Annotated in this window: 44 protein-coding genes (2 of these 44 only partly in view); 20 read left to right on the forward strand and 24 right to left on the reverse strand. The window is 44.1% G+C overall.

The window, feature by feature from the left end:
* Together argH and F8C76_RS10425 are read left to right on the forward strand one after the other, a co-directional pair.
* Nucleotides 1-327, forward strand: partial view of an argininosuccinate lyase gene (gene argH, locus F8C76_RS10420; protein WP_152131683.1) — the 3' portion only. The gene continues 957 nt to the left of window position 1, outside the view; the window shows 327 of its 1,284 coding nt (coding positions 958-1,284); its start codon lies beyond the left edge, outside the window; its stop codon occupies nt 325-327.
* 39 nt (nt 328-366) lie between these two features.
* A complete protein-coding gene (locus F8C76_RS10425; protein ID WP_152131684.1) occupies nt 367-1,962 on the forward strand; it encodes a M1 family metallopeptidase in 1,596 nt (531 codons plus the stop codon).
* 7 nt (nt 1,963-1,969) lie between these two features.
* On the opposite strand, the gene F8C76_RS10430 is transcribed toward F8C76_RS10425, so the two are convergent.
* The 5 genes from F8C76_RS10430 to F8C76_RS10450 form a co-directional block, all read right to left on the reverse strand.
* Nucleotides 1,970-2,410, reverse strand: a complete 441-nt coding sequence (locus tag F8C76_RS10430; RefSeq protein ID WP_152131685.1) for a heme-copper oxidase family protein — start codon at nt 2,408-2,410, stop codon at nt 1,970-1,972.
* A gap of 3 nt (nt 2,411-2,413) precedes the next feature.
* Entirely contained in the window at nt 2,414-3,259 is an 846-nt protein-coding gene (locus F8C76_RS10435) for a pseudouridine synthase (protein WP_129653543.1), read from the reverse strand.
* A 62-nt stretch (nt 3,260-3,321) separates the two neighbouring features.
* Entirely contained in the window at nt 3,322-4,230 is a 909-nt protein-coding gene (locus F8C76_RS10440; protein WP_152131686.1) for a geranylgeranylglycerol-phosphate geranylgeranyltransferase, read from the reverse strand.
* A 9-nt stretch (nt 4,231-4,239) separates the two neighbouring features.
* Entirely contained in the window at nt 4,240-5,178 is a 939-nt protein-coding gene (locus F8C76_RS10445) for a mevalonate kinase family protein (RefSeq protein WP_152131687.1), read from the reverse strand.
* A 138-nt stretch (nt 5,179-5,316) separates the two neighbouring features.
* The gene (locus F8C76_RS10450) at nt 5,317-6,402 is read right to left on the reverse strand and encodes a diphosphomevalonate decarboxylase (RefSeq protein ID WP_152131688.1); all 1,086 of its coding nucleotides are present in this window, start codon (nt 6,400-6,402) and stop codon (nt 5,317-5,319) included.
* A 90-nt stretch (nt 6,403-6,492) separates the two neighbouring features.
* Here F8C76_RS10450 and F8C76_RS10455 point away from each other — a divergent pair, with 90 nt between their 5' ends.
* The gene (locus F8C76_RS10455) at nt 6,493-6,969 is read left to right on the forward strand and encodes a TspO/MBR family protein (protein WP_152131689.1); all 477 of its coding nucleotides are present in this window, start codon (nt 6,493-6,495) and stop codon (nt 6,967-6,969) included.
* A gap of 66 nt (nt 6,970-7,035) precedes the next feature.
* Here F8C76_RS10455 and F8C76_RS10460 read toward each other — a convergent pair whose 3' ends face one another.
* A complete protein-coding gene (locus tag F8C76_RS10460; RefSeq protein WP_249042399.1) occupies nt 7,036-7,581 on the reverse strand; it encodes a DUF1697 domain-containing protein in 546 nt (181 codons plus the stop codon).
* Nucleotides 7,582-7,637: 56 nt separating this feature from the next.
* Between F8C76_RS10460 and glpK the strand changes: the two genes are divergently transcribed.
* On the forward strand, nt 7,638-9,134 hold the full coding sequence (gene glpK, locus F8C76_RS10465) for a glycerol kinase GlpK (protein ID WP_152131690.1): 1,497 nt from the start codon (nt 7,638-7,640) through the stop codon (nt 9,132-9,134).
* Between the two features lie 34 nt (nt 9,135-9,168).
* Complete coding sequence (locus tag F8C76_RS10470; RefSeq protein ID WP_152131691.1) at nt 9,169-9,897, forward strand: MIP/aquaporin family protein; 729 nt, start codon at nt 9,169-9,171, stop codon at nt 9,895-9,897.
* Here F8C76_RS10470 and F8C76_RS10475 read toward each other — a convergent pair whose 3' ends face one another.
* Nucleotides 9,898-11,169 (reverse strand): BaiN/RdsA family NAD(P)/FAD-dependent oxidoreductase, encoded by a 1,272-nt coding sequence (locus F8C76_RS10475; protein WP_152131692.1) that lies wholly within the window; start codon nt 11,167-11,169, stop codon nt 9,898-9,900.
* Nucleotides 11,169-11,864: a glycerophosphodiester phosphodiesterase gene (locus F8C76_RS10480; RefSeq protein ID WP_152131693.1), complete on the reverse strand. Its 696-nt coding sequence runs from the start codon at nt 11,862-11,864 to the stop codon at nt 11,169-11,171. Before F8C76_RS10480 ends, F8C76_RS10475 begins: the two co-directional genes overlap by 1 nt.
* A 248-nt stretch (nt 11,865-12,112) precedes the next feature.
* On the opposite strand from F8C76_RS10480, the gene F8C76_RS10485 reads away from it, so the two are divergent.
* Nucleotides 12,113-12,532: a hypothetical protein gene (locus F8C76_RS10485; RefSeq protein WP_152131694.1), complete on the forward strand. Its 420-nt coding sequence runs from the start codon at nt 12,113-12,115 to the stop codon at nt 12,530-12,532.
* 53 nt (nt 12,533-12,585) lie between these two features.
* On the opposite strand, the gene F8C76_RS10490 is transcribed toward F8C76_RS10485, so the two are convergent.
* The 3 genes from F8C76_RS10490 to F8C76_RS10500 are packed head-to-tail and all read right to left on the reverse strand — an operon-like array spanning nt 12,586 to nt 17,780.
* Complete coding sequence (locus F8C76_RS10490; protein WP_152131695.1) at nt 12,586-14,412, reverse strand: alpha-amylase family glycosyl hydrolase; 1,827 nt, start codon at nt 14,410-14,412, stop codon at nt 12,586-12,588.
* The gene (locus tag F8C76_RS10495; protein WP_152131696.1) at nt 14,405-16,711 is read right to left on the reverse strand and encodes a glycoside hydrolase family 65 protein; all 2,307 of its coding nucleotides are present in this window, start codon (nt 16,709-16,711) and stop codon (nt 14,405-14,407) included. Before F8C76_RS10495 ends, F8C76_RS10490 begins: the two co-directional genes overlap by 8 nt.
* Nucleotides 16,712-16,760: 49 nt before the next feature.
* On the reverse strand, nt 16,761-17,780 hold the full coding sequence (locus F8C76_RS10500; protein ID WP_152131697.1) for a LacI family DNA-binding transcriptional regulator: 1,020 nt from the start codon (nt 17,778-17,780) through the stop codon (nt 16,761-16,763).
* A 366-nt stretch (nt 17,781-18,146) separates the two neighbouring features.
* On the opposite strand from F8C76_RS10500, the gene F8C76_RS10505 reads away from it, so the two are divergent.
* The 8 genes from F8C76_RS10505 to F8C76_RS10540 all read left to right on the forward strand — a co-directional run bounded on the left by F8C76_RS10505 (nt 18,147) and on the right by F8C76_RS10540 (nt 36,011).
* Complete coding sequence (locus tag F8C76_RS10505; RefSeq protein ID WP_152131698.1) at nt 18,147-21,287, forward strand: SusC/RagA family TonB-linked outer membrane protein; 3,141 nt, start codon at nt 18,147-18,149, stop codon at nt 21,285-21,287.
* Between the two features lie 18 nt (nt 21,288-21,305).
* A complete protein-coding gene (locus tag F8C76_RS10510; protein WP_152131699.1) occupies nt 21,306-22,847 on the forward strand; it encodes a RagB/SusD family nutrient uptake outer membrane protein in 1,542 nt (513 codons plus the stop codon).
* A gap of 150 nt (nt 22,848-22,997) precedes the next feature.
* Complete coding sequence (locus F8C76_RS10515) at nt 22,998-26,330, forward strand: VCBS repeat-containing protein (protein ID WP_249042401.1); 3,333 nt, start codon at nt 22,998-23,000, stop codon at nt 26,328-26,330.
* On the forward strand, nt 26,327-29,668 hold the full coding sequence (locus F8C76_RS10520; protein ID WP_152131700.1) for a VCBS repeat-containing protein: 3,342 nt from the start codon (nt 26,327-26,329) through the stop codon (nt 29,666-29,668). Before F8C76_RS10515 ends, F8C76_RS10520 begins: the two co-directional genes overlap by 4 nt.
* On the forward strand, nt 29,661-32,897 hold the full coding sequence (locus F8C76_RS10525) for a VCBS repeat-containing protein (protein WP_152131701.1): 3,237 nt from the start codon (nt 29,661-29,663) through the stop codon (nt 32,895-32,897). Before F8C76_RS10520 ends, F8C76_RS10525 begins: the two co-directional genes overlap by 8 nt.
* A 9-nt stretch (nt 32,898-32,906) precedes the next feature.
* Nucleotides 32,907-34,238, forward strand: a complete 1,332-nt coding sequence (locus F8C76_RS10530) for a vanadium-dependent haloperoxidase (RefSeq protein ID WP_129653561.1) — start codon at nt 32,907-32,909, stop codon at nt 34,236-34,238.
* Between the two features lie 22 nt (nt 34,239-34,260).
* Nucleotides 34,261-35,157, forward strand: coding sequence for a GyrI-like domain-containing protein (locus F8C76_RS10535; RefSeq protein ID WP_152131702.1), 897 nt, complete (start codon nt 34,261-34,263; stop codon nt 35,155-35,157).
* Complete coding sequence (locus tag F8C76_RS10540) at nt 35,154-36,011, forward strand: NHL repeat-containing protein (protein WP_152131703.1); 858 nt, start codon at nt 35,154-35,156, stop codon at nt 36,009-36,011. The genes F8C76_RS10535 and F8C76_RS10540 overlap by 4 nt, the downstream gene beginning before the upstream one ends.
* An 8-nt stretch (nt 36,012-36,019) precedes the next feature.
* Here the strand turns inward: F8C76_RS10540 and F8C76_RS10545 are convergent, their stop codons facing one another.
* Nucleotides 36,020-39,727, reverse strand: a complete 3,708-nt coding sequence (locus F8C76_RS10545) for a metallophosphoesterase (protein WP_313847399.1) — start codon at nt 39,725-39,727, stop codon at nt 36,020-36,022.
* A gap of 53 nt (nt 39,728-39,780) precedes the next feature.
* On the opposite strand from F8C76_RS10545, the gene F8C76_RS10550 reads away from it, so the two are divergent.
* The gene (locus tag F8C76_RS10550; RefSeq protein WP_152131705.1) at nt 39,781-40,974 is read left to right on the forward strand and encodes a Pycsar system effector family protein; all 1,194 of its coding nucleotides are present in this window, start codon (nt 39,781-39,783) and stop codon (nt 40,972-40,974) included.
* Here the strand turns inward: F8C76_RS10550 and F8C76_RS10555 are convergent, their stop codons facing one another.
* Nucleotides 40,975-43,347, reverse strand: a complete 2,373-nt coding sequence (locus tag F8C76_RS10555; RefSeq protein WP_152132865.1) for a GAF domain-containing protein — start codon at nt 43,345-43,347, stop codon at nt 40,975-40,977.
* 117 nt (nt 43,348-43,464) lie between these two features.
* On the opposite strand from F8C76_RS10555, the gene F8C76_RS10560 reads away from it, so the two are divergent.
* The 4 genes from F8C76_RS10560 to F8C76_RS10575 all read left to right on the forward strand — a co-directional run bounded on the left by F8C76_RS10560 (nt 43,465) and on the right by F8C76_RS10575 (nt 47,491).
* The gene (locus F8C76_RS10560; protein ID WP_129653566.1) at nt 43,465-44,361 is read left to right on the forward strand and encodes a metallophosphoesterase; all 897 of its coding nucleotides are present in this window, start codon (nt 43,465-43,467) and stop codon (nt 44,359-44,361) included.
* Nucleotides 44,362-44,367: 6 nt separating this feature from the next.
* A complete protein-coding gene (locus F8C76_RS10565; protein WP_152131706.1) occupies nt 44,368-45,543 on the forward strand; it encodes a helix-turn-helix domain-containing protein in 1,176 nt (391 codons plus the stop codon).
* Nucleotides 45,544-45,635: 92 nt separating this feature from the next.
* The gene (locus tag F8C76_RS10570; protein WP_211372148.1) at nt 45,636-46,775 is read left to right on the forward strand and encodes an acyltransferase family protein; all 1,140 of its coding nucleotides are present in this window, start codon (nt 45,636-45,638) and stop codon (nt 46,773-46,775) included.
* Nucleotides 46,776-46,849: 74 nt separating this feature from the next.
* Nucleotides 46,850-47,491: a hypothetical protein gene (locus F8C76_RS10575; RefSeq protein ID WP_129653568.1), complete on the forward strand. Its 642-nt coding sequence runs from the start codon at nt 46,850-46,852 to the stop codon at nt 47,489-47,491.
* Here F8C76_RS10575 and F8C76_RS10580 read toward each other — a convergent pair whose 3' ends face one another.
* From F8C76_RS10580 to trmB, 10 genes are all read right to left on the reverse strand, one after another.
* Complete coding sequence (locus tag F8C76_RS10580; protein WP_152131707.1) at nt 47,492-49,654, reverse strand: acylase; 2,163 nt, start codon at nt 49,652-49,654, stop codon at nt 47,492-47,494.
* 48 nt (nt 49,655-49,702) lie between these two features.
* Nucleotides 49,703-50,737, reverse strand: coding sequence for a TPM domain-containing protein (locus tag F8C76_RS10585; protein ID WP_152131708.1), 1,035 nt, complete (start codon nt 50,735-50,737; stop codon nt 49,703-49,705).
* A gap of 67 nt (nt 50,738-50,804) precedes the next feature.
* Nucleotides 50,805-51,137, reverse strand: a complete 333-nt coding sequence (locus F8C76_RS10590) for a 2Fe-2S iron-sulfur cluster-binding protein (protein WP_129653571.1) — start codon at nt 51,135-51,137, stop codon at nt 50,805-50,807.
* A 25-nt stretch (nt 51,138-51,162) separates the two neighbouring features.
* On the reverse strand, nt 51,163-51,519 hold the full coding sequence (locus F8C76_RS10595) for a four helix bundle protein (protein WP_129653572.1): 357 nt from the start codon (nt 51,517-51,519) through the stop codon (nt 51,163-51,165).
* Nucleotides 51,520-51,549: 30 nt separating this feature from the next.
* Nucleotides 51,550-52,608: an NAD(P)/FAD-dependent oxidoreductase gene (locus tag F8C76_RS10600; protein ID WP_152131709.1), complete on the reverse strand. Its 1,059-nt coding sequence runs from the start codon at nt 52,606-52,608 to the stop codon at nt 51,550-51,552.
* Nucleotides 52,609-52,673: 65 nt separating this feature from the next.
* Entirely contained in the window at nt 52,674-52,913 is a 240-nt protein-coding gene (locus tag F8C76_RS10605) for a NifU family protein (protein ID WP_129653574.1), read from the reverse strand.
* Nucleotides 52,914-52,915: 2 nt separating this feature from the next.
* On the reverse strand, nt 52,916-54,055 hold the full coding sequence (locus tag F8C76_RS10610; RefSeq protein WP_129653575.1) for an Mrp/NBP35 family ATP-binding protein: 1,140 nt from the start codon (nt 54,053-54,055) through the stop codon (nt 52,916-52,918).
* Nucleotides 54,056-54,182: 127 nt separating this feature from the next.
* Nucleotides 54,183-54,509 carry an MGMT family protein gene (locus F8C76_RS10615; protein ID WP_152131710.1) on the reverse strand — a complete coding sequence of 109 codons (327 nt, stop codon included), beginning with the start codon at nt 54,507-54,509 and terminating at the stop codon, nt 54,183-54,185.
* A gap of 1 nt (nt 54,510) precedes the next feature.
* Nucleotides 54,511-55,140: a LysE family transporter gene (locus F8C76_RS10620; protein WP_152131711.1), complete on the reverse strand. Its 630-nt coding sequence runs from the start codon at nt 55,138-55,140 to the stop codon at nt 54,511-54,513.
* A gap of 3 nt (nt 55,141-55,143) precedes the next feature.
* On the reverse strand, nt 55,144-55,812 hold the full coding sequence (gene trmB / locus F8C76_RS10625; protein WP_152131712.1) for a tRNA (guanosine(46)-N7)-methyltransferase TrmB: 669 nt from the start codon (nt 55,810-55,812) through the stop codon (nt 55,144-55,146).
* Between the two features lie 83 nt (nt 55,813-55,895).
* Here trmB and F8C76_RS10630 point away from each other — a divergent pair, with 83 nt between their 5' ends.
* A complete protein-coding gene (locus tag F8C76_RS10630) occupies nt 55,896-57,011 on the forward strand; it encodes a glycosyltransferase (protein WP_152131713.1) in 1,116 nt (371 codons plus the stop codon).
* On the opposite strand, the gene F8C76_RS10635 is transcribed toward F8C76_RS10630, so the two are convergent.
* On the reverse strand, nt 56,933-57,671 hold the 3' portion of the coding sequence (locus F8C76_RS10635; protein WP_152131714.1) for a sensor histidine kinase. 320 nt of this gene lie beyond the right edge of the window; the window shows 739 of its 1,059 coding nt (coding positions 321-1,059); the start codon falls outside the window, past its right edge; its stop codon occupies nt 56,933-56,935. The genes F8C76_RS10630 and F8C76_RS10635 overlap by 79 nt on opposite strands.

Consider the following 57,671-nt stretch of genomic DNA (forward strand, 5'->3'; position numbering starts at 1 on the left):
GACCTTCAGTTGGTGAAGGAAGTGATCGTTCCCGCTTTGCAGGACATGCAGGCTTGTTTGGAACTGATGGTCTTCAGCCTCAAGGAAATCAAGGTAAACCCGAACATTTTGGAGGATCCCAAATACGATTACCTTTTCAGTGTGGACACCTTAAACGAGCTGGTAAAAAGCGGCATGCCGTTCCGAGATGCCTACAAGACCATGGGCAAAGCCATAGAGAATGGCAACTTTAAACCCAAACGGGACATTGAACACTCCCATGAAGGTAGTTTGGGGAATTTGTGTTTGAATGAGATAAAGGAAAAAATGGAGAAACTATTGGGGTAAATTGGATAAATTGGCGTGCAAATAATTAGAAGCTGTTCAATGCACCATAGAATTTACCTTTACTTTTTGACCGTTTTATTTTTTGTGCCATCCACAAAGGCACAAGACCTCTATCCCAAAAATGGATCCGTAGATGTGCAAAACTATGTTTTTGGGCTTCACTTGAATGACGAAAACAATGAGATACAGGGAGAGGCTCAAATTGTGGTTTCCTTTAAATCCGAAACTGTTCCATTTGCTTTGGATCTCATTGAAAAGTCGGGGGAATTTGGCATGGAAGTCACCGAGGTTCTGGAAGGGACATCGCCTGCGAAGTATTCCTATACTGAGAACAAAATCAACATCGTTCCTACTACATCCGAAAGCAAGACCCAGACCTATACCGTAAAGTACCATGGTATTCCTGAGCGGGGTCTGGTCATTTCCACCACCAAGTATGGGAACCGTTCCTTTTTTGGGGACAACTGGCCCAATTTGGCCCGGCATTGGCTTCCTTCCGTAGATCATCCGTATGATAAGGCCAGTGTGGAATTCCAAATCACCGCACCAGACCAATATGATGTGGTGGCGACTGGCAAAAAACTCGAAGAAAGTAATCTTGAGAATGGTTACAAACTCACCATATACCAAGAACCCGCTCCTGTGGCCACCAAGGTGATGACCATCGGGGTGACTGAATTTGCTTCTAGGTTACTAGGCGATGTCCATGACATTGAGGTGTCTGCATGGGTGTACCCGCAAAACCGCTTGGATGGTTTTGGCGATTATTCGGTCGCTACCAACGTGCTGGACTATTTTATCAATACCATTGGACCCTATTCTTATGCCAAACTGGCCAATATGCAGGCCAAAACCCAATGGGGTGGTCTTGAGAATGCCGGGACCATCGCCTATTTTGAGAATTCGGTGACCGGAAACAAGACGGTGGAACCTTTGATCGCACATGAGATCGCGCACCAATGGTTTGGGAATTCGGCTACCGAGAAAAGTTGGAACCATGTGTGGCTCAGCGAAGGTTTTGCCACTTATTTCTGTATTCTTTATCTGGAAAGCGTGTATGGTGATGACCGAAGAAAGGAAGAACTGGCCATCGACAAAAAAGAGATTTTTGACTACTATCGCAATAATCCCTCACCCATTATAGACCTTACCATTAAAGATCCCATGCGAGTGCTAAGCACCAACACCTACCAAAAGGGCGGTTGGGTCTTGAACATGCTTCGGTATACATTGGGTGACGAGACCTTCTGGAAAGGCATCCGCAAGTACTACGCCACCTATCAAAACAGCAATGCCTTGACAGGCGATTTCCAACAGGTGATGGAAGCTATTTCAGGTCAAGATTTGGAAAACTTTTTTCAGCAATGGCTGTTCACCACGGGGCATCCCCAACTCAAATGGAAGTGGGAATATAAAAAAGGGGAGGTCATTATTCAGCTCTCGCAAATACAGGAACACCACACGTTTCTGTTTCCTTTGGAAATTGGTTTGGTCAAAGATGGCGTTACCACCATTAAAACCATTCAAATGGACGAACGTTCCAAAAGTTTCAAGATCAAGTCCAAAGACCAACCGGATTCCATTGTATTGGACCCCAACCAGTGGACCTTGTTTGAGGATATGGGTAAATTATAAGAGTGGATTATCGTTTTGCCAACAAGGTAGAAGCAAAAATATTAAGGAAATACAGGGTTTGACCCACCAAAAATCCCAACACTACCAGAAACCACGCATAATCCATACGCTTTAGCAAAGCCAAATTTTCAAAGCTGGGTTCCGGAGAAATATAATTGGTAAGGGACATCATCAAAAAAGGCAAAAGACTCAGTACAAAGTGCACCCAATGCATCCATGGGAACACCCTTATCTTTAACCTGAAGAGAATCCAGTACCCCAATCCGCAGAGACCAAACCACAGTCCGGTCAATATGAACAAATCCGCCTGAGCCATGACAAAATAGGTGTCATGGATATTGATATCGAAGTACGATCGGCCCAGGAAAAACTCAAAAACACCGGCAAGCGTAAAGAAGCAAAGTGCCAATAACCAAAACCGGATATGGTAGAGCTTTGCTTTTTCCAAACCTTATTTGATCATTCGTAGATTAATAATCTCTTGCTCGGTCAAATGCCTCCAATGACCTCGGGGTAAATCCTTTTTGGTAAGTCCGGCAAAGATAACACGGTCCAATTTGGTCACCTCATATCCCAAATGCTCAAAAATACGGCGTACGATACGGTTTCTTCCACTGTGGATCTCCACCCCTATTTCGCGTTTGGGCGCCCCTTGGATAAAACTGATACTATCCACATCAATAGGCCCATCTTCCAGTTCCAAGCCTTCCTCAATCTTATGCAGATCGGATAAACTCAGGCTTTTATCCAAATGCACATGGTATATCTTTCGGACCCCATGCTTGGGATGGGTGAGCTTTTTGGTAAGGTCCCCATCATTGGTAAAGAGCAAAAGTCCGGTGGTGTTACGGTCCAACCGTCCTACGGGCAGCAATCTGGACTTGGAGGCACTCGAAACCAACTCCATTACGGTCCTTCTTCCTTTCTCATCACTGGTCGTGGTGATAAAGTTCTTCGGCTTGTTCAAAAGGATGTATTCTTTCTTTTCGAGACTCAATCGCTTCCCATCAAACCGGACGTCATCAGAGCGTTTCACCTTATAGCCCATTTCGGTGACCACCTTTCCATTCACGGATACGTTACCGGCAGCAATGTAAGTGTCGGCCTCCCTACGGGAGCAGATGCCCGCATTGGCAATATAGCGGTTCAACCGAATCTCATCCGGGTTGGATTTTTTCTGTGGTGTATTTCCTTTTTCACGGGTGTTGTACTTTTTGGCAAAGGGCTTTCGGTCGTTTCCTCTCCTGTTGCCGCCTTTTGGATTTCTCCTGTTCCCGCTATTGTCCGATCTCGTCATCAGTCATCAATTTTTTGCAAATGTAGTGTTTTTACCTCCCGAAAAACCTCTACGGCAAACAATTACAGGATTCGGTTCAGCACGAGGTCCACATCAATCAGAAGAATGCTAAAAACGCCTGCTACGATGATAAACTTCAGTATGTTATGCAGCCAAACATAATCCCGCTTCCCTTGTGACTTCCACAAGAGCACCAAAAACAGCAAAAGCAGTGCAATACAGGCCATAAAATAAAGGTACATGTAGCCCACATCAAAAGTCTTGATCAGCAAAAGGGCTGGTACCAAGGTCAGGACGATGAGCAGACCAATCAAAAATTTGGAAACCTTTGGGCCATAAATAATGGGAATGGTCTTGTAGTTCTGCGCCATGTCACCAGCCATATTTTCCAAATCCTTGATCATTTCACGGGCCAAAATCAAAAGAAATAGAAACAGGGCATGTACAAAAATCACGGTCTTAAAATTCTGATAGTACACAAATACCACAAAGAAGGGAGCAATGGCCAAAGTGGCCGATACCAGATTACCCAAAAAGGGGATGCGTTTCAGCTTATGGGAATAGAACCAGATACCAAAAATGTAAGCCGAAAAAAACAGTACTGCCCTAAATGAGATATAACTCGCCGCGAAGACCGCCAAGAAATTCAAGATAAAATAGGTGGTCAACTTAAACCGCTGGCTCACCAACCGATCCAACATGCTTTTGGTGGGTTTGTTGATCAGGTCCTTTTCGGCGTCATAAAAATTGTTGATGATATATCCGCTGGCAATGACCAAGGCAGAAGCCGTAACGATCAAAAAAAGATTAAGATCAAGCACCACCTGCCGAAGCGGGACATCTGGTGAAAGTATGTAGATGGAGGCCAGATATTGGGCCAAGGTAATCACCAAAATGTTATATCCGCGAACCACAGAAAACAGACTCAACAGCTTAAAAAGCAAGAGTTTGTTCTTTCGACTGAGTAACATGGGATGATTTTAGAAGTTGTACACCACCTCTAAATTGTAGTCTTTGAGTGCTTTTTTGGCCTTCTCCAAATCTTGGGTGAAGCCCAAAATATATCCTCCACCACCAGATCCACAAAGTTTAAGGTAGTAATCGTTGGTTTCAATACCTTGTTTCCATAATTGATGGAACTTGGACGGAATCATGGGTTTGAAGTGATCAAAGACCACGTGGGAAAGTTGCTTCAGGTTTCCAAAAAGCGATTTCATGTTCCCATTCAAAAAGTCCTCCACACAAGCATCGGTATGTTTTACAAATTGGTTCTTGACCATATTCCGGAATCCTTCCTGCTTCATCTTCTCCATAAAAATCTGCACCATTGGGGCAGTTTCTCCCGTGATTCCACTATCCAACAGGAATACGGCGCCTTTGCCATTGGTGTTTTGGGAGGGTATGCTAGTGGATTCAATATTATCCTTGGAGTTGATCAGGATGGGTAGGCTCAAGTAGCTATTCAAAGGGTCAAGACCAGAAGATTTTCCATGAAAAAACGACTCCATCTTTCCAAAAATCTCTTTCAACTTCAACAACTTGTCCCTGGTCAGGTTTTCAAGCACCGTAATTTTGTCCTTTGCATATTTATCGTAAATGGCCGCCACCAAGGCACCACTACTGCCAATCCCATACCCTTGGGGAATGGAACTGTCAAAATACATTCCGTTGGCAATGTCTTGTTCCAAAGCTTTTGTATCGAAGGACACCAGACCTTCTTCCTGATCTTGGAGCTGCTGCAAATAGCCTGCAAAAGCCTTAAGACTTTCATTGGATTTAAGGGCTTGCCCAGATAAATCTTTACCGCTTTTTAAAGCTCCTTTGAAAAAATTATAGGGAATGGAAAGCCCTTTGGAATCTTTGATGATACCATACTCTCCGAAAAGTAGAATCTTGGAATAAAACAGAGGGCCCTTCATATGCTAGTGCTAAGATACAAACTATCTGTTTGATTGTTAAACTAATCCGATGAACAAAACTGTTTTCCCTTCAAAATCTTGTGTCACCATCAAAATTTGGGGCAAAGAACGCAAAAAAACGGTTTCCTTGGGTTGGTTTTACAGTATTTTTCGTGCTCCTTGGCCAATTCGGTCACAAATGTAGTGCCCATTCTCACAATGTTCAACCAATTCATCCTGAATAAATTGAATGGCTTTTTCCTTGACCGACTCTGGGTAAAGTACATGCACATTGGCCCCTGCATCCAAGGTAAAGCTAATGGGAACATGGGTTTCCGAGCGGTAGGCCCAAATCTTGTTGATGATCTCCAAAGTATCCGGTTTCATTAAAATGAAATAGGGCATACTGGTCATCATCATGGCGTGTAGGGTAAGCGCCTCACTTTCCACAATCTTGATGAATTCCTCCACATCTCCATGGGCAAAGACCGACTTTAGCGCATCCAAATTTTCATGGGCTTGCCGAAACCTATTTTCAGCAAAAGGATGTCCGTGCATCAATTCGTGCCCTACGGTGCTACTGACCTGTTTTTGTCCTTTGTGGACCAACAAAATGGTATCGTGATAGTTCTTGAATACCGGATGTACCTCAAAAGGATATTTAATCCCGTATAGATTGGAGCTTTCTGGTATGTTTTCATGTTTTCCCCATTGAATTAAATCACCTTCTATACTCCTACAGGCACTTCCGGAACCCAAACGGGCCAAAAAAGACGCTTTTTTATTGAAAAAGGCCTTGTCCATATCAGGGTTCATTTGCTTTTCAATGTCCATGATGCACAAGGACAATGCCGCCATACCGCTTGCGGAGGAAGCAATTCCACTACTGTGCGGGAAGGAATTGGAGGTTTCAATAACCAAGTGGTATTCCTTTAAAAAAGGAACATACGCCTCAATGCGTTCAAAAAAGGTTTGGATTTTGGGTTTGAAATCTTCCTTGGGTTTCCCCTCAAAAAGAAGGTCAAAAGAAAACGTATCCGAGCTTTCCCCTTTTTTCTCGAATGCCATCGAAGTGGTGGTGGCACACGCATCCAACGTAAAACTTATGGATGGATTGGCCGGTATCTGATGGGCCAATTTCCCCCAATACTTCACCAAGGCGATATTGCTGGGAGCCTTATAGGATACCTTTCCCTTCTTTGGAAAATTGGAATAGGTACTTTGGGAAAAGTCTTTTTCGGTCATGGGAAATATTTGGACAAATATAAGATAGCGTGCCTCTTACCGAAAAGGGGATTCAAATAAATTCTTATTTTAGTTGACCTAGTGCCAGCCATGAAAAAAAGAATCATTTACATTGCCATCAGTGTCGCCGTTTGTCTACTCATCGGCTTCCTTTCAGGTTTTGCGACACAAAGCTCTGTAAATGAATGGTATACTACCCTAAACAAACCCTCATTTACCCCACCTAATGAGCTTTTTGCTCCTGTCTGGACCGTGCTTTATGTGTTGATGGGTGTTGCGGCCGGGGTGGTCTGGTCCAAAGGCTACCACCACATTTGGGTAAAAACAGCCTTATATCATTTTGTATTTCAATTGCTTTTCAACGCTTTGTGGAGCATTGTTTTTTTTGGGTTGAAGAATCCTTTGTTGGGCCTTTTGGTAATTTTGGTATTGCTCACCTTAATCATGTTAACGATTAAATGGTTCAAGGTAGTGAGCAAAGCTGCCGCCATTTTAATGGTACCCTATTTACTATGGGTTTGTTTTGCCGCCGTTCTCAACTATAAGGTCTGGGAACTTAACCCTTAGGGTTAGTTCAAGTTCAAATCCAAGCGCAAGTTCAAGTGTAATATCATGCATGGGCGCGAGGCTGTTTCACTTACTTTTTTGGACCATATCCAGTAGTTTTTGCATGGTTCTTAAGTTTCGGGTGGTCGCCTCCACCTTGAGTTTACGTTCCAAGAGGTTGTTGTTGAGCTTGGCATTTCCATAACCGTTTTTGCACAATAGGTAAACGCAAGTATCCGTGATGTGAAAATCTTCATGATCAAAATGGAGTTCATTGAATTCACGAACAGGTTCTTTTTTTGGAGTCTCTTTAAGCAACACAAAATAGAGTTTGTTTTCCTCAGCTTCTTGGGCAAATGGATTGTTCTCCAAAATTTTCTTGATTTCTTCTTCCAACACTACCAAAATGGGCACTTCAAATCCAAAATCCACCAAAATAGCCTTCTGGATTTGGTCTTCAAGCACTCGTTTGTTCAATTCCTCACTGCCAAAAACCACATTGCCACTCTGAATGTAGGTCTCCACATGGTTCAATCCTGTTTTGATCAGGGTTTCCCTTAGGTCTGCCATTTTTATCTTCTTTTGGCCACCCACATTGATTCCCCTTAAAAGTGCTATGTAGTTATGCATCATGTTAAAAAGCTACCCAAATTAATTTTAGTAAATTCAATCGCATTAAATTAACTAAAATGAACCAATACATCCTTGCTTTGGATCAAGGCACCACCAGTTCCAGGGCCGTGATCTTTGATCAAAGGGGAACCATTATCTCAGTGGCCCAGAAAGAATTCACCCAAATTTTCCCAAAACCGGGATGGGTAGAGCACGACCCCAACGAAATTTGGGCCACCCAAGCGGGAATGGCCGCCGAAGCCGTGAGCAAAAAAGGATTGAAAGGGGAACAAATGGCTGCTATTGGCATCACCAATCAGCGTGAAACCGTAGTGGTTTGGGACCGAAACACTGGGGAACCGGTCTACAATGCCATCGTATGGCAAGACAAGCGCACAGCCGACTACTGCGATGTACTGAAAAAGCAGGGGAAATCAGAAATGATCCGTGAAAAAACGGGGCTGGTCATTGATTCCTATTTCTCCGGAACCAAGGTAAAATGGATTTTAGACCATGTGGAAGGTGCCCGGGAAAAGGCCGAAGCCGGTGATTTGATCATGGGTACCATTGACACCTGGCTTATCTGGAAAATGACAGAGGGCAAGTTGCATATCACAGATGTTACCAATGCCTCGCGCACCCTTCTTTTCAATATCAACACCATGCAATGGGATGATGAGCTGCTGGAGTTGCTCACCATTCCGAAGAGCATGCTCCCGGAAGTACATCAATCCAGCGAGGTATATGGCTTCACCAGTCCTAATTTCTTTGCCTCCAAAATCCCCATTGCGGGAATTGCCGGAGACCAGCAAGCAGCCCTCTTTGGCCAAATGTGCACCAAAAAAGGCATGGTCAAGAATACCTATGGCACAGGTTGCTTTATGCTCATGAACATTGGGGAGACTCCCGTAGTCTCCAAAAACAATCTATTGACCACCGTGGCATGGAAAATCAACGGAAAGACCCAATATGCCCTGGAAGGGAGCATTTTTATTGCCGGAGCGGTGGTACAATGGCTTCGGGATAGTTTAAAAATCATTAAAACCTCCTCGGAAGTTGAACAACTGGCTGGAGGGGTCAACAGTTCGGATGGAGTCTATTTTGTTCCTGCCTTTGCCGGTTTGGGTGCTCCGCACTGGAATCAACATGCCCAAGGCACCATTTTTGGGTTGACGCGCGGAAGTACCGATGCCCATATTGCGAGGGCCGCTTTGGAATCCATTGCTTACCAGACCATGGATATCCTAAAAGCCATGGAAGCTGATTCTGGTATTTCCATCAAGGAACTTCGGGTAGATGGCGGTGCTACCATAAATGATATGCTCATGCAGTTTCAGGCCGATGTTCTGAACACCGTTACGGTTAGACCAAAAATTGTGGAAACCACGGTCATGGGTGCTGCCTATCTGGCGGGGTTGGCCGTTGGATATTGGAAAAGCACCTCGGAAATACAGGATATTTGGCAGGCCGATGTACATTTTCAGCCTGCCGAGGAACGGGAAAACATAGATAAAGACATACAAGGATGGTACCGGGCCATAAAAGCTTTGGAACATTGGACGGAAAACCCATAAATTAACCCTTTGTAAACACTAAACCAAAATCCATATGACTCCCTTCATTTCCGAAATTGTGGGCACCTTCCTTTTGATTCTCTTAGGGTGCGGTGTCAATGCCAATGTCTCTCTACAAAAAACCTATGGAAATGGTTCTGGATGGATGGTGATCACCACCGGATGGGCCTTTGCGGTTTATACCGGGGTTGTAGTTGCAGGGCCTTATAGTGGCGCCCATCTCAATCCAGCCGTTACCATTGGTCTAGCGGTGGCAGGGGAATTCCCCGTTGATGCCATCCTAAGCTATATTACAGCACAGTTCATTGGGGCCATGCTGGGAGCCTTTTTGGTTTGGCTGATCAACAAAGACCATTTTGATGCCACTGCCGATGGAAACACAAAGCGGGCCGTCTTTTGCAATGCTCCGGCCATTCCCAATACCTTTTTAAACCTTTTGACCGAAATCTTGGGCACTTTTGTTTTGGTATTTGCCGTACTGTATTTTACCGATGCTGTGATGTCCTCGGACAATACCATTATTGGTCTGGGCTCATTGGGTGCGTTGCCCGTAGCCTTGATTGTTTGGGGCATTGGTCTGTCTTTGGGAGGCACCACGGGTTATGCCATCAATCCGGCCAGGGATATGGGGCCTCGGATCATCCATGCCTTGGTTCCCATAAAAAATAAGGGGTCCAACGGATGGGGTTATTCCTGGATTCCAGTCATAGGCCCAATATTGGGTGCGGCATTGGCTGCCGGAATTGCCATGCTCCTACAATAATCATTCGGATGAGGCTATGGCCTGTGCGGCCAAATAGGCTCCTGTCCATGCATTTTGAAAATTGAATCCGCCCGTAATGGCATCCACATTGATAATTTCCCCAGCAAAATAGAGATTGGGAATGATTTTACTTTCGAACGTTCTAAAATCGACTTCCTTCAAATCCACCCCTCCAGCAGTAACGAATTCTTCCTTAAAAGTACTTTTTCCTTCCACTTTAAAAGAGGAGTCGGTGAGTTGTTCGGCCAAATTTTGAAGTTTCTCTTTGGTAAGGTCAGCCCATTTTTCATCTTTTTTGATGCGTGCCGCATGGACCAATTTTGCCCAAAGTCGGCGGGGTAGTTCAACGGCATGGGTTCTCAAAACCGTTTTTTTGGGTTCCACTTCCTTTATTTTTCGGAGTAGTCGTTCCATGGAAGCAGTTGTATACTCTGGTGTCCAATTGATGTTCAACCGGAATGCATAGTTGTATTTGTTCAGAATATTGGCGCCCCATGCGGACAGTTTTAAGATGGCCGGGCCACTCAATCCCCAGTGGGTAATCAACAAAGGGCCTTCGGACTGTAAAACGGGTTCCTCCTTTTTAGCACTCTTTAGGTTCAGTTGGACTTTATCGGAAGAGAAAGTTCTCTTTGGAGGGATTTCAGCAGAAACATAGGCACTTATTCCTTGGATTCCGTTGATTCGTTCATCATTGATATTGAACGTGAAAAGGGATGGTACGGGAGAGACAATGGTATGCCCCATTGCTTTCAACTGCTCCCATATTTTGGGGTTGCTCCCTGTAGTAAGCAGTAGCTTTTTGGCATGGTAGTGCTTGTTCATGGTGGTCACCTGCCATTCCTCCCCGTTTTTTTCAAACTGCTTTACGGAGCTGTTCCGCAAAATTGTGATGCCCAATCGTTCGGCCTCACCCACAAGACAGTCAATAATGGATTGTGAAGAATCACTTTGGGGAAATACGCGTCCATCCTCCTCAATCTTGAGGGGCACTCCCCGTTCTTCAAAAAAGGCCATGACATCCATGGGGGCATAATTGTGGAAAGGCCCCAGAAGCTCTCTTTCCCCACGTGGATAGTTGGTGGAAAGTTCCCGAGGGGAAAATTCGCCATGGGTCACATTGCACCGGCCACCTCCCGAAACCTTTACTTTGGACAGTACAGTCTTCCCTCGTTCAAAAATGGCAATCTTGGCATGGGGTGCCCGCTCCGCAATATGGATTCCGGCATAAAAACCGGCAGCACCTCCGCCAACGATAATTACATCGAACATTAATGGGCCCGTTCAGGATAATCGGTAATGATACCGTCCACCCCAAAATCTTTCATTCGTTGGATATCCCCAGGTTCATTGACGGTCCATGTATAGACTTTCAATCCTTCGTCCTGCATTTGTTCCACATTCTCAGCAGTCAAGGTGGTGTATCTGGGGTTTATGGCCACAGCATTCAATTCTTTGGCCACTTCAATGGCTTTTATGGGATCCTCGCCGGTAAGTACCGCTATCTTGATATCCTTGTTGAGCTTTCGCATTTCCTTGAGCTCGTCCCAATTGAAACTGGAAATGACAATATTATCTGGTGACCAGCCCCTGTTTTCAATATAACTTTTCACAATAAAGTCCACTCTCTCCGATGTTCCCGCTCCCTTCAACTCTATATTCAATCCTACTTGGTTGTCAATGAGTTTCAGTACATCCTGCAACAAAGGAATTGAATGTCCCCCATCTAAAATAAGCTGCTTCATGTCAAACACATTGAACTCTTCTATTTTACCGCCTCCATTGGTCAATCTATCCACGGTATCATCATGAAACACCACAGTTTCGCCACTTTCTATTTGAAAAACGTCTATCTCTATCATGTCCACTCCCAAGTCCATTGCCTTTTGAACGGACGCCAATGTGTTTTCGGTTTCGTGGCCCATGGCACCTCTATGTCCAATGACCAATGGTTTTGATTCTTTCATTCCGCAGCTATTAGAGAGTATTATGACAATTGATATCCAAAGTAGATTTTTTTTCATTTTTCCGATTTTATGGTAGTTAAAAATACAACATGAAAATTGAATCTGGGAACTACATTTAAAAATGAAAAATTCACGAATTAGTCCATCAAAAAGAATGATATCAATTTTTTAAAGCGCTGATTTTTATCGATTTGTTAAATTTTATTTAATACATTTATCATATTCGTAACCAATAAAAAACTACAACCATGTTTTCAAAATCCAATTTGCTGGCCACCTTGGTCGCAACGATTGTCATGTTTTTTCTGGGATACCTCATCTGGGGTCTCGCCACTGTAGACTTTTTTACCGAACATACCATTGTCAACGCCATGAAAGAAGTTCCCGATCTTGGGATTATAGCTCTAGCCAATCTTATCGCCTCCTTTATCCTCAGCACCTTGTACAGCAAATGGGCCCGGGGCCATCACTCCTTAGGCCAAGGATTTGAGTTCGGGGCATGGATAGGTGCTCTTATTGGATTGGGCTCGGGGCTAATTGCCTATGCCACCATGAGCTTGATGGATATGACCGGCCATATTGTTGAAGCCGTTCTGGACATTGTTTTTTACGGAATTATAGGAGCCATCATTGCACTGATCTACCAAAAAACAGCTGCAAAATCGTAAGGCAACTAACCAACCTTAAACTGGAGCGGATTGCTTTGCAATCCGCTTTTTTTTTATGGTATCAACTTAAAAATATAGGATTCCAAAGGCTGTAGTTCCACCCATACTTTTCCCTGCCCATTCTCCACCAATAAGGTCGATTCCACTTTTCCATATAGTTCTTCGGAAAGGTCGTAAACCACATCTTTCAATTGCCATTTGGCTATAAGATCTTCCGGAACCTTAAGTTCAAAAGCATAGTTTTTATGGGCATCGAAATTGGAAACGACCAGTAGTTTTTCACCATCGGTCCATCTCGCGAAGGAAAGGACCCTATGATCATAGCTCTCGGTACGTTCCTTATTATAAAAATGGATTTCTTGGTATTCGCCCATCAAAGCCGAGCTTTCTTTGGTAAAGTTCAAAAGGCGGGCATAAAAATCCCGGAGCTCCTTTTCTTCTTGTGACAATTGACCTCCATCAAATGCTTTATGGTTCATCCAACGTTGATGGTGGGGCACTCCAATATAATCGAAAATCGAGGTACGTGTGGGCTTTCCAAAACCCGCATCCTCTGCAGCGGGCTCGCCTACCTCCTGTCCAAAATAAATCATGGTGGGTGATGTCCCAATAGTGGCCGAAACGACCATGGCCGGCTTTCCAATTTCTGCTTTACCCACGAAATCCGGGCTGGCGATTCTTTGCTCATCATGGTTTTCCAAAAAATGGAGCATGTGGTGCTCAATATCCAGCACTTTTTGCTGCACCACGGGAATATGGTCTGTCCAGCCATACCCCTTCATGATATGTTTTAAACCATCATACAAATCCACTTTATCGTACAGGTAGTCCATTTTTCCCCGTTGGATATAGTCCCGATACAGGTCTGGATTGTATACCTCAGCCATTAAAAAGGCCTCCGGTTTCTTCATTTTGATGTTGGAATTCAGGTAGCTCCAAAATTCCACCGGGACCATTTCCGCCATGTCATATCGAAACCCATCCACACCAAAATCCAGCCAGTACAGTGCAATATCCCTGAACTTTGCCCAAGAATCGGGAACGGTTTTATCTTCCCAAAACTGAAAGTGTTCTGTATAGTCCTTGCCCTTGAAATCCCAAGGCAATTCATCAAAATCCTTGATGCCATCCGGTCGTACCCCGTAATTGATCTTTACAGTTTCATACCAGTCGTTGAAATGGGGTTGGGCCATTCGGGACCCATTTCCGGTCCATTTGGCAGGGTTTTCCTCAAGTTTTTGATTGGATAACGGAAGATTCCTACCGCCCAAAGGAGCGTATCCATGTTCCCAATGGGGCAACTGAAACCGCTGACCAGGGATGTAATAAAAATTATTGTTGACATCGTATTCCTTCGTAACATCGTCATGGGCGCCCAAGTCCACCACTCCTTCAGGGTTATTGGTCCCTTCATATTTGCGGGCCACATGGTTGGGAACTATATCTATGATCACCTTCATTCCCAATTTATGGGTCCTTTTGACAAGTTCGTTGAATTCATCGAGTCGCTTGGCCGGATCTAAGGCCAAATCAGGATTCACATTGTAGTAGTCCTTTACCGCATACGGTGAGCCTGCACGTCCCTTGACCACATTATAATCGTCATTGGAAATGCCATAAGCGTTGTAATCATTGACCAATGCATGGTGTAGCACTCCGGTATACCAGATATGGGTGACCCCCAAATCTTGGATTTCCCCCAAAGCTTTTTCAGTAAAATCCGCAAACTTCCCCAGTCCATTTTCTGCAATGGTCCCCCATGGAATGTTATGGGTATTGGTGTTTCCAAAAAGTCGGGCAAAGACCTGATATACTATGGTTTTTTTCTTCATGGGGTCTCGTGGTTTTTCCAACCGTAAAATAAAGGAACTTTTAGGCATGTACCGTTTCCCCAGGCATCAACTGTAGAGGTTTCCCATCTACCTGAATGGTCATGGCTTTATCCCCGGAAACTGTAAAGGCCGTTCCTTGGGTCGAAACCGTCATGATCACGATTTGGTCCCTAAAATTGATTTTGAAGGCATACGATTCCCATTGTTCTGGAATTCGAGGCGTAAAATTCAGTACGTCATCCACGACCCGCATTCCGCCAAAACCTTCCACAATGCTCATCCAAGTGCCGGCCATGGAGGTAATGTGCAGTCCTTCCTCTACTTCCTTGTTGTAATCGTCCAGATCCAATCGGGATGTTCTCAAGTAAAAGGTATAGGCCTGTTCCATTCTTCCCAATTTTGCAGCCTGAATGCTATGCACACAAGGCGAAAGTGAGGATTCATGCACCGTGAACGGCTCATAGAAATCGAAATGGCGCTCCAACTCTTTTTGACTGAAATGGTCTTCGAAAAAGTAGAAGCCTTGGAGTACATCGGCCTGTTTTATGTAGGGAGACCGAAGGATGCGGTCCCAACTCCATTTTTGGTTGATGGGCCTTTCGGACTTGTCCAAATCTTGCACCCGAACCAATTCCTTATCCAAAAACCCATCTTGCTGTAAAAACACTTTGTGTTTTTCAGAAAAAGGAAAATACATGTTACCCGCCACTTGCTTCCAGTCCTCAACTTCAGTCGAAGTCAACTTGACCTTGGAAACTATACGTTGGTAATCCTCTGGATAGGCTTTGGAAACTATTTTAACCTGCTCCGCAGCATACTCCATACACCATTTGGCCAAATAATTGGTGTACCAGTTGTTGTTGACATTGTTCTCGTACTCGTTGGGTCCGGTCACGCCCAGCATCACATACTGCTGCTTCTCTTCTGAAAAATTGACCCGTTGGCGCCAGAATCTCGCAATTCCGATCAAGACTTCCAATCCCATTTTGGGAATGTAGCTATAATCTCCCGTGAAACGGTGGTAATTATAAATGGCAAAAGCAATGGCCCCATTTCTATGGATTTCCTCAAAAGTGATTTCCCATTCGTTGTGGCATTCCTCCCCGTTCATGGTAACCATGGGATAGAGGGCCGCACCATTCTTGAACCCCAATTTTTCCGCATTCTCAATGGCCTTTTGCAAATGGTTGTAGCGGTATTCCAACAGGTTCCAAGCCACTTGTTGGTTTTTGGTGGCCATATAAAATGGCAAGCAGTAGGCCTCGGTGTCCCAATAGGTGCTTCCCCCATATTTTTCACCGGTAAACCCCTTGGGACCAATGTTCAATCTGGAATCCCTACCGAGATAGGTTTGGTTGAGTTGAAATATATTGAACCGGATTCCTTGTTGCGCCTTTACATCGCCCTCAATGGCAATGTCACTCATTTCCCAAATCTGGGCCCATGCTTCCTTTTGCATTTGCAGCAAGGTTTCAAAACCAAGTTTGGAAGCTTGGTGCAAAACCTTGTTGGCGGCTTCCTGAAGTTGGTCTTCCGGATAGTTCCTGTCCACTGTGTAGCCCCCATACTTTACAAGGGTAAGGGTTTCATCTTTTTTTATACTTACCGAATAGGTATGGCCTACGGAAGTTTCATCTTTCTTTTCCGCAGGATTTTCATCAACCTTGTCTCCATCCACATACAATTCACTCTGCATGAAGGTACAGACCTTAAAATGGGTCTTCATGGTATGGGACTCCACAAAGGCACGATTTTCTTCGGAGGTTACTCCAGTGATGTTCCAGAATTTGTCGTCCCAATTGCTATCCCTGTTTTTTATTCCTCCATCCAGATAGGGTGTTACCATAACATCAGCATCTCCATTGAGCGGTTGTATAGTATATTGTATGGCGCCGACTTCATCCAGATCCAGACTTAAAAAACGGGTCACTTCAACCGCAATTTCCAAATCATTGGGCAGGATGGCCACAAAACTGCGTTTGTACCACCCTTCCCTCATATTTAGCTCCCTACGAAAGTGATCCACTTTCTTGCATTGGGCCAAATCCAAGGGTTGACCATTCAGTGAAATATCAATACCAATCCAGTTGGGAGCGTTGAGCACTTTGGCAAAGTACTCTGGGTAACCATTTTTCCACCATCCCACACGGGTTTTATCAGGATAATAGACCCCTGCAATATAACTGCCCTGAAAGGTTTCCCCGGAATAGTGTTCCTCAAAATTGGCCCGTTGTCCCATGGCTCCGTTCCCAAGACTGAACAAACTTTCCGACGATTGTACCAATTCTTGGTCAAATCCTTCCTCGATAATGGACCAAGGGTGTGCTGTTATGTATTCTTGATTCATTGCTTTAGATAAATGTAATGGCAAAGATACTTATACCATAAATCCTATGTTAATGGACTATGGAATCCCGAATTACCAAGGTGGGTTCGAGGATTTTGGTCTGGTAGGTCTCTTCATCTTCCTCACTTTCTACCTTATCGATCAACATTTGGGCAGACATCTCCCCCATTTTTTCCCCATGCTGTGCCACCACCGTTAAGCTTGGGTTGGCATATTTGGATAAAACTCCGTCCGTAAAACCAATAAAGGAGATATCCTCAGGGATTCGGAGACCGCTCTTTTGAGCCAATCGCATACTGTAGACCGCAAATATTTCATTGACACACAGCACGGCATCCAGCTTTTGGGTTTCCAAAAAGCTTTTAATGCCGGCCTCATCCATTTCCATGGTGGGCAATTTTAGAATTTTGGATTCATCCACCCCAATTCCCATTTCGGTGAGGGCCTTTTTGTATCCAACTGTTCGGGCCTTGCTCACACTGAGGTAATCATCGGTTGTGATGAGCGCTATTTTCTTTCTTCCTTGTTCAATCAGTTTTTTGGTGGCCATATAAGCTCCCAATTCATCATCAATGACAACTTTATCGCACTCTATTTCATTGGTGATACGATCAAACAGTACTACAGGAATCCCTTGTTCCGTTACTTCCTTAAGGTGGTTATAATCCCCTTTTTGCTGTGTTTCGGAAGACAAGGACATGATAAATCCATCGATACTGCCATTGGCCAGCATCTCCATATTGATCACTTCCTTATCAAAGGACTCCTCCGATAAGCATACAATTACATTATACCCCCTAGCATTGGCATACTTTTCAATGCCCCTGATCACCGTGGTAAAGAAATGGTGCACAATATCAGGAATGACCACCCCAATGTTCTTGGTCCTCTTATTTTTAAGGCTAATGGCTATATTATTGGGCTTGTAATTGTACAGTCTGGCAAACGCCTGTACTTTTTCCTTGGTATCCCGGCTAATTTCCTCACTGTTCTTCAATGCCTTTGATACTGTGGAAATAGATACTTCGAGTTCTCTTGCTATATCTTTTAGGGTAATTTTTGCTTTCAACAATCAGGGATTTGATTTAATAATAAATTGGAAATTACTCATTATAGAAAAGGGGGCTGACCAAAATATGTTTTTTAACACAATACTTTTGAACTCTCTTAAAAATTCTTATAGAAATGTTAAAGCATTGTAAAAATAAAAAATACTATATTAGCGACATATTACAGAATTCTTATTTTTCTTATCTTATTTTGTAATATACATAAACCAACCCATTAAGTTTTGTCAACCTTATACATATCCAAAGTTATTAACACGAAACCGTTTTCGTTTGATATTGCGGATATGCTTAGATTTTAATTAACATATTTTTTATATATGTTTAACACTTGAATTAAAATTAACTAAACTTAAAATTAATTATTTATGAAGATTACGCTACTAAAAAGCTTTTTGATGCTTGGGGCATTTTTATGCTTTGGCTTGGCAAAAGCTCAGACAGTGTCAGGTACTGTTTCGGATGCAACTGGACCGTTGCCCGGGGCAAGCGTACTTGTAAAAGGTACTACCAATGGTACCCAGACCGATTTTGATGGTAATTATACTTTGGATGGCATTGAGGATTCCTCTGTTTTGGTATTCAGCTACATAGGTTATAAGACCGTTGAGGTTGGTGTCAATGGGCGATCTACGGTAAATGTAACTTTGGAAGAGGATGCACAAGCCTTGGATGAAGTAGTTATCATCGGTTATGGACAAACCACGATCAAGGATGCAACCGGAGCGGTTGCCGCTGTTACCTCGGAGGATTTCAATGGAGGTATCATCTCATCTCCCGAACAATTGATCCAAGGTAAAACGGCTGGTGTTCAGATTACCCAAGCCAGTGGTGAACCGGGAGCTGGAATCGCACTCCGTATCAGGGGTACAACATCGGTCCGTTCCAATAACAACCCTCTTTTTGTTGTGGATGGTATTCCTCTTACCAGTGACACGGCACCCGAATCCGGGAACATCGGTTTTGGTACCAGTGGCTCAAAAAACCCATTGGCTTTCTTGAACCCATCCGACATTGAGAGCATGAGTATCCTTAAAGATGCTTCTGCTACCGCAATTTATGGATCTAGGGGTGCCAACGGTGTCGTTATCATAACCACAAAGAGTGGTAAGGGTAGCCAAGGTGGCGTATTCGAATTCAATTCCACTTTAAGTATTTCAAACCCGGCCAATGATTTGCCTCTTTTAGGCAGAGAAGCTTTTCTTGATGCCGTGGAACAGTTTGGCGGGGATAGAGTAGCCCAAGATGCAGGTGCAAACACCAATTGGCAAGATGTTGTTACACGAAGGGCCGTTTCGCAAAATCAAAATATCACTTACTCAAACAATTACGGAAAAGGTAATATACGGGCCACTTTTGGTTACGGAAAACAATTTGGTATTGTACAAAACTCTTCCATGGAGCGAATTACAGGAAGAGTCAATTGGGGACATCGGTTCTTGGATGACAAATTAAGACTCAACTTACAGGGAACCATGTCCCGAGTAAACGATGAATCCCCAGCACTCAGTGGTAGTGCCGGATTTAGAGGAGACCTTTTGGGTGCCGCCTATTCCGCAAACCCTACCTGGCCAAACAGTGCTTCCTATAACTCAGGCGGACAATTGAACCCACGGGTACTTACAGATTATATACAATCTTTGAGCAATACCAATAGGGCATTGATCAATTTCTCAGCCGAATATGATTTCACACCTGAACTTACTGGTAAAATCAATTTAGGATACGATAAGTCAGAGGCTACTAGAAATGCTGTCGCTTCTTCCTTGGGACGAAACCTTGATAGGGGGACCTTCGGAAATGGACGTGGTGCCATCAACAATTTGGATATAGAGAATAGATTGATCGAGGCCACCCTGAACTATAAAAAGGAATTTGAAAACTCAAACCTTGATGCGATAGTAGGTTTCTCCTTCCAAGACTTTGCCAATTCCGGTAGAAATGCAAGAGGTTTCGGATTTGCTACCACCGATTTAAATGAAATGTCGGACCACCTTAATAAAACGGTCAACGTTATCGAACAAAATATAGATGGTAGATACCAACAATACGGATATGCTCCCAACACCAATGGGGTATTTGTCAATAGATTGGTTCCCGATATCGTCACCGACAACCTTGGAACGATTACCGGAACAAGGGTGAATTCCTTGTTTGTGGATACTTTTGACACTACAGACGAGCTTCAATCCTTCTTTGCAAGGGTCAATTACACCATCGCAGACAAGTATTTGTTCACAGCAACGGTCAGGGCGGACGGTTCTTCAAGATTTGGTGGAAACAACCAGTATGGGTACTTCCCTTCTGCCGCCTTTGCCTGGAAATTGAACGAAGAAGATTTCATTGGTGATTCCGTGTCAACCCTTAAACTTAGGTTGAGTTTTGGTATCACAGGAAACCAGGATGGTTTGGGCCATGCCAACTATATCTTTAGATCACGATACGCTGTTCCAGATCAGGTAATTTCAGATGGTGGTGACATCAACATTCCTGGAACGGAAACCGTGGCCTTCCCCAATGATGATTTGAAATGGGAAGAAACCGTCCAATATGGTGTTGGTCTTGATTTCGGTTTTGGAAATGACAGGTTGAATGGTTCGGTTGACTTTTACCGAAAAGACACTCAAGATGTGCTTTTACGTGTAAATTCTGCACAACCCGCCCCTCAACAGTTCTTTTTTGGAAACTTTGACTCTTCCATCATAAACCAAGGGGTGGAATTCTCCATAAACTATGATTTGGTACAGAGTGCCGATTTCAATTGGAGTGCCGGTCTTAACGTCGCCTATAACGACAACCAGATCAAAAAACTTAGAAACCCACTCGGAGGACAGGTAATCATCCCATCCGGGCAGATTCGTGGACAAGGGCTATCCAACGCTTTTTCACAGCGCTTGGAAGAAGGACAACCTTTGTTCGCATTCTTCTTGAGACAGTTTGAAGGATACGATGGCGATGGACAGCCCATCTTCACAGGAGGTATCGATAACCAAGTTTACGTTGGCGAAACTGCACTGCCAGATATCACTGGAGGTTTTTCCACAAATCTTAGCTACAAAAACTGGGATTTATCAGCTTATTTGAGTGGTCAGTTTGGAGCAGCGGTGTACAACAACACTGCCAACGCATTCTTCACCGCAGGGGCCATTCAAAATGCCCGTAACGTGACTCCAGATGTACCTGCCAGCGATGAATCTGGTTTGGCCGAAGCATCCGTGTCCACCAGGTTTTTGGAAAGTGCGGATTTTGTTCGCCTCCAAAACCTGACCCTTGGATACAATGTTCCGCTGAGCGGTGATAACGTCCTGAAAAGTTTGAGGTTATCCGTTACAGGACAAAACCTATTCTTGATTACCGATTACAGCGGTCTAGATCCCGAGGTAAGTGTTACCCCAGGTAACTCCAACGGTTCCACGGACCTATTGAACGGTATTCCAATTGCAGGTATCGATTACACGGCGTTCCCTAGGCCAAGAACTTTCACCATTGGACTAAATGCTACCTTTTAATAAAAAATTGAAAAGATCATGAAAAGAAGAATAATCAAGATTAATCTATCGATTCTTGTTTCGACTGTCCTTGTGCTTGCATGTACAAATTTGGAAGTTGAACCTACGGATTCCGTTTTTAACGAGGCGGACACAGGAGGGTTTGGTGGCGTTAACGCACAGAGTAACCTCAACAACCTGTATAACGATGTTTACGGACAATTGGGAGATCAGGCGAATTTCTTTGCTCTCAACGAAGTGTCCACAGATGAGATGTTGGTACCGACCCGTGGTACGGACTGGGGCGACAATGGAATTTGGCGTACCCTGCATACCCATACTTGGGATCCACAGCACCTCTACATTCTAAACGTTTGGAACAACCTGAACCAGAATGTGTACAGGGCTTCGGAAATTATTGACAGTAGAAGCTCCCCTTCGGCACAGCAAAAAGCCGAAGCGCAGTTCTTAAGAGCTTTCAGTATGTTCTTTGTGTTGGATCTATACGGTCAGGTGCCATTCAGGGGACTGGACGACGGACCAAACATCAATCCTGCAGTAATGACCAAACAAGAAGCTTACGACTTCATTGTTTCCGATTTAACGGAAGCCATCCCTAACCTACCTCCCATAGCAGCTGGAGCAGAAGGTTTGAGCAAGGCCTCCCAAGCGGCTGGTCGATTCTTATTGGCCAAGGTCATGATGAACGGGGAACGCTATACCGGCACTGCCGCAGATTACGATGCCGTAATTGATTTGATCGATGCCATCGCTGCCGAGGGATATGCCCTAGAGGATGGTTACTTCGAAATGTTTACAGAAGAGGCCGATACCGAAACCATTTGGTGGGCCAGCACCTCCGTGGGAAACAGGATTTGGAATGGAATGCACTACCATATCGTGGCACCGGACAATACCGGTGGTGGATGGAACGGGTTCAGTACCCTTGCCGAATTCTACGACCTATTTGAAGGAGACCCCAATAGCAACTATGTTGGCGATGGACAAGAGGAAAGAAGAGGCTGGGTTCCCGATGCCAGCAATGCCGATGATGTAAACCTCGGTATTGGATACGGGTTCTTAATTGGCCAAATGTATGATGCAAATGGTGTTGCCCTGAAAGACCGTCCAGGAAATCCATTGGCCTTCACCAAGGAAATCCCCGGATTGGCCGGTAACAATGAGCGTACAGGTATCCGTACCATTAAGTATCACCCTGCAGGTGGACGTTCTTTCAACAGTCACGAGATTGTCTTCAGATATGCCGATGCCCATCTTTTGAAAGCAGAAGCCATCTTGAGAGGCGGTGGAGATCCCACTGCATTGGTCAATGAACTCAGAACAATCAGACAAGCAACACCACTTGGTTCTGTTACCGCTCAAGATTTGATCGATGAAAGAGGAAGGGAACTTTATAAGGAGTTTTGGAGAAGAAACGATTTGGTTCGTTTTGGACAGTATACCAAAGATTGGGAATTTAAGGATGCAGGTTCTGTAGGTGATGACACCAAGAACTATTTCCCAATTCCAACCAACGCTTTGTTGTCCAATCCAAATTTGGTGCAAAACCCAGGTTACTAAGCTCAGCGATTCAAAGTTTGAGTTGTTTATATATAAAGAGGCCGCCAATTGGCGGCCTCTTTTCCTATTAGGCCAACCCTCACATTATACAATTATTTACCAAATATTAGGCAATTGTTAACCCTTTCCCTCTTCCAATTTCCTACGGAAATGGTTACCTTACTGTCTACCTCCATGAACCGAATCATAAAAACATACAGGCTGGTTTTGCTAGGACTTTTGTTGGTCATTGGCTGTACAACGTCTGACCCCAATTCCCTTTTTGTCCAAAAAAAATCATCCCAAACAGGCATTACATTTTCCAATACGCTCCACCAGATTCCGGAACTCAATATCCTTAACTACCTCTATTTCTACAATGGCGCAGGGGTAGCTGCCGGAGATTTTAATGGGGATGGATTGGTGGACCTGTATTTTACTTCCAATCAAGGTGCAGATAAACTGTATCTCAATAAAGGAAATTTCAAGTTTCAGGACATTACCGAAGCTGCGCAAATCAAAAATGATACAGGTTGGACCACGGGCGTTACCCATGTGGACATCAACAATGATGGCCTATTGGATATTTATATCTGTAAAGTTGGGGACCATGGTCCAATTCGGGGCGAAAATCTACTCTACATCAATCAAGGGGCAAATGCGGATGGGATACCCTCCTTTAAGGAAGCCGCCGCCGATTACGGTTTGAATTTTATTGGATACTCCACCCAAGCTGCTTTTTTTGACTATGACCTCGATGGAGATCTGGACATGTACCTGCTGAACCATTCCGTGAACCCCAATCGCTCATATGGAAAAGGTACCAAACGAAAACTCGTGGATTCCAAGTCTGGCGATATTCTTTTTCGGAATGACGAAGGTTCTTTTGTAAATGTCTCCAAAGAAGCAGGGATATTTCAAGGAAGCATTGGCTATGGACTTGGGTTGGCCATAAGCGACATCAACAATGATGGATACCCGGACATCTACGTGGGCAATGATTTTTTTGAGAACGACTACCTCTACATCAATCAAAAAGATGGGACTTTCCAAGAAGTCATATCACAAGACCCCAACAAAATGGGGCATACCACCCACTTCTCCATGGGCAACGACATCGCCGACGTGAACAACGATGGTTTGGCCGACATTCTCTCTTTGGATATGCTTCCCGAAAATCTGGAAACTTTTAAAACTTCCGGTGCGGAATACCCTTACCCGGTATACCAGCAATATTTGAAAAATGGATTTGCGCCGCAATTTATGCAAAATGCACTCCACCTAAATTTGGATGGGGAGCGCTTTGGGGAAATCGCCAATCTAAGTGGTATCGAAGCCACCGAATGGTCTTGGGGCGCTCTATTTGCCGATTTTGACAATGATGGTTTCAAGGACCTGTTCATTTCCAATGGAATTGTGGGGGTTACCAATGATATGGACTATATCAACTATATCTCCAACGAGGAAATTCAAAAAAATATTACTTCGGGATTATCGGATGAGGACATGGATCTCATTGATCGCTTGCCCAAAAAGAAAGTGCCCAACTACTTCTATAAAAATAGGGATGGGGTCACCTTCAGCAATGTCACCGATGACTGGAGCATTAAAAAAGATTCGTACAGTAACGGGTGTGCCTATGCCGATCTGGACAACGATGGGGATTTGGATCTAGTGGTCAATAACGTCAATGAGGAGGCCTTTATCCTTGAAAATACGCTCACCAATGGAAATTCCATCAAGATTACATTTAAAGGTTCCCCACAAAACAAATTTGGGATAGGTGCAAAGGCCATCGTGTTTCATAAAAACAATAGAGCCGTTCAAGAGAACATCGCCACACGCAGCTTCCTCTCCGCAAAGGACAACAGTCTTAATTTCGGGGTAGGTAACGATAGTATCATTGACTCCATCCAAATCGTGTGGCCCGGTGGTACACATCAAACCTTACGCAATATTGAGCCCAATCAAACCTTGAAGGTGTCCATAAATAATGCCTCTGGCAACTATTATGAGGAGAAGTCCAACCGGCCTGACACTCCTGTTTTAAGTGCCACCCAACCTTTGGACTTTGTACATAAAGAACAGCCCTCCTTGGACTTTGACCGGAACCCATTGGTTCCTTTTTCCTATGCCAATGAAGGGCCTTCCGTATCGGTGGCCGACGTTAATGATGATGGATTGGAAGACCTTTTCATCAGCGGGGCCAAAACACAGGCTTCCGTACTCTACCTCCAAAACAGGGATGGTACTTTCACTTCACATCAACCCGGACTTTTTGAAATGGATGCCATCAACGAAGATATTGACCATGTCTTTTTTGATGCCGATGGTGATAGCGACCTTGATCTATTGGTGGTGAGCGGCGGCAATGAATTTACAAGTGGTAGACCCCTGCAACCCCGATTGTATCGGAATGATAAAGGAACATTTATCAAAGATGATGGGCAGTTTACCCAAATACAGACCAATGCCTCAAAAGTGGACGCCGTGGATTTTGACCAAGACGGGGACCTGGATCTTTGCATTGCATCAAACACCCTGCCCACGCAATTTGGTGAAACATCAAAACAATATCTTTTTCAAAATGATGGCCAGGGAACGTTCACCGAAATCACATCTTCCTTTGCCCCTGATTTTGGATCGGTGGGCAACGTAAAGGATTTTGTTTGGGCAGACCTTGATGGAAACAGCTTTCCCGATTTAATTGTTGCAGGGCATTGGACCCCCATCACCCTCTTCTTTAATGACGGAAAACAACTCACCAAACAACAAAACAACGGACTGGAATACACCCATGGTTGGTGGAATTGCATTGCACTGGCAGACTTGGACAAGGATGGGGATTTGGATATTCTGGCCGGCAACTGGGGCCTCAATACCAAGTTCAGGGCCTCAAAGGAAAAACCCATTACGCTCTATATCCGTGATTTTGACGGGAACGGCTCCATAGAAACCGTAGCTACCTATTTTCATGGGGATAAGGAAACCGTTTTTTCCTCAAAGGACGAACTGGCCAAGCAAATGCCCTTCCTGAACAAGAAGTTTCTCTTTTACGAAGATTTTGCCAAGGCATCCCTGGAATCACTTTTTGGAAAAGAAAGTTTGGATGCCGCCACACAACGAAAGGTGTATCTACTGAATACCTCCTACTTTCAAAATGAGGGAAACGGTCATTTTTCGATTAAGGAATTGCCTCTTTTGGCACAATCCTCAACGGTTAATGATATTTATATTGAAAAGATTGATAAAGAAACGATTAATGAAATATTAATGGTCGGGAATAATTTTGAGATAAGCACCCAACTTGGTAGATTAGATGCTTCGCATGGGCTTTTGTTACAAAATGATGCACAAGGGAATATAACTTGGAAGCAAAACTTGAACGTTTCCGGACCAGCCCGGAAAATTGAGAAAATTACACGAAATGGGAACGAGGAATTCATCATCACTCTAAACAACGATTCTCCCATTTTCTTAATCAAAAAACAGAACACGGAATGAAACTCAGATATGCGACTCTATGCCTTGTATTGATTTCACTGGCGTCCTGCGGAGAAAAAAAATCCGATTCAAAAGATGACGTAAAAGAGACCCTTTTCACGTTAATGCCACAGGATGAAACCGGGGTTACCTTTGTCAATGCCGTTGAAAATCAGAAGAACTTCAATATTTTCAAGTATAGAAATTTTTATAACGGTGGTGGTGTTGCCATTGGAGACATCAACAATGATGGCCTATCGGACATCTATTTGACCGGGAACATGGTCCCCAACCGCCTCTATCTGAACAAAGGTGATTTTAAATTTGAGGATATCTCGGAAAGTGCTGGGGTCATGGGCAACAAACCTTGGTCCACTGGTGTGGTCATGGTGGATGTAAACCAAGATGGCCTCTTGGATATTTATGTCTGCAATGCGGGAAACATGGAAGGCAACAACCATGACAACGATCTTTACATCAATAATGGAGACCTCACCTTTACGGAAAAAGCCAACGAATACAATTTGGCCAAGACCGGCTTCACGACCCATGCCTCTTTTTTCGACTATGACAAGGATGGGGATTTGGATGCCTATATCCTTAACAACAGTAATATTCCCGTGAGCAGTTTGGGGTATGCGGAACAACGCGAAGTACGCGCCCAGGACTGGGAAAATGTCCCTGATATCTTTAGGGGGGTTGGCGATATGCTCTTACGCAACGATAACGGCAAGTTTGTGGATGTCAGTGAAGAAGCGGGCATCTATGGAAGTCTTATCGGTTTTGGATTGGGGGTACTGGTTTCCGATTTTAACGGAGACCTCTACCCAGACATTTATGTTTCCAATGATTTTTACGAAAGGGATTATCTCTACATCAACCAACAAGATGGTACTTTTAAGGAAGAAATCAAGGATTGGACCTCGCATTTGAGCCTTTCCGCAATGGGAATAGATATTGCCGATATCAACAACGATGGACACAACGATATTTTTATCACCGACATGCTCCCCGAGGAAGAACACCGGGTAAAATCGGTCATGGAGTTTGAAGGCTACAACGTCTTCAACTTAAAACAGAGCAAAGACTTCTACCAGCAATACATCCAGAATACCCTACAGCTTAACAATGGGAACGGTACATTCTCGGAAGTGGCCTATTACAGTGGTATTGATGCCACGGATTGGAGCTGGGCCGGACTTATGTTCGATATGGACAATGACGGCCTAAAGGACATTTTCGTGACCAACGGGATCAACCATGACCTGACCGATCTGGATTTTGTGGACTTTTTTGCCAATGAAATTGTGCAAAAAATGGCATTGACCGGAAAAAAACAGTCCATTGATTCCATCATCAGCAAAATGCCGATCAAACCACAACCTAATTATGCCTATAGAAACAATGGCGATATCAGCTTTACGAACGCCAATCAAGAATGGGGATTTGATCTACCATCACGATCCAATGGTGCCGCTTATGGGGATTTGGACAATGATGGGGATTTGGACCTTGTTATCAACAACGTAAATACCGAGACCTTTTTGTATAGGAACAACTCGGAATCACAGCTGAACAATAACTACCTCCAGCTAAAGTTCAAAGGGCCCAAGAACAACCCTTTTGCGGTGGGCACCCTGGCCAAATTCTATTTTGATGGAAACATCGTCAACCAGGAACTGATCCCATCCCGAGGTTTCCAATCTTCCATGGGCTATGAAATGAACATTGGACTGGGCAAAACCGAAACCTTGGATTCCATTCGCATCGTTTGGCCTGACAATCGAACCCAAAAGCTGGAAAATGTAGCGGTCAATCAGGTAATGACTTTGGACCACGCCCAAGCTTTGGAAATGTATGTCCTGCCGAAAAAAGAAACCACAAAATCCTTCCTCAACGAATTGGATTCCAGTAGCATTGCCGCCCATGAAGAGGATGGTTATAATGATTTTGACTACGAAGGCCTTATTTACCAAAAATTATCGCAGGAAGGACCCTCATTGGCCGTGGCGGATATCAATGGTGATGGCAACGAAGATTTCTTTATTGGAGGTGCCCACGGACAGCCAGGCATCCTATACCTGCATACTGGAAACGGAAAAGTCCAACAAAAAACAATAAAAGCTTTTGATGAGGATAGGCATTTTGAGGATGTTGCAGCAGCCTTCTTTGATGCGGATGGGGACAACGACCTAGACCTTATGGTAGGCTCCGGGGGTAACAACTTGGACCTACAAAGAAGTTACAGACCACGTTTGTACCTTAACGACGGTAAGGGCAATTTCACAAAATCTGAAACCGAACTACCTTCTACCTTCAAGAACATTTCAACCATTTCACCCTATGATTTTGATAACGATGGAGACATGGATGTCTTTATAGGCTCACGCAGTGTAGTGGGTGTTTATGGCCTTTCCCCAGACCATCTATTCCTTGAGAACATGGGGGATGGAACCTTTACCAACGTAACGGAGCGATTGGCGTTTGACCTCAAGGATGCCGGTATGGTCACCGATTCCAAATGGGCGGATATGGACGGGGATGGTAAGGACGACCTCATTGTAACGGCGGAATGGGACACCCCAAAAATTTATAAAAATACAGGACGAAGACTTACCAAAATGCCTTCTTCACTGGACAGCCTTTATGGATGGTGGAACACGGCCGAAACCGCAGATTTGGATGGAGATGGTGACCTAGACCTTATTCTGGGCAACCAAGGGCTCAATCTACACTACAAACCTTCCCATGGGCAACCCATGAAAATGTGGATCAACGACTATGACAATAACGGCACCATTGAACAGATTTTTACTTTGCAAAAAGATGGCGGGGATTACCCCATCCATCAAAAAAGGGAACTCACGGAACAACTGCCACCTCTCAAGAAACAAAACCTAAAGGCATCGGATTATGCGCATCGGACCATACATCAACTTTTTCCAGAAGAGGTATTGAACAAATCCATTGTAAAGAAAGTGGAAACCTCAGCATCCGTCATTGCCATAAATGAAGGGGGTGGAAAATTCACCATTAAGAACCTTCCTCCAAGGGTGCAATTGTCCTGTGTTTGTGACATTACCTGCGCAGACGTGAACAACGATGGCAACCTAGATCTCATCATGGCTGGGAACAATTATGAATTCAAACCCCAATTTTCAAGGCTGGATGCCAGCTACGGAAACCTTCTACTGGGTGATGGCCAATTGGGCTTTGAATGGCAGAATTATGACATGAGCGGCTTTAAAATCAAGGACGAGGTGAAATATTTGAAGCAGTTCAAGGATAAAAATGGAAAAACTTTTGTCATTGCCGCCATCAATAACAATAAACCCAAGATATTTGCCATCAATGAATAAACTGTTGGTCATATTTCTAACGGCCCTGATGTTGGGAGGATGTAAAAAAGGAGGTGATCTTTTTGACAATCCCGACCCAAAGGCCACTGGAATTACTTTTACCAACACCCTTACTTCCACGGACAACCTCAGCATTTTGGACTACCTCTATTTTTACAATGGTGGTGGGGTATCCATTGGGGACATCAATAATGATGGGCTCCCTGATATTTTCTTCACCGGAAACCAAGTAAAGAACAAACTGTACCTGAACAAGGGTGACCTCAAGTTTGAAGATATTTCGAATACCGCAGGTATTGAAGGTAACAGCAGTTGGAATACCGGGGTTACCATGGCCGATGTGAATGGGGATGGCCTTCTGGACATTTACGTCTGTGCCGTGGTGGGCATCAATGGGTTCAACGGGTTCAACGAGCTTTACATCAACAATGGAGATAATACCTTTACCGAAAGTGCTGCCCAATATGGGTTGGATTTTGACTCGTACAGCTCCAATGCCTCTTTCTTTGATTACGATCTGGATGGCGACCTTGACCTATATCTCCTCAACCATGCCGTGCATACGCAGAATTCCTTTGGGCGATTTGACCTGCGGTTTGAGCGCCGCTACGAAACCGGGGACAAGCTCCTTCGGAACGATGATGGCCAATTTGTCGATGTGAGTGAAGAAGCGGGAATTTATGGTGGTGTAAACGGATATGGCTTGGGTCTGGCCATTGCCGATTTTAATCAGGATGGGTATCCGGACATCTATGTGGGCAACGATTTCCATGAAGACGATTACTACTATTTGAACAATGGGGATGGCACATTTACCGAAAGCCTCAAAAAATATTTTGGACACACCAGTCGATTCTCCATGGGGAATGATGTGGGCGACATCAACAATGATGGTAGGCCCGATTTCCTGTCTCTGGACATGCTGCCTGAAGATGAAGTGGCCTTGAAATCATCGGAAGGGGATGACAATATACAGACCCAAAAACTCCGCGTGGACCGGTATGGATACCACTACCAGTTTACCCGCAATATGCTGTTTGTGAACCAGCCTGATGGCAATTATATGGAAACCGCCTTGATGAGCGGTGTCGCCGCCACGGATTGGAGCTGGAGTGCCCTTTTTGGCGATTATGATCTGGACGGACATCAGGATGTCTTTATTTCCAATGGGATTCCCAAGCGACCAAACGATTTGGATTTCATCAAGTTTGTCTCCAATGACCAAATCCAGAAAAAACTGGACAACACCAAACTTGTGGACCAAGAAGCTTTGAACTTAATGCCTTCGGGTAATGTGCACAATTATGTTTTTAGGGGCGGTGAAGACCTCATGTTCCAGGACATGTCCAACAATTGGATCACCAAAGACACTTTGATTTCCGGGGCGACTGCCATGGGCGATTTGGACAATGACGGGGACTTGGATTTGGTGACCAACAACATCAACCAACCCGCATCCTTGTATATCGGCAAAGCTTCGGACAAGGGCAATTACCTAAAAATAAGGTTCCAGTTCACCGCAAAAAATACCTTCGGGATAGGCACCAAGGTATATTCTTATCAAAATGGGGGACTCCAGTTCAAGGAATTGTTCCCTACGAGAGGATTTCAGGCATCTTCGGAACCCATCATCCATTTCGGATACCCAAAAGACATCCAACAAGTGGATTCCCTTAAGGTGGTATGGCCCAACAAAACCTATCAGGTACTCACCAACGTTCCCGTGAACCAAACCCTTATCCTGAAACCAGAAAACACCAAGCCTTTCGATTACGATACCTTGCGCAAAAAGGACAAGGAATTGTTCACCCCGGTCAGCAACAACCTAGGGTTGGATTTTACCCATGTGGAAGACAACTACACGGATTTTAACCGTGAAAAACTGATTCCCTACCAAGTATCAGACAGAGGACCTGCCTTTGCCATGGGAGACTTGAACCAAGATGGAAAAACGGATATTTTTCTGGGTGGATCAAAATTCATGGTCCCACAAATCTATCTTCAACAAGATTCCGTATTTGTTGCAAAACGTTTTGATGAAATTGCCAATGACTCCATCAAGGAGCCCGTTTCAGCAACCATTGCAGATTTCAATAATGACAACAAGAACGACATGTTCGTCACTTCTGGTGGTGGTGACTTTTTTGGCGAATCCGAAGCTCTTTTGGATGCCTATTACGTACAGACCGATTCCAGTTTCTCCGCTGTGGAAATACCCAATTTTTTTCAAAACTCATCGGTGGTTCGGCCCTTTGATTTTGACGGGGATGGAGATTTGGATGTGTTTGTAGGCGGACATACCCTTACCGCGCACTTTGGAACTCCGGTTGCTTCATACCTTCTCGAAAACAACAATGGGGTGTTCACGGTTTTTAAGGATCTCAAGATTGAGGGCATGGTCACCGATGCGGTATGGGACGATTTCAACGGAGATGGCTCCACGGACCTTATTCTGATTGGGGAATGGATGTCACCCAAATTTCTGAAATACGAAAACGAGGCTTTTGTAGAGTCCAATCCCATGGATGTAAAAGGGCTCTGGCAACGTATCCAGCCTTTTGACATTGATGGTGATGGGGATACGGATTATCTTCTGGGAAACTGGGGAACCAACTCCAAATTCCACGCCAGCAAGGAATATCCCATGAAGTTGTTCTTTAATGATTTTGATGACAATGGCCAGACCGAAACGGTTACCGCCCTTGGGAAAAATGGAAAGTACTATCCTTTGGAATCTTTGGACGGACTTGCTTCGCAACTGGTTTTCTTAAAGAAAAAGTACCCCAATTACCGTTCCTTCGCCGGAAAGACCATGGAGGAACTTTTTGGAAAGGAGCTATTGGACAAAGCCACCCTTTGGGAAGTCAATACCCTTGCATCCGGTTTTCTGAGAAACGAAAACGGGACATTCAGTTTTGTCCCCTTTACCAATGAACTACAGGTCTCCCCGATTATGGCCTTCACTACCGCCGATTTTGATGGCGACGGCAAAGCCGAGGTACTGATTGGAGGCAATTACTTTGGGATAAAACCCTACCATGGCCGTTTGGATTCTTTTCCAGGGGCTTTGCTCAACAGTGAAAATGACATAATTTTAGGAAATCAATTGGGCTTGGACTTTACCAAAAAATCCATGAGACATTTGGGAACAATATCCCTGAACGGACAAAAGTATTTACTGGCCATATTCAATAATGACAAAACACAAGTCTATAAAATCAATAATTAACAAGGAACCATGAAAGAAAGATTAAGTTTACTTGCGGTAGTGTTGATGGTCTTCACCAGCTGTCAAAAAAAGCATGAAGCCATTATCATCACTCCGGAAGAATACCACAAATCTGTGGATAAGGTCATCGAAGTGATGATCCATGATATCTTCTCCCCGCCTGTGGCCAGTAGAATATTTGCCTATCCCAACATTGCCGCCTATGAGATCATTGCCCAAAAAGATGATCGCTACAAATCCTTGGCAGGGCAGATACACGATTTAACCCCAATTCCAGAGCCCAAGACAAGGGATAGCATCAATTTTGAAGTCGCCGCCCTCGTTGCGCATATGCAACTCGACAAAAACCTTATTTTTTCCGAAGACCGTATTGTAAGCTACCGGGATAGCCTATATGCTGTTTGGGCCGATAAGAATGAACCTGTTTTCAACGCCTCCAAGGCCTACGGCCTTGAAGTCGCCGAACATATTGCCGCCTGGATGAACAAGGACAATTACAAGCAAACGCGGACCATGCCCAAGTTCTCGGTAAATTCGGAAGACCCTTCACGTTGGCAGCCCACACCTCCGGCCTATATGAATGGCCTGGAGCCCCACTGGAGTAAAATTCGCCCGTTTGCCATTGATTCCGCGGATCAATTTAAGCCCGCTCCCCCACCAGATTTTTCCATGGAAGAAGGTTCCAAATTTTATGAAGAAGTAATGGAAGTCTATGAAGTCCGCAAGAGCATGATCGGCAAAGGGGATAAATCGGATGAAATAGCCATTGCCCAGTTTTGGGACTGTAACCCCTATGTTTCCGTAACCCGTGGTCACCTGATGTTCGCTACCAAGAAAATAACCCCAGGGGCCCATTGGATCGGTATTACCAAGATAGCCGCCAGAAAATCGGATGCCGATTTTGCCAAAACAGTGTATGCCTATACCAAAACATCCATTGCCATTGCCGATGGCTTTATAAGTTGCTGGGACGAAAAGTACAGGAGTAACCTTATTCGCCCTGAAACAGTCATCAATGAATATATCGATGATAGTTGGGAGCCTGTACTCCAAACACCTCCGTTCCCTGAATATACCAGCGGACATAGCGTAGTATCCGGTGCGGCAGCCATAGCACTTACGGACATTTTTGGGGACAACTTTGCCTTTGATGACGATACCGAAGTAGCTTACGGCTTACCCGTACGCTCCTTTTCCTCTTTTAACCAAGCATCTGATGAAGCCGCTTTAAGCCGAATGTATGGAGGAATACATTATCGTGCGGCCATTGAGGTTGGGATCAAACAAGGTAGGAGTCTAGGGAAATATATAGTGGACAAATTGGATATGACCAAAGGTTGATTCCCTATCTTTATCCGTAATTATGAGGAAAGTTTATATCACTGCTCTTGCTCTTGTAGTGCTTTTACTGGCATGGTACCTATTCCTGAAACCTCAGGATTATCAGGTTAGTTTTAAGGCAAAGACCGTCCCGGGAATCATCTATGAAACGGTACGGGCATGGAACAAAACTCTGGATAGCAACATCCCCGTCAGGTATCAAAGTGTAGACCATTTTGAGCAGACCATCATTGTGAAAGACTCCATCCATGAATACGTTTGGGACATTACACCAATCCATGATTCCCTCAGTCAGGTTGATGTTAGCATCAAGGACTTGGACCACTCCCTCATGAACAAGATCAAGATTCCTTTTTCAGATACGGATTTTGAAAAAGGATCCCGCAAAACCCTCTTGAGCTTTAACGAATATTTGAGCAACCATCTCAATAGCATTAAAGTCACCGTATTGGGGGAGGATGAACTATTTTCCACCTTCTGTGCCTGCGTTCCTTTGGAAAGTGCCCAAAACGAAAAAGCCTCTGGCATGATGGCCAACTACACCTTCATAAGCAACACTTTGGCCGACAATGAAGTTACGGTCAATGGATCCCCCTTTATTGAGGTTGTGGATTGGAGTGTGGAAAAGGATCATTTATCCTATAACTTTTGCTACCCTATCATCCGTTCAGAAAGACTGCCTAAAAACCCCAATATCATTTATAAACGCATTTTTCCAAAAAAAGCACTGAAAGCCATTTATAATGGCAATTACATCACTTCGGACAGAGCTTGGTATACCCTTTTGAATTATGCCCAAGCCCGAAACATTCCGGTGGAAGAAAAACCTATCGAGGTATTTTTCAACAACCCCAACATGGGTGGAAATGAACTGATGTGGAAAACCGAAGTTTATATGCCCCTTAAAGAGTCTGAATGATCCGAATTTCATTCATATTGGCTTTCTGCGCCCTTCAAGCTTGTGCCCAAAGAACCTATTACGGTCAATTGGAATGGTTAGGGGAATTCCCTTCAAAACTTACCGAGGTATCAGGATTGGAAACCAATTCACATGGCGACATCTGGGTGGTCCAAGATAGTGGCAACAAGGATGAAATTTACAAAGTGGATTCCACAGCCCAGATTCTTGAAACCTATAAAATTGACCATGCCAAAAATAAGGATTGGGAAGATTTGGCCATGGATTTACAAGGCAACCTCTATATTGGTGACTTTGGCAACAACTCCAATGAACGGAAAGATTTGACCATCTACAAAGTGTCCCATGCACAATTGGACAAGAAGGAACCCAATGCCAAAAAGATACGGTTCAACTATCCTGAACAAAAACGGTTTCCTCCCAAAAAAAACAAACTGCTATTTGATACGGAGGGTTTTTTTCACTGGCAAGGTTTTCTGTATATCTTCACAAAGAACAGGACCCGTCCCTATACTGGAGAAACTTTGGTATATAGGGTTCCCGACACGGAGGGGGATTATGATGCTGAATTTTTAGGAAGTCTGTTCCTTTGCATGGACCAAGACCATTGCTCGGTAACAGGGGCCGACATTTCACCAGATGGAAAATCCATCGCCCTTCTGACCTATGGCTTTGTTTTTTTGCTGACCGATTTTGATTTTCATGATTTATCAAAGGCCCAATCCAAGACTATAGACCTCAATTGTGATACCCAAATAGAATCCATCGGATTTTTGGACAATGGCACATTATTGCTCGCTGATGAGGAAAGGAAAAAAACAGGTCGTAATCTGTATCGGTTAAGACTCAAGTGACTTTTAAATCAGAAACCAAATCCCACTCCAAAGGCAAACCGAAGCCCATCGGTACTATTGAACAATCCAAAATTGGCGGTGATGATATCCACACCGTTTACAAAGAAACCACCTCCATAGGAATTATGCCATTTGTCTGAAGCATCCCCGGGAAACCATACCCTCCCATAATCAAATCCGCCATAGATTCCGGGAGTCACCGGAAGCAATCCCGTTTGTCTGCTCCTAAAACTATATCGGATATCCGTATTTTGGTAAAAGGCCGTTTTGCCCGTAAACCGCTGAAAGCGGAACCCTCTAAGGCCATTGTTTCCACCAATGCTGGCGCCTTGATAGAACTCAAAATCATCCCCTATGGTAAAGTGTCCCTGTACTTTGGTGGCCAGCACCAATCTGCCATCCGAAGAGATTCTGTGGTCCATGGACAGACCGGGAACCACAAATCCAAAAGACCTGCCGGATTCCTCGATATTGGTCCTATAGCCACCGCGCAAGGAAAAACTCATCCCTAAAGTTGGATATGCCTCATTATCGGTATTGGAATATTGATATTCTCCATCAACCCCAACAAAATTTTGATGGCCTTCCTCTCCATTTTCCAGATAAAACTCGTTGATGTACCTGTCATCGGTTTCTTCCACCTCAATGCTTTCATACGTGATCCCCAACCGCACCTCGGAGCCCAGATACCCCCTCCACACCAAGGATGGGGTAAATCGTAAGGTCCGTAGCTTTACCCGGTTATAATCCAACCCCAAAGGCTCCTCGTCATCATTGTTTACGGTTTCATTGCCAAAACCGAAAAAGTTGAGGGTAAAATTGGGGCTGGTAAATCGTACCTTCATCTCAAAGTTCACATTGTTGAATACATTGGCAAACTCCCCTGTATACCCTAAATCAAACCCATTTGTCGCAAAATAATAAGCAGCATTCACCACATGTTGTTGGGTAAATGGGTTCTGCTTAAACCCGTTGAAGGTATAGGTATCGGTGAACCCAATCCGCATCCCATCATCTGGGTTGAAACCCAAAGTGGGTAAAATTTGATTATTACTCGCCTTGACTTTCAAAAAGTCATAGGTGTTGGTTTCATAGTCATTCAACCGGTGGACTTGCCCCCCAAACGCCTCGTCATAGGTATTTTTCTTGGTCTTAAAATCGTAGGCATGTACTTTTTTTGAATTTTCCGAAATCTTGTACACATCATTGTTCTGCCCTCCAACCAGTCTTACTTTAATTTTGGATGCAGGGGTGTTCACATCAAAGACATCATCATCATCCAATCCATAAATCCAAATCTCCTTGGTAAAAGCTGGGTCGTATTGTTTTGTAAAGAACAGGTCTTCTTTCTCTCCTCCCTTGATGCGATGGGCAAGAACCTCAACACCCCCATTGGGCAAGGCGGTAATAGTGAAATAATCGTCCTTATCAGTACCGGTCACTACACTATACTTATTCAGAACCGCAAAATATTCCTTGGCCGTATCCACCAAGTTATCTTTTCTGGCCATCAAGGTCTTCTTTATTTTTATGAGGGATGAATCCCTGACCGCTTCGGGGAAATCCAGGAAAGCATGGTCCACTACCGCCCCATCAATGCGTTTTTGGATAAATTCCGCCTGTTCTATCCACATATCCAAATCAGACTCGGAGAGAAGCGCCATATCCAAGGCAAAAGTCCGTGGGGACGAAGTAAATCCTTTTACGCTCCTGATTTCTTCGTTGAACCCCTCAAAAATTTGTAGCCCCGGAACCGCTCTTGAACCAAAACCCATAATCAATCCATCGCCCCAACGCGAAAAAGCCTGATCTCTATCCCTAGGTATGGACCTAAACACCTTGTCACCACCCTCTTTGAACTCGGCCCATCGCCATTGGTCCACGTGCCTGTCCCAATCCCCAATAAGGATATCGAACAAGCGCGCTTTTACATATTCCTTATGATCCAGACGATATTCTTCATCTTCCCGAAGTTTGTTGATGAAATCGTAAGTGCTTTCAATCTTTTTGGTCTTTCCAAAGCTCTCCAAGTTGTCGTGTCCATCGGATACGTGTTCCTCAATCATATAGAGTCCATTGCCAAAATCGGTATTGAAATCGCCCAGAACGGACTGCTTGGGCACATAGTATAGTGTAGGATTGGTATGGTAAAGCCCCACCGCGTCAGATAGCTTACCAATCACAAAAGGCGCATAGGGATGGGCGCCGGTGTAAAGATCCAAGAGCAAGTCCTCGGTATAGGTGCCCTCAAATTGCCCAATAACATATTGATCCCTAAAAGCTATGGCCTGCAGATAACGTTCCGCACTTTTCCGAAGGTCACGCATTACATATTGCCTGCCCTGACTATCTTCCAAACGCAAGGAATTGGATTGGTTACCTCCTCCCTTACGAACCACTTTAAGTCCCCCAAAAAGGGTGTCCAAACGCACTGTTGGCACTTTTACTTTGGCAGCATAATATTTTCGGTAGCGTTCTCCCCATAAAAACTTATGGAATCCACTTTTATCGATTTCTTCATCGGTATAGACCGAGGTCTCCATAAATGGAGGAAAGTCGTCAGGAAGGGATACTCGCTCCGTGGATCGGTCTGGAGGTAATACTTGGGTATGGAACAAAAGCTCTTCCGACGCTTCGTCCGCACCAAAAAAATTGACACTGCTCGAGCCGTCCTTGTATACTTTGAGGATGGCATACCCATTTCGTCCGGTGGAAAACTTGCTGCCGTTCAACAATCGCGTGGCCCCGGTCTTAGCTCCTGCGCCACTCACAATCTGTGGCTTTCCGAACTCTTCAATATATTGAAGGGTGTGCTCATGGCCTGATACAAAAATGACCTTATCAGAATATTGGGACAGGGTCACAATACGTTTTTTCAAATCATTGTAGACTTTGTTACTAAGGTCTTCCACAGTGGCCCCGGAAGTTCTGCGCAATAAGTTCACCGCCGATCCAAGAACGGGAAGTGGGACCTTTCCACCACTGGGATACAAGTGTTGGGCAAAAGAAAATTGTCCGCCGTGCGCCCCATAGGTGAACATGGGGTGGTGCAAGGCAATTACGATGGTCTTGTCCAAATTTTTCTTGATGAGACTTTCCAGTTCTTCCAAGAACCTAGTGCGATCTTTGATCTCACAATTATCATTCATGGTAGGATGTTTGTCCCAATTGGTAAGGTACCACTCCGTATCAATGGCAATGATCATGGTTTGATCGCTTACCTCCACCTTTTCAATGGGGCAACCGTTGTCCGGAAGGAACACTTCCTTGCTATCCAATACTTTTTGAATGTACTTCTCTTCCCGTTCCAAACCCTCCAATCCCTTGCTGTACCAATCATGGTTCCCTGGAACAAACACCGTGTTTCCCTTGAAGGATTTCACTGCCTCCAATTGGGCGTCCAAATGGTTCTTGGCCATTTCATGGCCCATGGGATCCTCATCTTTATCAGGAAATCCGGCAGGATAGATATTATCCCCCAAGAACAGTACGGTACTATTGGCATTGGCCTTGTCCAAAACAGACTTGAAGCGTTTTAGGGTGGGATTCATCTCTCCCATGGGCGATTTTCCCGCATCCCCAATCAAATAAAACGTATGGTCAACCTCTTTTCCCAACGACGTATCACTCCCTATCGAGTCTGCATATTTTGCCTCATAAGTGGCGCAGCCATAGGCCAAGATCAATAAGCATGCAAGCAAGTAATGTTTCTTCATATTCATGAGGTTGACTCCAAAATTTTGTACTTTGGATGTTCAAATATGTAGTTATGTCGGAAATTGTTGAAAAAGCTGAACTTTTCGCTTCGAAACTTTTGAAAAATGATCTTGATCCCAGATTCTTATACCACAACTTACGACATACGCAACGTGTAGTTAAAAGTACTAAAGAATTGCTCAATTTCTATGACTTAACGGAAGCGGAGCAAGAAAAGCTACTGTTGACGGCTTGGCTGCACGATACCGGCTATGTAAACGGAAGACTCAATCATGAGGAAGCCAGTTGCAAGACCGCTTCCGATTTCCTAAAGGAAAATGGCTATAAAGCTGCTGATATTGAAGAGGTATGCCGCTTGATCATGGCCACAAAACGACACTACGAACCCGAAACACTTCCCGAACAGATCATCCGCGATGCGGATTCTTCCCACTTTGCCAAAAAAAGCTACTGGGAAACCACCGATTTTTTACGGGAAGAATTGAAAGAACTGGATGTTGCCGATTATTCCCCAAAAGAATGGCGGGATGAAAACATTAGAATGTTTAGAAATGAGCATCGCTTTTATACCGACTATGCCAAAGAAAATTGGCAAGAGGGCAAGGAACGCAACCTAAAACAGCTGGTAAAGGAGAAAAAAACCGAAAAGGACATTGCGAAAAAAGAAGCCTTAAAGGCTAAATATAAACAAGAGAGTCCGGACAGGAGTGTACAGACCTTGTATCGTGTTACGCTAAAAAACCACTTGAAACTGAGCGATATTGCCGATACCAAGGCCAACATCCTGTTGTCGGTAAATGCCATTATCATTTCCTTGGTCTTGGCCAATTTACTTACCAAACTGGATAATCCCTCCAATACCTATCTCATTTATCCCACGTTTATCTTGATCCTGTTCAGTGTGGCTTCCATGATTTTATCGGTTTTGGCCACAAGACCCAATGTCACCACTGGAAAATTCACCAAGGAAGACGTGGAACAAAAAAGGGTGAACCTTTTGTTCTTTGGTAATTTCCATAAAATGAAACTGGAGGAATACGAATGGGCCCTTCAAGAACTGGTCAAGGACAAGGAGTACGTATATTCCTCACTGACCAAGGACCTCTATTACTTGGGACTAGTGTTGAACAAGAAGTATAAAATTCTAAGGATTACCTACAACATTTTTATGTTGGGCATGATCATCTCGGTACTGGCTTTTGGAATTGCCTTTCGCTTTTTTGGCCCTGAAAGACTTACGTTTTAATCAAGATTTCAGCTCTTCCATCAAATCATCATACGTATAGGTCTGCTCCGATTTCTTGTCCTTTTTGTACAGAATCTCCGCTCGGATGGCCTTAAGGCCGGTTACCCCCTGAAGTCCTTCCAACTCCACAATTTCAATATTGTTGGTAAAGTATCCTTTTGCCTTTAAAAAGTGTATGTAGCGCATGTATTCCCTTTCGTCCTTACGTTGGGAATATACAATGGCCAGTTTTCCTTTTTGGGTCAACCTCTCATTGGTGCCCTTGATATAGGATTTATCAATACGCTTTTTGATCACTTCGTATCTGGCATTATAGGTGCCATCCACATCAAAACGTTTTTCGTCCATCCTAAAACGGATGGCCAAGGAGGTGCTGTACACCAAAATCAACGAAGCCACATCCAACTTTACGGGCAAATGCGGTTTCATGGCATAGTATTTATTCTCCATATCGCACATCACCTGAAGCTGCCACAACCTCAAATTGCTCAAATACAGCTTGTTGAATTTTCTATCGCGTGCAATAGAGCTACCTATGTACATGTTATGCTCAACCCCATCGGTTTTGTACCTCTCAAAATAGTGAGGGAACATCTCTTGGGCTTCCAATTGCTTTTTATCCAACAAGGCCGCCAATTGCATGTTGGCCTCCATAACGCTATCATCATAATTGCGTCGGTGGTCATAATACGATTCGGTGGTTTCGTCTATCTTGGATTCATATTTCTGGATAAGGCCTTTGAGTTCTCTATCCTCCTTTTTCAAATGCTTGAAAATGGGATCGACCTCCTCTTTCACAAAGTCAAATACGGCCTGCTCCGTATGGGTGTACAATGCTTCCCTGACTTCACTGAGGTAGGTATCCACCCTATACATCAACTCTTCGTATATGGGCAGTTGATATTTTTGGGTCGCTCTTCCGAGAACCTCATTGATTTCGGAAAGTTGGATCATTAAATCGCGCTGAATGGACAGATTGCGTTCTTTCGAGGAATCCTTGATATCAATCTGACCGTACAATGGATACACATCCTTGAACACAATTTCCTTGAACAAGGGTTGATGTCCCGCAAGTTCATCGGCCATAAACCGCTTGGCTTCCTCCTGAAACTTCCAATATACAGATGGGTGGACTGTGGTGCACTCATGTTGGATAATGGCATCGATAAGGTTTTCCTCCTCCTCAATAGATCGGAGTACCGCCGAGATGATAAATGGCATTACATCGTCCAACTTATTGGCGTTGACACTATTAAGCTCATTCACTGTATTGGAGACCAGCTCCAAAACCCCCAATAGCTCCCCATCATTGGATATGGGCGCCAATATGGCACTCTTTATCCCCTGCTCGTGCAAACTTTTGTACGGCTGGCTTTCATGAGACCTCACCAATGATTTCTCCACATTGGATATGGCGAAATACTTACTTTCCCTAAAAAGTTTTCCATGGGAATAATCACACAACATTGAGTCACAGGGCTCGGAGTCCTTTCCATGAAGGATAAAACTCTCCATGCCTTTCCCATATATTTTGAAGAAATGGTTGGCATTGGAATCATATCCCGCAAATCCAACCTTGATCTCCTTGAGCCTGAACAGCGACCTAAAGGTATCCTGAAAACTCTCCATGAAATCCTTTTGCACATGCTTGTGCCTTCCTATAAGGGTAGATTTGATTTCTGAAATGGAGTGTTCTGCCGTAACGTCGAACATATTGGAGATCACGAAACCTTTGGCAATGAAACTATTGGGCGGGATCTTTTCTTTCCAAAGTTCCATATTCTCAAAGTTCTCCAAAAGCTCATCCACATCATCCTGTGTAAGTTCCTTGGAATGTTCCGTTGGGATGATTTCCATGAAATCTGCATTGTATAGGATACGATAATGGTGCATTACCCCGTTCGCATCGGGAATATCATAGAAAAAGGGTCGTTTAAAATCCAGTTTAAACCCGTAATAAAAGCTGAGGATTACCGTACATTTCATGATGTAGCTCAACTCATCGGGGATATTTCGGATTTCCAACTCAAAATCTTCCCCTGCATCCTTCAATATCCTCTTAAACCGTTCGGAAGAGTTAAAGGTCAGGTTCTCAAAAGGAGTGGAAGCGGTCTTTATCTCATTTTGGGTAAGTACCGGCGAAAAAGTATCGGCCAAAATAATGCCTATGACCTCCTTGTGCTTTTCCAACAGTTCCAAATCCTTGAACCCATCCCTGAGTTCCGGGTAAGGAGCCTGTGCATCCAAGACATACCTCGCACGTTCAGCAAGGTATTTATCCTTGCTATTGAGCTGTTTGTCATAATGTTCCAATAGTTTGTTGAAACTAACCAACTGCACCATTGGACTTTCGGCATTGTAATGTGGCACCATACCCATATTGGTCGAAATTGAACAGGTAAAGTTACAAAAACCGACACTGTTCTTTCCATAAAGGAGATTTTTATGGATTAATCGCCATTTTTAAGGATATTTAGTAAAAATTATCCCATGTCCTCCAATGCCAGATTAGATCGGGCCTATGCAAATGCCAAGGTCATCCCTTTTGATGACGACTCCAAATTCATTTTTTTCAGCGATTGCCATAGGGGGGACAATAGTTTTGCCGATGATTTTGCCAATAACAGGAACATCTATTTCCATGCCCTTAGCCATTACTATCGCCAAGGATTCCATTATTGCGAACTTGGGGATGGCGATGAACTTTGGGAAAACATGGGGTTCGATTCCATTTTTGAGGCCCACAAAAATGTGTACCAATTGCTTCGCCGCTTCCATCTGGAAAAACGATTGCATATGCTCTGGGGAAACCATGACATGGTCTATAGCGACAAAAAATATGTGGACAAACACCTTTCCCACTATTTTGAGCCGATTGATGGATCGGACAAAGCCCTTTTTCAGGGCATCACCTTTCATGAAGCCCTTATCCTAAAACATACCGGAACAGGTCAAAAACTGTTCTGTGTCCATGGACATCAAGCGGATTGGTGGAACTATGTGTGTTGGCGCATTGGACGATTTTTGGTGCGTATCCTTTGGAAACCCCTCCAAGTGGTAGGTATTGCAGACCCCACAAGTCCCGCTAAAAATTACAAGGAACTCATCCGTATCGAAAAACGCATCAAACGATGGATTCTGCGCAATCATCTACAAATCACCATTGCGGGGCATACACATCGACCTCGATTTCCGGAACCGGGCCAAATACCATTCTTTAACGACGGAAGCTGTGTGCACCCCAGAAGCATTACTGGAATAGAACTTGAAAATGGGAAAATTTCCCTCATCAAATGGCATATAGATACCAAGGCAGATGGTACCTTACAAATTGTAAGGGTATTATTGGAAGGGCCGGAAAGGTTGGTCGATTATATGGATCATTAAATCAATATGAATCAAGCGAACACCATATTGGAACAAATTCCCATTCAGTTTGATCTGGCTTCGCACATCATACTGCTTGGAATTGTACAAGGGCTATTTTTAAGCTTGGTCATCTTTTTAAGGACCAAAAGAAGGTCCACGATTCAGCTTTTTGGTTGGGCCATGCTCGTCCAATGCTTGGTATTTTCCGATATATACCTCTGCTATACCGGGCTCATGAAACATGTACTGTTCCTGAACGATTCCACCGAACCTCTCGTATTGCTCATTGCTCCCACACTTTATTTTTTCTTGCATTCCTTGCTGAGGCGCGAACCTTTTACCTTAAAAAAGAACTGGTTCCATTTTATCCTTCCCTTAGCATATTCAGTGTCCCAAATACCCTATTCCATAAGTCCGATGGAGGTAAAACTAAACGCTTATCTAGGAGCTTATCACCGTGATTTGGGTTTTGTGGAAGTCCCCGGTGATGTGAGTTATTCGTACCATGTCATCAAAGATGAATTTCGGTGGATATTGCTCTTCAGTTTCGCATTCTACCTCTTTCTCTCAGTCCGATTAGTGCTACGCTCCTGGCGAACGAAAGAGTTTTCTTCAAAGAACAGTAAAGTGGACAAATACACTTTTTCCAGAAGCCTGGTTTCATTCTTACTGTTCTTATTGGTATTCATTTTCTTGACTTTCCTCAACTACGACGATGACAGCGGCGACCATTATCTTGCTATTTTTGGTACCATTACCATCTTTATCACTTCTTTTTTGATTCTTTCGGAATCCCGTTTCTTCGAAAAATCATGGATTGCGGATAAATATGATACCCTTTCATCCAATTCACTTCAATTTGAAGAAGTGGATCGGTTTTTGGACGATCAGGCCTATTATTGCAACCAGGATGCATCCCTAAAAAACTTGGCGGGGGAACTCAACACCAACGCCAATACCATTTCCAAGCTGATCAACTCCAAGACCGGCATGAATTTCAATGACTTTATCAACCAAAAAAGAATCCAATTGGCCAAAACCCGTCTGTTGGATGACGAATTTCTCCATTTAACCGTAGAGGCCATTGGGCACAGTGTTGGTTTCAGGTCCAAATCTGCCTTTTACAATGCCTTTAAAAAACATGTTGGCAGTTCTCCTTCGAGCTATATGAAACAGAAAAAGGGGCAAAAACACCTGTAATTTCTCCCAAATTGTAATTCTGGACGTTTTGCAATCCCTAAAACTGCCACGTTCTGGCAGTCTATTGCATCTTTGGACAAAACGCATCAATCATGCAGGCAAACATCAGACGTTACGATTTGGATTGGTTACGGGTCATTGTATTTGGGCTCCTTATTTTTTACCATGTGGGCATGTTCTTTGTGCCATGGGGATGGCACGTAAAAAACAATGTCATCTATGACTGGTTAAAATGGCCCATGCTTTTTTTGAACCAATGGCGTTTACCCATTCTTTTTGTCATTTCAGGTATGGGCACCTATTATGCTTTTGGAAAACGGACTCTTTTACAGTTTAATAGGGAACGCCTCAAACGGTTAGGTATTCCGCTCATTTTTGGTATGTTCTTCATTGTTCCACCACAGGTGTATTTCGAGCGCTTGGCCAATGGCCAGTTCACGGGTTCGTACTGGGAATTTTTTACCACGGTGGCCCGCAATGGGGTATATCCAAAAGGAAATTTCTCATGGCACCACTTATGGTTCTTACCTTACTTACTTGCCTTTTCTTGGGTGTTGTCCCCATTTTTTAAACGGATTCGAAAAAGTCCGGGCACATTTGTACGATGGATAAAACACCTTGTGGCAAAACCTTTGGGTTTATATGGGTTTATTTTACCGCTATATCTGTGGGAAGCTTTGGTGGAACCTTTTTTTGATATTACCCATGATCTTATCCACGATTGGTTTGCCGTGATCAACTACAGCACGCTTTTCTTTTACGGCTTTATCTTGGTTGCACTGGGCGATACTTTTTGGAAAAGTGTGGAAAAGCTAAAAAAGCAAGCTCTGATCATTGGGCTGATATGCTTTTCGGGGCTCATCATTTGCTGGCAATTTGAGGATGGATACATTAGACATTTTACCGAAGCCTTTTTAAAGGTGACCAATCTTTGGAGTTGGATACTGGTCTTGTTTGCCTATGCCGCAAAATACTTGAATCGGCCCAGCAAGACATTGGCCTATGCCAACCAAGCAGTGTATCCCTTTTATATCTTGCACCAAACGGTGACCATTACCATTGCTTACTATTTGATGGATTTGGATTGGGGGTTTTTCCCAAAGGCAGTCATTTTGGTAGTGGGTACTTTTGGTATCAGTTGGCTGATCTATGATATGATCATTCTCAGGATTCCTTGGCTACATCCACTGTTCGGACTAAAAGCAAAACGAAAAGAATTGCTTGCAGCTTAACGATTTAACGCCGCTTTATCATCTTCATGGCAAGGTATTTGCTACATTTACAAGTATCAATCGACCAAGTTGCTATGAAAAAGCTGGTTTTTGTTCTTCTGGGTTTTTTATTGGGAATCAGTGTTTTGAAAGCGCAATCCGATCTTCCCACTACCCGTCCCCTAAAAATTGGTGAACGGAATGATTTGGACATCAAGTCCAGCAATCAAGGGACGCTCCTACGCATGCCTTCCGTTCTTGATGAAAACCTTTCGGACAAAAATGACAAGCCAGGAGTTAAAATGCTGCCGGACAGAGAACTTTTACAAGCGGGTCATGATATGGTCATTGATCCCAAAGTAGGGGAAAAGGAAAAAAAGAGCTCCAATGAGCATTTTGGGGACCAATATTTGGGAGATTTCAAGACCACATCAAAATTTGTGGGCATTGTTTGCCGAGATCACGAATATGTGGATGGGGACCGTATCAAAATCTACCTCAATGGTGATGTAGTGGAATACAATCTTTTGCTCACCGGTTCTTTTAAAGGCATCAATATTGATTTGGTAAAAGGATTCAACCGCATTGAATTTGAAGCCCTCAACCAAGGATCTTCGGGGCCCAATACGGCCCAAGTGGTAGTGGCCGATGAGAATGGCGAGGTCATCCACAATAACCGCTGGAACCTCTCAACCGGTTCACGCGCAAGTTTGATCATCGTCAAGGAAGACGAGTGATCACTCTCCAGGTTTGTAGGTCCGTTTGGCCCTTTTTAGCACATCTTCCTTGTAGTAAGCCGCGTCTTTGAATTCCATATCGGCGTATCGCTGCGCTTGATCATTGAAATGGGGTGAATCTGGGTCTCCACTCTGCCCTCCGGCCAACATGGTCTTGGCCTTTACTTTGTCCCCAAATTCCACCGCAGCCACAAAACTGTTGCCCCGAGTGCCATAGATTTTTTTGGTGTTGTTGTCGTATCGTGCCCCATAGGCCGCCAAAGCTCCCCAAGTGCCACTGGCAAAACCGATGGGAATACTGGGTTTGGCATCGTCAAAAGCTTGACGAATATCCCCATTTAACCTTTGATATCGGTTCACCTCGCCCCACGGCATGTTCCAAGTACCAAAATCATTTTCGAGCGTTTCTACCACCTCTTTAAAAACTTCCAGTTTTTTCTCATCTGGCCAATCACTTCCCCAATATTCGACCCATTGCATAGAATACATACCTTCTGGCCGCTCCGCTTTGCTATAGCATGCCATCCCATAATAATGGGCCAAGGTCATGGCCACAGATTCTTTGGAGGTGCTGAAATCCCAACCACGCAAAACTTCGATAGGTCCTCTCAATTCTAAAGTTGGCTGGGCATCAAAGGCACGCACCAAACCGGGAATCAAAGCCTCAAATGCGGGTAGGTAAGGGTCATGGGCCAAATGGATAAGACTGTCCAACGTATAACCACTTCTTCCTTTCAATAGTTCAATGGCATGGATTCCTCTAAAATTTTCTTGGTCCCGAGACATGTACTTGGGATAATCTTCCCGTTTTGGACTGAATTCCAATGCCGAAGTATATGGAGTGGAGTTGCAATTCTGGATCCAGCCGTTTTTGGGGTTCAACACTAGAATATTTTCATCGACTGTGTGCAGACCCTGCCAATCGGTTTTTGGATCGCTCCCATCCACGGGTTGTGTAAAGTCAAAAATGGTATCCCGTTTGGGAACAAAGTTCCCATGGAAATAGGCAATATTCCCTTCGGCATCCGCATAGACCGTATTGTTGGATGAGTTGGTACGGATGTCCATCATCTCCCGAAACCCATCATACCCCTCCTGTTTGGTTCGGATATAGGATTGCTCCAAGGCTTTGACCGGTTCCCACATCATGGCGCTTGCCGTCCATTGGCCATCCACCATATGGGTTATGGGTCCGTGATGAGTGCGGTACATCGGAAAGATTTTCTCTTTCATGCTATCGCCCTCCTTGTATTTTAAGGTCACCTCCAAAGAATCCACGGGGCGCAATTCTTCCCCGTAGGCATAGAACAACTTGTTGTTATTTTTGACCACAGTTTCCTTGAATTCATCCATCACATCGGTATAGGTTGATGTGTGCATCCATCCTGTTTTTTCATTGAAACCCTGATATACAAAAAATTGACCCCAAGTCACGGCTCCATATGCATTCAGCCCTTCTTCGCTCACCACATGTACCTCTCCCCTAAAATAGAACGAGGTATGTGGGTTGATCAGAAGCATCGCGTTACCCGATTGCGTCAGTTTTCCTGAAATGGCAATCCCGTTAGATCCTTGGGGTTCTGCCATCTCCTCTTTTTGTTGCTGTTTGATCAATTCCATTTCCGGGATTTCCATCCCGCTTTCATAAAATGTTTTGATCTTTGGGATGGAAATACGTTCAATATCCCCCCCAATGGAACCCTCACTAAAATACATAGGCATCCATGGCTCAAAACGGGTCAACAACCTGGGTTTTACTTCAGGATGGGTATATAGATAATAGTTAATGCCATCCGCAAAGGCATTGCACAATTCTTTCAACCATTCCGGGCTTTCCCCATATTTGGCCTTAGCCTCTTCCTCGGTCATGAACAACTTGGCCCTTAGGTCGCTATACAAGGCTTCTTCCCCTTCAACTTCCGCCAAACGACCTATGGCCCAGATGTAATTCTGCTCCACACGGTTAAAATCGTCCTCACATTGCGCATATAGCAATCCAAAAACAGCATCCGCATCCGTTTTTCCATAAATATGGGGCACGCCAAAGTCATCTCGGATAATGGTGATATCATTGGCCTGTGCTTTCCATTTTTCAATTTCTGATAATGGCTTGGGCGTGCAGGAAGCCAGTACTAAAAAAGCAGATAGAAGGAATGCTCTCATTTTGAGGTAGTTTGTTTATGTTGTGAAAATACAGGAATTCCCATTGATTTACCAACTGCCGCTGGCACCGCCTCCTCCAGAGCTTCCCCCTCCGCCCGAAAAACTGCTGGAACTGCCCCCCGAGCTAGAACCAAAGGAGTGGGTGCCCGATGAGGAAAAGGTCTTGCTCATATAACTGCTATCCGATTTCACCCAAGATAACTTGAAGTTCTCTTCTCCCTTTAACTTGATTTTCAAAATGGCTAGAAGAATGGTGAACAATATAAATCCGCCTAATGCGTAATAGAGCCATGAAAGGTCTCCCGACCATTGTTCAGGATCAAAATCCAATCCATAAAACATGGATAGAAAAAATAAGGGCATTAGAATAAATACCAATCCGAAAGCAATCTGCATCAGTGAAAAAACCATCATGAAAATACCGGGAAACAGTCCCAACTTCCCAATAAACATACCCCTGAACATTTCCAAAAATCCGGTATATGCCTTGTAAAAGACAAATCCCCCTGCCGCTATAAAAACCGAAAGGAATACAGTGATGATCACCATAGCCCACCATGGCATTTCATTCTCGGCCTCTATTGCTGCGTTAAACTCGTCGAGGGCTTCGGGGTCAAGGAGAAATTCAATGATCTGGTCCGTGGCCAAATCCAGCCCACCAAAATAGTCTTCTTCCTTGAATTTGGGGATCATGGTGTTTCTGATGATCCGTGATGCCACGGCATCCGTGATATGGGGTTCCAAACCATATCCAACCTCAATGCGTACTTCCCGGTCATTTTGCGAGAAAAGTATCAAAATGCCATTGTCCTTGTCCTCTTGTCCCAATCGGTTTTGGTTGAACGTACCATTGGCATATCCCTCAATGGTTTCATCTCCCAATTCGGTAATGGTAAGAATCACCAACTGGTTGGTGGTCTCCGATTCAAAACGGTTGAGTTTGGTCGTTAATGAGCTAAGCTGTTCCGGTGTAAAGATTTGCGCACTATCGGTAACAATGGCCCTCAAGTCCGGATACGATTGTTGGGCAAAGCCCAAAACCGACACCAAAAGAAAAAAATGGAAAAGTAGTGCCTTTCTCATGTTGTCATACAAGAAAGACTAAAGATAGGGTTTTGTTGCTTGTTAGAATTCTGGTTCCGTTACAGAACTAATCTTCCGCTGGGGCAAGCTCCACTTTAAGACCGTCCAAATCTTCGGTAATATGGATTTGGCAACCCAAGCGACTATTATCCTTTACAAAAAAGGCCTCGGCCAACATAGCGTCCTCATCATCCGACTTTTCTGGAAGCTGATGGTCCGACTGCACATAGCACTGGCAGGAGGCACACATGGCCATTCCACCGCAAATCCCGATGGTGCCCTCAGGGGCCAATTCATAGGAACGGACCACTTCCATAAGGTTCATGTTCATGTCTGTTGGTGCATCCACTTCGTGTGCCACACCTTCTCTGTCAGTAATTGTAATCTTAATATCGCTCATTCGTAAAGGAAAAAGTGATTAGGGGTTAGGAATTGGTTTTCATGGATTTTATCAATCCGTATAATAGTTTTGAAACTTCATTGGTCGCATCAATTAACAAATCTGCCTTTTTCTTCTCAATTAATTTCAATTTTATGGCAAGATAGAGCATTGATCTAACTTCACTATTGGAACCAAGGGAATAAAACAAAAATTTGGAAAAATCTGAATTTGAACTTCTTTCGAACCCTTCAGCAATATTATTGGAAATGGATACAGCAGCTCTTCTTATTTGGTCCCTAAATCCAAAATCATTGCAATTTTGAAACTCGGTATAAATCATCACACCAAGTTCTTGGGCTTTTTGCCAAACAATTAAATCTTCAAATCTTTGAACCGCCATACCTAGATCCTAGCTCCTAATTCCTGAAAGCTAATCTATTGCTTTGACCACGGCTTTGGGGGCTTCTTTCTTACTTCCGTCAAAACCGGTTACCCCTCCGACCGTTGTATATTTCATTACATATTTTTTATCAGGGTGGATACGTTGATAGGCACTTTGGCACATCAATGTGGCCTCATGGAACCCACATAGAATCAGTTTCAATTTCCCTGGATAGGTATTGACATCTCCAATGGCATAAATCCCTGGAATATTAGTCTGATAATCCAATGTATTGTCCACCTTAATGGCATTTTTCTCAATTTCGAGTCCCCAGTTGGCAATGGGCCCCAATTTTGGGGAAAGTCCAAAGAGCGGGATAAAATGGTCTACCTCAACATCCATATCTTGGTCCGTATCCGTATTCTTGACCGTTACTTTCTCCAGTTGGTCCGTACCATGCAAGGCTACTACTTCGCCCGGGGTAATCAGATTGATTTTCCCTTGGTTCTTGAGATGCTGCACTTTTTCCACGGAATCCAAAGCCCCTCTAAATTCGTTTCGGCGGTGTACCAAAGTTACCTCATCGGCCACCTCGGCCAAAAAGATGGACCAGTCCAACGCAGAATCTCCTCCGCCGGCAATCAACACCTTTTTGTTGCGATACATTTCGGGTTCTTTGATCATGTAGGCCACCCCGTTGTCCTCATACTTGGACAGGTTTTCCAACAACGGTTTTCTAGGCTCAAAACTACCCAGTCCACCGGCAATCGCCACTACGGGAGCTTGGTGTTGGGTTCCCTTGTTGGTAGTGACCACAAAAGAGCCATCTTCTTGCTTTTCTATGGTTTCTGCCCGTTCTCCCAAGGTAAATCCGGGTTGAAAGGGTTTTATCTGTTCCATGAGATTGTCCACCAATTCCCCAGCCAACACCTCTGGATAACCAGGAATGTCATAGATGGGCTTCTTTGGGTATATCTCGGCACATTGTCCTCCGGGTTGTGGCAAGGCATCGATCAAATGGCATTTGAGTTGCAATAGGCCCGCTTCAAAAACAGCAAAAAGACCCGTAGGTCCCGCTCCAATAATCAGTATATCGGTCTTAATCATTCAACAAAAATTTTGAGGGATGCAACTTACCACTTGCTTTGGAAAGGATTCATGATTTTTGTCATCTAACTAATGTTGATGACCTCCTCTATTTGTGGAACGTATTTTTTGATGGTCATTTCAACACCACTCTTGAGGGTCATTTGGTTGACACTGCATCCAATGCAGTTTCCTTCCAAACGTACCTTTACGGAACTGTCGTTATCTATTGAAATCAATGTAATGTCCCCGCCATCACTCTGAAGGAAAGGTCGGATTTCATCCAACGCCTTTTCTACATTGGTTTTAATCTCTTCTGATGTCATGCTCATTTCTTTTTAACGGCGGCACAACCAGCCATTGTTGTAATTTTTATTGCCTCGGTGGGAGGAAGGTCCGTGTTTCTCTTGACCAACTCCTGCACCACACTTTTTGTAAGTTCTTCAAAAGCCTCTTCTGTTGGGGTTGCCGTTTGCAATGCAGCCGGTCTTCCTACATCCCCTGCTTCCCGAATACTCTGGACCAACGGAATTTCTCCCAAAAAGGGAACTCCCAAATCCTCGGCCAAATTTTTGGCCCCGTTTTCCCCAAAGATATGGTATTTGTTGTTAGGCAGCTCTGCTGGAGTGAAATAGGCCATATTTTCCACGATTCCCAGAACAGGTACGTTTATGGCTTCCTGCTGGAACATAGCCACCCCTTTTCGGGCATCGGCCAATGCGATTTCCTGTGGAGTACTTACCACTACGGCCCCTGTTACAGGCATGGATTGCATGATACTCAAATGAATATCCCCGGTCCCGGGAGGCAAATCCAACAACAAAAAGTCCAACTCGCCCCAATGGGCGTCAAAAATCATCTGGTTCAACGCCTTTGCGGCCATGGGTCCCCGCCAAATCACGGCTTGGTTGGGTTCCGTAAAAAAACCAATGGACAATAATTTGACCCCATAATTTTCAATGGGTTTCATTTTGGCCTTGCCGTTTACATTGATGGAGAGAGGTTTTTCTGTGGCCACATCGAACATAATGGGCATGGACGGTCCGTAGATGTCCGTATCCAAAAGCCCAACCTTAAAGCCCATTTTGGCCAAGGTAACCGCTAAGTTTGCCGTTACCGTGGATTTTCCCACACCGCCTTTTCCGGAGGCCACGGCGATAATATTCTGGATGCCAGGAATAGGGTTTCCCTTTATCTGGTTCACCTTGGGCTTGGCCGGGGCATCAACCTTTAGGTTGACCTTTATCTTGGCCTTTTCATAGACCTCGCTATGGATGATCTTTAAAATCTCCACTTCAGTCTTCTTTTTGGCCTGAAGACTTGGGTTTTTTATGGTCACGTCCACTTCCACCTCATCACCAAACACTTGGACATTGGTCACCCCACCGCTTTCCACAATATTCTGGCCTTCACCCGGTGCGGATATTTTTTCCAACGCTTTTAGGATATCTGCTTTTTTCAGCTTCATCAATCTTATTTTTTCTGCAGTCGTTTGTATTGATTCTAAATTACAAAGATACGCCTTAGGCATGGATTATTGGAAGTTTGCCCATTGAAAATGAAGATGGTGTGATTGGTACTGCTTATGCAGGTTTTCAGCCCAATTCCCTCATAGGGTCCCAGAAGTATTTTTGGAAATCCACAATCTGGTTATCCTTCACCTGGACCCCCTCATTTTCCAAAAGCTGCTGCATGAGATTGGTTCCGCCAAAATGGTGTTTTCCGGTCAATACCCCCACCCGGTTTACCACCCTGTGTGCAGGCACATCCTTTGCTGAGGAATTGTTCATGGCCCAGCCCACCATACGGGCACTTCGGGCCGCTCCCAAATACTTGGCAATGGCCCCATACGAAGTGACCCTGCCATACGGAATCTGTTGGGCCACTTGATAGACTTTGTCAAAAAAGCTCTCTTCTTCCATATCAGCGATAAAAAATTCGAATCAGGGTAATCACCAACAATACGAGCATGAGCGCACTTAAAATGTAGTTCGAGTTTTTTGAGAATCGGTTGGTCTTGGTCTCCAACTTATCAAAATAGAAGGTATACAAATACAGTACCGAAAAGGTTCCGGCACCGGCAGCCACTACAAATGTGGTGATGTCCTTGGCCTCAAATTTTATCCATCCGGCTTCGTTCCACATGGCATTGAGCCCGCTGTAGTAGGGTATGGTCAGTAAATTCAAAGCCGCCAATAATACACCTTTGTAAAAACTGTTCTTTTTACTGACGTTGACCTGTTTGATTTTCTGTGTTTTATTTCGTTTAGCCGTGACAAAAAAGAAGACTGCAAAAAACGCAAACACCACAAGGGCGATTTTTAACAGTAGGTCTATTACCTCTGGATTTCTATACAAAAACTTGGAAATGAGCACGGCCACATACGCCTGTACCATGATCATTGAGGAAACCCCCAAACTAAAAACAATGCCATTTAATTTTCCTTTTTCCACACTGGTCTTGGCCGCATTCATATTGAGCAAACCTGGCGGCACTGTAGCCATGAAGGCTGCCGAAAACGTGGCAAAAAAGAGGATGATAATATGGGTCATTGGTTAGTTGATCCTAAACTGAATATAGGTAATCGGTTTTCCTGCTTCAAGATACTGATTTTCATAGAATGTCTGTATTTCCAAAACTTCGGATGGACTACCCTCATTTCGGTACACATCATGGTTGGCATAGCAAATTTCATGCCCCAATCCTTGCAAAAGTCCCAAGGTGTACCCATGCATGTATTCACTATCGGTCTTTAGGTGGACAACTCCCTTGGGTTTAAGAATCTGCTTGTACTTTTGGAGAAACACGGGGTTGGTAAGACGGTGCTTGGTGCGTTTGTACTTGATCTGTGGGTCTGGGAATGTAATCCAGATTTCATCCACTTCGTTTTCGCCAAAAAGTTGATCTACCAACTCAATTTGGGTGCGCAAAAATGCCACATGGTCCAATCCATGTTCCAAGGCGGACTTGGCTCCCCGCCAGAACCGGGCTCCTTTAATATCTATCCCAATATAATTTTTGTCCGGGTTGCGTTGGGCCAGACCCACTGTGTACTCCCCTTTTCCACAGCCCAATTCCAGGACAATGGGGTTATTGTTCTTGAAAAAAGCGTTCCATTTGCCTTTCCATTCAAATCCTTCCAAAACCTCATCCCTTGTAGGTTGTACCACATTGGTAAAAGTTTCGTTTTCCCTGAACCGTTTTAGTTTGTTCTTACTTCCCACCGCTTACAGATTGAGCAATAATTTAATGTTTTGGCAAAACTAAGGAAATCCACAAGCAATATGGATTTTGTTTTTTTGCATTTATGCAAAGTTCCAAACGCATTTTGGTAGCCCCATTGAATTGGGGATTGGGTCATGCCACACGTTGCATCCCCATTATACAGGCTTTATTGAACCATGGCCATCAGCCTTTTATTGCTTCGGATGGGGTTGCCCTATCCCTTTTACAAAAGGAATTTCCGGAATTGCCTTCGTTCGAATTGCCGTCCTACAAAATCACCTATGCCGAAAAAGGAAAGAACTTTAAGATCAAAATGATCTGGGATTCACCCAAAGTTCTCAAGGCCATGGCCGATGAAAAGAAGGCCGTAAAGCAGTTGGTGAAGGAGTATGGGTTGGACGGTATCATTTCCGACAACCGATTGGGGGTGTTCTATAAAAAGGTGCCCTGTGTTTTTATTACCCACCAACTCAATGTACTTTCTGGAAACACCACATGGATGAGTTCCAAGGCCCATCAAAAAATCATAAAGAAATTCAATGCCTGTTGGGTGCCCGATGTGAAGGACAAACCCAACCTTACCGGAAAATTGGGACATCTAAAAAAATCCAAATTGAACATTCGGTATTTAGGTCCTCTGAGCCGGTTTGAAAAAAAGCATTCTCCTATGGTCCATGATCTTATGGTCTTGCTGTCCGGTCCGGAGCCGCAAAGAACCTTTTTGGAAGAAAAACTATTGTCCGAACTCCAAGGTTTTGAGGGGAACATACTTTTTGTGAAGGGGAAAATAGAGGAAGCCCAGACCCAAGAAAAACTATCAACCCCAAAAGGTTCCATCTTGCTGTATAATTTTATGCAGTCGCAAGAACTTCAAACGGCCTTGAATCAAAGTGCAAAGGTATTGTGCCGATCGGGGTATACCACGGTAATGGACTTGGCCAAACTGGAAAAAAAGGCCTTTTTTATTCCAACCCCGGGTCAATATGAGCAAGAATATTTGGCCAAGCGGTTGGAGAAACATGGATTGGTCCCCTACAGCCATCAAGAGGATTTTACTTTGGAAGACTTAAGCCGAATGGATGATTTCCAAGGGTTGAACCAATTCGAGTCGGAACTGGATTATTCGGATTTGTTTTCGGTCTTTTTCTCTAGGGTAAATGAAAATTCGGACCCGATACCCTCTTCACTTTCCACATAGATTTTCTCTCCATGGGCCTCTATGATATGCTTTACAATGGAAAGACCCAATCCTGAGCCCCCCTCGCTACGGCTACCGCTTTGGTCCACTCGATAAAACCGCTCAAAAAGTCTGGGGATATGTTGCTTTGGGATACCTCCGCCATTATCCGTTACCCTTATGATGACTTTGTTCTTGATCAGGTTTTCCACGCTTACTTCCGTGGTTCCTTTGGGAGAACCGTACTTGATGGAGTTCACCAACAGGTTACTGATCACCTGTTGTATCTTTTCCCGATCGGCATTGACATAAATGGGATTGGGGTATTCCATATCAAACGTGAGGGTAATCTCTTTTTGGGCCGCCTTCATCTCCAAAAGATCAAACACGTTTTGGATGAGCTCAATAATATCAAAATTCTCACGGTCCAGTTTTAGCTCCCCTACTTCCAATTTGGTAATCAGGTCCAAATCCTTTACAATGTAGATCAAACGCTCCACGCCCTTGTTGGCGCGTTGCAGATATTTCTCCCTGATTTTTTTGTCTTTCATAGCTCCATCCAGTAGCGTAAGGATGTAGCCTTGCACGGTAAAAAGGGGTGTTTTCAATTCGTGGGATACGTTACCTAAAAAGTCTTTTCGGTATTCCTCCCTGATCTTCAAGGTATCTATCTCTATTTTT

This window comes from Flagellimonas olearia (genome assembly GCF_009184425.1).
Lineage (GTDB): Bacteria > Bacteroidota > Bacteroidia > Flavobacteriales > Flavobacteriaceae > Flagellimonas > Flagellimonas olearia.

Coding starts and splice junctions, on each gene's coding strand:
- F8C76_RS10545 (WP_313847399.1), bottom strand. CDS start 39,727: ATGAAGAAACATTACTTGCTTGCATGCTTATTGATCTTGGCCTATGGC.
- F8C76_RS10455 (WP_152131689.1), top strand. CDS start 6,493: ATGAAAAAAAGAATCATTTACATTGCCATCAGTGTCGCCGTTTGTCTA.
- F8C76_RS10450 (WP_152131688.1), bottom strand. CDS start 6,402: ATGACCGAAAAAGACTTTTCCCAAAGTACCTATTCCAATTTTCCAAAG.
- F8C76_RS10585 (WP_152131708.1), bottom strand. CDS start 50,737: ATGAGAAAGGCACTACTTTTCCATTTTTTTCTTTTGGTGTCGGTTTTG.
- F8C76_RS10600 (WP_152131709.1), bottom strand. CDS start 52,608: ATGATTAAGACCGATATACTGATTATTGGAGCGGGACCTACGGGTCTT.
- F8C76_RS10595 (WP_129653572.1), bottom strand. CDS start 51,519: ATGGCGGTTCAAAGATTTGAAGATTTAATTGTTTGGCAAAAAGCCCAA.
- F8C76_RS10620 (WP_152131711.1), bottom strand. CDS start 55,140: ATGACCCATATTATCATCCTCTTTTTTGCCACGTTTTCGGCAGCCTTC.
- glpK (WP_152131690.1), top strand. CDS start 7,638: ATGAACCAATACATCCTTGCTTTGGATCAAGGCACCACCAGTTCCAGG.
- F8C76_RS10445 (WP_152131687.1), bottom strand. CDS start 5,178: ATGAAGGGCCCTCTGTTTTATTCCAAGATTCTACTTTTCGGAGAGTAT.
- F8C76_RS10520 (WP_152131700.1), top strand. CDS start 26,327: ATGAAACTCAGATATGCGACTCTATGCCTTGTATTGATTTCACTGGCG.
- F8C76_RS10440 (WP_152131686.1), bottom strand. CDS start 4,230: ATGTTACTCAGTCGAAAGAACAAACTCTTGCTTTTTAAGCTGTTGAGT.
- F8C76_RS10530 (WP_129653561.1), top strand. CDS start 32,907: ATGAAAGAAAGATTAAGTTTACTTGCGGTAGTGTTGATGGTCTTCACC.
- F8C76_RS10550 (WP_152131705.1), top strand. CDS start 39,781: ATGTCGGAAATTGTTGAAAAAGCTGAACTTTTCGCTTCGAAACTTTTG.
- F8C76_RS10590 (WP_129653571.1), bottom strand. CDS start 51,137: ATGAGCGATATTAAGATTACAATTACTGACAGAGAAGGTGTGGCACAC.
- F8C76_RS10490 (WP_152131695.1), bottom strand. CDS start 14,412: ATGCCTAAAAGTTCCTTTATTTTACGGTTGGAAAAACCACGAGACCCC.
- F8C76_RS10510 (WP_152131699.1), top strand. CDS start 21,306: ATGAAAAGAAGAATAATCAAGATTAATCTATCGATTCTTGTTTCGACT.
- F8C76_RS10480 (WP_152131693.1), bottom strand. CDS start 11,864: ATGAAAGAATCAAAACCATTGGTCATTGGACATAGAGGTGCCATGGGC.
- F8C76_RS10525 (WP_152131701.1), top strand. CDS start 29,661: ATGAATAAACTGTTGGTCATATTTCTAACGGCCCTGATGTTGGGAGGA.
- F8C76_RS10610 (WP_129653575.1), bottom strand. CDS start 54,055: ATGAAGCTGAAAAAAGCAGATATCCTAAAAGCGTTGGAAAAAATATCC.
- F8C76_RS10515 (WP_249042401.1), top strand. CDS start 22,998: ATGGTTACCTTACTGTCTACCTCCATGAACCGAATCATAAAAACATAC.
- F8C76_RS10475 (WP_152131692.1), bottom strand. CDS start 11,169: ATGTTCGATGTAATTATCGTTGGCGGAGGTGCTGCCGGTTTTTATGCC.
- F8C76_RS10565 (WP_152131706.1), top strand. CDS start 44,368: ATGAATCAAGCGAACACCATATTGGAACAAATTCCCATTCAGTTTGAT.
- F8C76_RS10495 (WP_152131696.1), bottom strand. CDS start 16,711: ATGAATCAAGAATACATAACAGCACACCCTTGGTCCATTATCGAGGAA.
- F8C76_RS10505 (WP_152131698.1), top strand. CDS start 18,147: ATGAAGATTACGCTACTAAAAAGCTTTTTGATGCTTGGGGCATTTTTA.
- F8C76_RS10470 (WP_152131691.1), top strand. CDS start 9,169: ATGACTCCCTTCATTTCCGAAATTGTGGGCACCTTCCTTTTGATTCTC.
- F8C76_RS10435 (WP_129653543.1), bottom strand. CDS start 3,259: ATGACGAGATCGGACAATAGCGGGAACAGGAGAAATCCAAAAGGCGGC.
- F8C76_RS10575 (WP_129653568.1), top strand. CDS start 46,850: ATGAAAAAGCTGGTTTTTGTTCTTCTGGGTTTTTTATTGGGAATCAGT.
- F8C76_RS10425 (WP_152131684.1), top strand. CDS start 367: ATGCACCATAGAATTTACCTTTACTTTTTGACCGTTTTATTTTTTGTG.
- F8C76_RS10540 (WP_152131703.1), top strand. CDS start 35,154: ATGATCCGAATTTCATTCATATTGGCTTTCTGCGCCCTTCAAGCTTGT.
- F8C76_RS10560 (WP_129653566.1), top strand. CDS start 43,465: ATGTCCTCCAATGCCAGATTAGATCGGGCCTATGCAAATGCCAAGGTC.
- F8C76_RS10605 (WP_129653574.1), bottom strand. CDS start 52,913: ATGACATCAGAAGAGATTAAAACCAATGTAGAAAAGGCGTTGGATGAA.
- F8C76_RS10535 (WP_152131702.1), top strand. CDS start 34,261: ATGAGGAAAGTTTATATCACTGCTCTTGCTCTTGTAGTGCTTTTACTG.
- F8C76_RS10570 (WP_211372148.1), top strand. CDS start 45,636: ATGCAGGCAAACATCAGACGTTACGATTTGGATTGGTTACGGGTCATT.
- F8C76_RS10615 (WP_152131710.1), bottom strand. CDS start 54,509: ATGGAAGAAGAGAGCTTTTTTGACAAAGTCTATCAAGTGGCCCAACAG.
- F8C76_RS10555 (WP_152132865.1), bottom strand. CDS start 43,347: ATGGTGCCACATTACAATGCCGAAAGTCCAATGGTGCAGTTGGTTAGT.
- F8C76_RS10630 (WP_152131713.1), top strand. CDS start 55,896: ATGCAAAGTTCCAAACGCATTTTGGTAGCCCCATTGAATTGGGGATTG.
- F8C76_RS10460 (WP_249042399.1), bottom strand. CDS start 7,581: ATGATGCATAACTACATAGCACTTTTAAGGGGAATCAATGTGGGTGGC.
- F8C76_RS10485 (WP_152131694.1), top strand. CDS start 12,113: ATGTTTTCAAAATCCAATTTGCTGGCCACCTTGGTCGCAACGATTGTC.
- F8C76_RS10580 (WP_152131707.1), bottom strand. CDS start 49,654: ATGAGAGCATTCCTTCTATCTGCTTTTTTAGTACTGGCTTCCTGCACG.